This is a genomic window from Pseudomonas sp. NFACC51 (assembly GCF_900103575.1).
GTDB classification, from domain to species: Bacteria; Pseudomonadota; Gammaproteobacteria; order Pseudomonadales; family Pseudomonadaceae; genus Aquipseudomonas; species Aquipseudomonas fluorescens_Q.
Genome location: NZ_FMXH01000012.1, coordinates 74,337 through 130,746, shown reverse-complemented (window position 1 = coordinate 130,746; position 56,410 = coordinate 74,337). Strand labels below are relative to the sequence as shown.

Below are 56,410 nucleotides of genomic sequence, written 5' to 3'. Positions count from 1 at the left end.
GCATCACCGGCGAATTGATCACTTCGTTGGAGAAGTCCTGAAAGTGCCGCTCCAGTCCACCGACATAGCTGTTGTTGGCCTTGGACTGAATGTAGGCCCGGTGTTCGAGCTGCGTGAGCTCGCGGGTCGTAGGGTTGTATTCGAAGTCGCTGTAGCGGCGAAAACGCATGCCTGACTCGGCCTGGCCGTAGTAGCTGTCGGGCTCCATGTTTTCCCAGCTTTTGGTCAGCCGGACAAAATCGCCGAAATGACCGTAGAGGTTGAAGTCTCCACCGCGAACATTGACGTATTTGTCACGTCTTAGCGCTTCGCCCACTTCCCTGTTCAGAACGATCATTTTTCATAGGTCTCCGCTGCATTGAGCGGCCTAATCTAGTAGGTGCAGGATTTACGTCCATGAGAAAGTATTTGAGGCATTTCAAGCGGCGCTTGAAACGCTGGCAAAAATTGCATGAGTACGACTTTTGTTCGGGAAAACAGGCGGTTCCAGCGGTGTTTTTTGCGCTGAAAGCCAAAAAGACCCGAGTTTGAGGTCGCAACGCTATCCACTTCAGGCAGGTTTGAATCAATTGTGGCGAGGGAGCTTGCTCCCGCTTGAGTGCGCAGCGCTCACACCAGAAGGGCTGCTGCGCAGCCCAGCGGGAGCAAGCTCCCTCGCCACGGTTTTATAGACTTACAACCTGATCAGGCATCAGAAGACGTTGATCGGGTAATCCACGAACACCCGCAGCTCATTGCCGCTGACGTTGTACTCGCTGGACTTCTGCGACACCCGCAGCACGGAACTGCGCAACCTGACGCTCAAGTCCTTGGCCGGACCGCTCTGGACCACGTACTTGAACTGGTTGAAGATCTCGCGCTCGGTGCCGCCTTCGCTGGTCGAGGTGGTGATGTTATCGCCACGCACATAAGCAACGTTATAAGTCAGGCCCGGTACGCCGAAGGTGGTGAAATCCAGGCCATAGCCCAACTGCCAGCTGCGTTCGTCTTCAGCGTTGAAGTCGGACCAGTAGGAGTTGGCCAGGTAGATCGTATTGCCGCCATCACCCACCCGATTCTGCTCGCGCTGATAGCCCCCGTAGGCATAACCCAGGTTGCTGTCGCCGGTACTGCGCTGGTGGGCGAGCGTGAAGCTGTGCGGCCCCGTGGCGAAGGTGGCAGCCAGGCTCCAGATCTTGTTGTCATCGCCGGTGACGTTGTTTTCACGAACGTAGCTGTTGTCCAGCTTGGTGCGATAACCGTTGAAATCCAGAGTCAGGGACTGATCCTTGGCCAGCGGGAACACATAGTTGGCGTTCACGTATTGCTTCTTCAATACATCTTCGACATCCGAAGCGTAGAGCGAAGCCTTGAACTGCTCGGTGAACTGATAGCTGCCGCCCAAGACGTTGATCGACTTCAGGCCACCGCTGTCGCGGCCTTCAGCACTCTTGCGCGATTCGGCGGTGAAACGGCCGGCATTGAGTTCCAGGCCCTTGATCTCCTTGGAGGTGATCAACGTGCCGGTGTAGCTTTCCGGCAACAGGCGCGAGTTGTCATAGCTGAGCACCGGCAGGGCCGGCATCTGGTCGCCGTAGGCCAGCACGGTGTTGGAGACGCGGAACTTGACCGCTGCCCCGAACTTGGACAGGTCATCGGCCGCGTTGCCGCTGTCGCCTTGCTTGAAGAAGTCGATGCCACCCGCACCGCTGCGGCCTTTACCGCCGTCCAGACGCAGCGCGTACAGGCCGAACGCATCCACACCGACACCCACGGTGCCCTGGGTGAAACCGGACGAGAAGGTACCTATGGCTGCCTGGCCCCACTCGGCCTTATCTTGATTGCCATCTTTGTAGTCGCGATTGATATAAGCGTTGCGCAACAGCACTTTCAAGCTGCTGTCTTCAACGAACCCCTTGGACTCAGCCTGGTCATTGGCCATGGCATGTGTCGTGCTCAAGATCCCCAGTGCGATCAAACTAATGCGCTTGTTCAACATGTTTATTTTCCTTGTGCGGGTTGATACGCACTGTGGCGGGCAACCGAAATGGCGCTTTTTGCGCTCTTTTTCGGACTCTTGCTCCTGGAAATAATGAAAAGGCCCGCCCACGAATGATCGTGTCGGGCCTTTTTATTATTTAAGAGTCATGGCTGTTAGCCACAGGCGTAGGACGAATCCTAGTCGCGCCCTCAACGGTGTGTCAATTTCGTGAAACGTCTGTAATCAGGCAAAAAATGTCTAAGAACTGCTCATCGCGAACAACCGTCCAGACCGCAGGCCGCTGGTGGCGTGGAGGTCTGAACCGGCGAGGCTTGCGCCAGCCATTGGGCGAATGCCTCGGGCTTGCCGAGCCAGGGGCCGATGTCGATCAGCGTGAACTGGCCGTCCTGCTCCAGGGCCAAGGTCGGGAAACCCTGGCCGCCAACCTGAGCCAGCAAGGTACGACTGGCCTTGATATGCCCCTGCACGTCAACCGCGCGCAACGCCGCCAGGAACGCCTGGGCCGGCAGGCCCATGGATTGAGCGAACTCCAGCAGAACGGTTTCGTCAGCGATGCGCCGACCCTCGACGTAGTGCGCGGTTTGCAGGCGCCCGAGCAATTCCAGGCCGTGGCCGCCGAGCTGTTCGGCAGCGAGGATGGCGGCGGTCGGCGGCGCCGAATCGAACACGGCGCTGTGGTCACGCAGCAAACCTTCAAAGTAGGCCTCGCCAAACGGCTGCCCGGAATATTCGGCGATGCGCCGGTCGTGGGGCATCACGTAATCGCGCAATTGCGGCGAAACCTGCTGGCGATTGGCACCGGTCATCATGCCGCCGCCATGAGCAATCACCGGCAATACACTTCGGGCAGCCTGCACCAGCGGCTTGGCGCCGTAACACCAGCCGCACAGCGGGTCGTAGATATAATGAAGAGTGGCCATGAGGACTCCGCTAACCATGGGGATTGAATGGCAGCAGGGTAGTCTTGAGAGCGCTGCGGAAAAACGCTGAAACGGTTTTCAGTGTGTTTCGTGAATCGGTCGAATATCCCACTGAATTTGAACACCACCCCTGTATGGGAGCTGGCTAGCGCCCATAGGATTTGTGCGAATGTGAAAGCCTGCGGATACAAAAAAAGCGCTGCCATCCCGGCCAGCGCTTTTTATCAATCCGTCGAATTCTATCCTTGCATCACATCCCACAACGCTTCCAGCTCCGCCTCGCTGAACAGGCCAACGGGGTAACGCTCAACGATTACCTGGCGCGGATCAGGTTCTCTGATCTGACGCGTTCCGTTGGATTTCAACCACTGCGCCAAGGCTTGAAGCGACTCACCATTAACGGCCAAGGGATGGCATGTGCGCTCGCTTATCATATTCATTCCAGCGCCCTCTCCTGGTTGATGAGCGGCCAATTTATCCAAGGTTTATGACAAAACAACTCAGTTCTCTCCCCAGAACTGCCGAAGTACAGATACAAGAGCTATGCCAATGTATCCGCCACGCCAATAAACAGGCACAAAAAAACCCGCGCGCCAATCGGGCCGCGGGCTTGCCGGCATGGATCCAAAACCGCCGACCTAGAGCCGGCGCGGTCGATATCACCCAGCTGTTACATCGCCACTCATTTTGCGCGCGGTGCAGGTTGCTGTTGAGTAAGGCAATGAATATTGCCGCCCCCCAGTAACAGTTCGCGCCCTGGCACCATGACCACTTCGTGCTGCGGGAACAGGTTCTGCAGGATGTCCCTGGCCGGTGCGTCCAGCGGATCGTCAAAACTTGGGGCGACGATGCCGCCGTTGACGATCAGGAAGTTCACATAGGAACCGGCTAGCCGCACGGTTGGGTTGCGCTCTTGGGACCCTTGCACCGCGTCGACACCGGCACACTCCTCCTCGGTGGCGTACAACGGCCCCGGAATCGGCATTTTGTGCACTGTGAACGGGCGTCCCTTGGCGTCAGTGCTGTTTTGCAGCACGTTCATCGCCGCGTGACAGCGGGTGTAGTTCGGGTCTTGCGGGTCATCGGTCCAGGCAAGCAGGACTTCACCTGGCCGCACGTAGCAGCAGAAGTTATCCACATGGCCGTCGGTTTCGTCATTGAACAGACCGTCCGGCAGCCAGATGATCTTGTCCACAGCCAACTGCGCGCTGAGCACTGCCTCGATCTCTTCACGGCTCAAGTGTGGGTTGCGATTGCGGTTGAGCAGGCACTCTTCGGTGGTGATCAGGGTGCCTTCACCATCCACATGGATCGAGCCGCCCTCGAGCACAAAACCTTCGGTGCGATAACGCGGGCTGCGCTCGATCTCAAGAATCTTGCCGGCCACTTGCGCATCACGGTTCCACGGTGCGTACAGGCCGCCGTCGAAACCGCCCCAGGCGTTGAAATCCCAATCGACACCGCGCACTTCGCCGTTGTCATTGATGACGAATGTCGGCCCTGTGTCGCGAACCCAGGCGTCGTCGCTGGACATTTCCACCAGGCGGATATTCGGCACATCGAGACGCGCCCGGGCATTTTCGTATTGGACCGCAGACACCGCCACGGTCACCGGTTCAAAACGGGCGATGGCCTTGGCGACCGCTATGTGGGCGGCCTGGGCGGGCTTGCCGCCCAGGCGCCAGTTGTCCGGGCGCTCGGGCCAGATCATCCAGACCTGGGTCTGGGTCGCCCACTCGGCAGGCATGTGGAAACCATCCGCGCGGGGAGTGCTGTGCAACGTTGTCATGGGTCATCTCCTGGGCGATGGGCAGTGACAACCTTATAAACGATAAATATCGACTAATAAAGCCAAAAAAACTAACGCCCATCAAAAAATAGCGCCAAACATCGACAAAAATCGATTTTATAAATTAATGCAACCCCTGTGGAAGCGAGCGTGCTCGCGATAACGGTTGGTCAGCCAAATCAATATAGGCTTGGACACCGTCATCGCGAGCACGCTCGCTCCTACAGGGGAACAGCTTGGCGTTCCAGATTAGTTACAACCCCTCGTCCAAGACCTTCACCAACATATCTACGAAGAAATCCACGCTCTGGCGCGTAGTGACCATCGGCGGTTTGATCTTGAGGATGTTCAGGTAATCGCCGGTCGGTTGCATGAAAATCCCCAACGTTCGCAGGCGGTTGCACAGCGCCGTGGTTTCTTCAGTGGCCGGCTCCAACGTGTCGCGGTCGCGGATCAGTTCCACGCCCAGGTAGAAACCGGAGCCATGCACCGCACCGACCAATGGATAGCGATCGATCAAGGCCTCCAGCCGTGCCTTGAAGTGCCCACCCACCACCCGGGCGTTTTCCCAGAGATTTTCTTCTTCCATGACATCCAGTACCGCCATGCCGATCTGGCAACTGACCGGGCTGCCTCCGGCCGACGAAAAGAAATATCCCTCGGCTTCCAGCGCCTCGGCGATCTCCCGGCGGGTAATGACCGCACCCAGTGGCTGGCCGTTGCCCATGCCCTTGGCCATGGTGATGATATCCGGCACCACTCCTTGCTCTTCGAAGCCCCAGAAAAACTCGCCCATGCGCCCATAACCGACCTGGACTTCGTCGGCGATGCAGACCCCACCGCGCTCGCGCACCATCGCGTAGACCTGCTTCAGGTAACCGGGCGGCAGCGCGATCCCACCGGCGTTGCCGTATACCGGTTCGCAAATGAAACCGGCGAGCTGGCGGTTGTTTTCGGCGATTTTCGCCAGGTTGTGTTCAACGCTGCGCACGTAGTCCACCGCAGTGTCGGGGCCACGGAATTCGCCGCGATAGATGTTCGGTGCGGTCACCGGATGCACCCAGTCCGGGCGGCTGCTCAAGGCCTGGGGATTATCGGCAATAGACGTCGAGACCGCATCGGCGGCCACCGACCAGCCGTGATAGGCCTCCAATACGCTGAGCATGTCCCGCCCGCCGCTGTAGGCCCAGGCCAGGCGGATCGCCAAGTCGTTGGCCTCGGTGCCGCTGTTGACCAGGAACACCCGGTCCATGTTGGACGGCGCCAACGCCAGCAGGCGTTCGGAAAATTCGGCGATCGCCGCATAGTGGAAACGCGAGTTGGTATTGAGCAGCGACCACTGCCGGGCAGCCACTGCCGCCATGCGTGGATGACCATGGCCCAGCACCGCGACATTGTTGAGCATGTCCAGGTACGAGCGGCCCTGCATGTCGATCAGGTGATTGCGCCAGCCGCGCTCGATGCGCGGCGGATCTACGTAATAGTGCTTCTGCGAACGGGCAAAGCTCGCATCGCGACGGGCCAGCAGCGCCTGGGGATCGATCTCCGGTTCGGCATCGCAAGCCAGTCCCAGCAGCACCGCCGGCGAAGGACATAGCGCCTGCCAGGCCGCTGCCCTGGAGGGCGTGCAGAACAGCGGTGGATTCACCTGGGCGCCACGGCACAACTGGACCCGCAACGGCCCCGTCACTTCACCCAGCACCTGCCCCTTGACCAGTGCCGCGCCGGAATGCAGCGGCGACGTCACGCCCCACAGCCGCACGCTCAACTGCGCACTGTCCAGCTGCAACAGGCCGTCGGCAGCCTTGTGCACGACCCCAGCGAACGGGGATTCGAGCGGCGTCCCCCGAGGAACGCTCAACTCCACGTGCAGTGGATAAGTATCGGGTTCGACGGCGCTGTCCGGCCGAGTGCGGGATAACCGGTATTGCCCATAGCGGCTGGCGGCCAGGCCATGAACGCCCGCGGCCTCGCTCAGCAGGCGCTGGTCGATCCCCGGCTGCTCCCAATTGCCGGCCTCGAAATGCGGGCTCAGTACACCCAGGTCAATCAGCGCGAACTCACGCCCCACCAGGGTCGGCAATAGCGGCGCAAAGCCTTCGCTGGCGATGGGCGGCAGGCTGTGGCCGACGGCGGTGAGAATCGCCGCTTCCATCAATTCGAAGGGCACCGAGTGGGCGACCCGGAAAATCTCCCACTCATGGGCCAGGTTGTCGCGGCTGTATTGGTTGTCCGGGTCGATGGAAACCTGCTGTTCACCGCTGAGCACCAGCACCGCGGCGCGCGCCACGATCAATGGCCACAGCGCCAACAGTTCTTCGCGTTGCAAGGGGTTGACCGCCTGGTAGGCCTTGATCGCCGGCAAGATGAAGAATGGATCGCCGTCGGCGTGGTGCAGCAGGGCCGCACACGTTACCGACAGGTCCGTGATGCGCCAGGTGCGGATCAGGTCGCCGAAATCGATGACGCCCTGCAATTGCCATTGGCGCTGGGCATCGCGCTGCCAGACCACGTTGTCATCGGTGATGTCCATGTGGATCGCCTGCACCGGCAGGCTGGCCTTGAGCGACTGCAAGCGCCGCTCGGCCTGTTGCGCGACCTCGGCGATCAGTTGCCGCCGCTGATCGTCGTCGATGACAGGCAACAGATGATCGACCAGGGCCGGAGCGTGGCGCGCGTCCCATTGCAGGGTGCGTTCCAGGCCTGGGTGGTCGAATGTTGCCAAGGCCAGGTCCATTTCCGCGCACAGGCGGCCCAGGCCGGTCACCAACTCAGGCGGCAGGTGTTTGAGCTGCGTGAGGGCCTGGCCGTCGATGTACTCAAGCAGGCGCATATGGATCGCTTGGCCGTCGACGTCCAAAGTCAGCAGGTCCTGGCCGTTGCTGGCGGTAATCACCCGCGGCACCTTCACCGCGCTGTGCCCGGCCAACTGCTTGAGGGCAGCGTGTTGGGCCTGAAGCTCCTGGACAGCGTAGTCGCCGTGGCAAATTTTCAACACAAAGCGCCCACGTTCGCTGTCGACGCGGTAATTGAGGTCCTGGTTGCTGCCAAGGGGTCGCAGGTCGCCGCTGAGTCCGTAATTCGAGCGCAGCAGCACCAGCGCTTGCTCGGCGCTGATCTGTGGGCTTGGCAAACTGGCACGGTGAACCAACGTAGCGAGTGGCATACAACGACCCCTGAGGTGGTTTTGTTCGGATGCCTATCACGCCACTGAGCCGGAGGATAAGCAACCCCTCCTGTTCAAAAATATGCACAGCTCTCCTGAGAGGTTATAGGGGAAGGGCGTGTCCATGGGATATTCGCTTGCACCGCCCCTCGCCATGCCTACAAGCTATGCTCCTAAAGCTCTGTCGTCTCACGGAAAAAGGCTTACCCGGATGCGCATTCTCGTCACAGGCGGTGCCGGTTTCATCGGCTCAGCTCTCATACGGCACTTGATTCTTGATACCGGACACCAAGTCCTGAACCTCGATAAGCTGACCTATGCCGGCAATCTCGAATCACTGAGCAGCATCGATCACGACAGCCGCTACGAATTCGTCCAGGCCGATATCGTCGACCAACCAACCGTCAGTGCGGTGCTGGCGCGATTCAAACCTGACGCCATCATGCACCTGGCGGCCGAGTCCCATGTAGACCGCTCCATCGATGGCCCGGCGGACTTCATCCAGACCAACATCGTGGGCACCTACAGCCTGCTGGAGGCCACTCGAGCCTACTGGCAGGCCCTGCCCGAACCGCAGAAGCGTGCGTTTCGCTTCCACCACATTTCCACCGACGAAGTGTATGGCGACCTGCACGGTGTGGATGACCTGTTCACCGAGACCACCGCCTATGCCCCAAGCTCACCGTACTCGGCGAGCAAGGCAGCGTCCGACCACCTGGTCCGTGCCTGGCAACGCACCTACGGCTTGCCCGTGCTGTTGACCAACTGCTCCAATAACTACGGGCCGTTTCACTTCCCCGAGAAGCTCATTCCACTGGTGATTCTCAACGCGCTGGCCGGCAAGCCGTTGCCGGTCTATGGCGACGGCCAGCAAGTGCGCGACTGGCTGTTTGTCGAGGATCATGCCCGTGCACTGCTCAAGGTCGTCACCGAAGGCATGGTCGGCGAGACTTACAACATTGGCGGTCACAACGAGCAGAAAAACATCGACGTGGTGCGCAGCATCTGCGCCTTGCTCGAAGAACTGGCGCCACGCAAGCCCGAAGGGATCGAGCACTATGCCGACCTGATCAGCTTCGTCCAGGATCGCCCCGGCCACGACCTGCGCTACGCCATCGACGCCAGCAAGATCGAACTGGAACTGGGCTGGACACCACGGGAAACCTTCGAGACCGGGCTGCGCAAGACCGTGCAGTGGTACCTCGAAAACCTGCTGTGGTGCCAACGTGTCCAGGACGGCAGCTATCAAGGCGAGCGCCTGGGTTCGCTCGACAACAAGGATGCAATGGCATGATGAAAGGCATTGTCCTGGCCGGCGGTTCCGGCACACGCTTGCACCCGATTACCCTCGGGGTTTCCAAGCAACTTTTACCGATTTATGACAAGCCGATGATTTATTACCCGATCTCGGTGCTGATGCTCGCCGGCATCAAGGACATCCTGGTGATTTCCACGCCGCAGGATCTGCCGCAGTACCGCAACCTGTTGGGCGATGGCCATCAGTTTGGCGTACGGTTCAGCTATGCCGAGCAGCCGTCGCCCGATGGCCTGGCCCAAGCGTTCCTGATTGGCGAACAGTTCATTGGCAGCGACTCGGTGTGCCTGATCCTGGGCGACAACATTTTCCACGGCCAGCATTTTGGTGAACAATTGCAGACCGCCGTCAACCGGCAGAGTGGCGCGACCGTGTTCGGCTACTGGGTCAAGGACCCTGAGCGTTTTGGCGTGATCGACTTCGATACAGAAGGACGGGCGATGTCCATCGAAGAAAAACCCACCGCACCCAAATCCAGCTACGCGGTCACCGGCCTGTATTTCTACGATAACGACGTGATCAAGATCGCCAAGGCCATCAAGCCGTCCAAGCGCGGCGAACTGGAAATCACCGACGTCAACAATACCTACCTGCAACGCGGCGACCTGCACGTCGAGCGCTTCGGTCGTGGTTTCGCCTGGCTGGACACCGGCACCCACGACAGCCTGCTGGAAGCCTCGCAATACGTGCAGACCATCGAACATCGCCAAGGCCTGAAAGTGGCGTGCCTGGAAGAAATTGCCTACCAGCAAGGTTGGGTCAGCCGCGAGCACGTTCTGGAGCGCGCCCAGTATTTTGGCAAGACCGGCTACGGCCAGTACTTGTTCAAGATCGCCGGAGAAACACGATGAATGTCATCGCCACCCGTTTGCCAGAAGTCTTGATCATCGAACCGAAAGTCTTTGGCGACGACCGGGGTTTTTTCTACGAAAGCTTCAATGCCCGGGCGTTTGCCGAAGCGACTGGCTGCACCCTGCAGTTCGTCCAGGACAACCATTCACGCTCCACTAGGGGCGTGCTGCGGGGCCTGCACTATCAGATCGAACAAACCCAGGGCAAACTCGTGCGTGTCACGGCGGGGGAAGTGCTGGATGTCGCGGTAGACATCCGCCGCAGCTCGCCGACCTTGGGCCAATGGGCCAGCGTACGCCTGTCGGCGCAGAACCACCGGCAGATGTGGGTCCCGCCAGGTTTTGCCCACGGTTTCGTCGTACTGAGCGAATCAGCGGACTTCCTCTACAAGACTACTGATTACTATGCCCCCTCGGCCGAACGCTGCATTCGCTGGGACGATCCGCAGTTGGCCATCGATTGGGAGTTCGAAGGCACGCCGATCCTCTCGGCCAAGGACCTGAATGGCAAAGCCCTGCACGAGGCCGACCTGTTCCCATGAGTGCCCCCTTGCGTATCCTGATCATCGGCCAGAACGGCCAGGTTTCCCGGGCGCTCCAATCGCGCCTGAGCGGCCTGGGCGAGTTGACCGTACGCGGCAGCGACCAGCTCGACCTGGCACAACCGGATTGCCTGCGTGCCCCCATCGAAGCCCTCAAGCCCGGCCTGATCATCAATGCCGCCGCCCACACGGCCGTCGATCAGGCCGAAAGTGAACCGGAGCGGGCGTTCACCATCAATGCCACGGCACCGGGCATCCTGGCCCAGGCAGCGGTTGCGCTGGGCGTCCCGCTGATTCATTACTCCACCGACTACGTCTTCGATGGTCTCAAATCCGCCCCCTACACCGAGGACGACACGCCCAACCCGCTAAGTGTCTACGGACGCAGCAAGCTGGCCGGCGAGAATGCCATCCGCCAGGCTGGCGGCCAGCACCTGATTCTGCGCACCAGTTGGGTGTACTCCACCGAGGGCCGCAACTTCCTGTTGACCATGCAGCGCCTGTTGCAGGAAAAACCGCAGCTGCGGGTGGTCGCCGACCAGGTCGGCGCACCGACCTGGGCCGGCACCATTGCCGACAGCACCGCGCAATTGATCGAGCGCTGGCAGGCCGGCCAACCCGGCGCCTGGGGCACCTATCACCTGACAGCCCGGGGCGAGACGTCCTGGTTCGGTTTCGCCCAGGCCATCGGCGAAAACCTGCTTGAGCGACACAAGCCGTGTGCGCAGCTTGAGCCCATTGAATCCAGCGCCTATCCGACTCCAGCCCCGCGGCCACTCAACTCGCGCCTGGATTGCACGCGCCTGCTCAAGGAGTGGGCAGTGAGCCAACCGGACTGGCGAGACGCGTTGCAGCAGTGCCTAGCCGGACAAGCCTAGTACTGCCTTACAAATAGTATTTGCAAGGCAACTAGGCATAATACGCCTGTCACCACAGGCGTCCGAGGCTCATGAATTCCACCCTTCCCCGCAGACCCCGTTGGCGCAGCCTGGCCTTGCTCGCGCTGTGCCTGGCGCCGTTGCTGTGGCCGTTGGAGCACTTGGCCGAACGTTACTACCGCAGCGAACTGGCCGGGCAAAACCGCCAGACCCTGGACCTCTACGTCGCCAACCTGTTGGGCACACTGCACCGTTATGAGGTGCTGCCACAGATTCTCGGCGACCTGCCGGCCTTGCGCGCCGCCTTGTCGGCACCCGACGATGGCGTGACCCAAGGCAATGCCAACCGGCTGCTGAAAAACATCAGCGCCCAGACCGGCGCCGAAGTCATGTACCTGATGGACCCTTCCGGCAAGACCCTGGCCGCGTCGAACTGGGACAAACACGACAGTTTCGTCGGACGCAATTTCGCCTTCCGGCCGTACTTCATCGAAGCCATGGCCGGACGCCTGGGTCGCTTCTTCGGCTTGGGCACCACGTCGGCCAAGCGCGGTTACTTCTTCGCCGCCGCCGTGCACGACCGCGAAAAAGTCATTGGCGTGCTGGTGGTCAAGGTCGACCTCGACCACACCGAAAGCCTGTGGGGCAAAACTCCCGAACAATTACTGGTGACCGACCACAACGGCGTGGTCATCCTCACGTCGCGACAAGAGTGGCGATTTCGCGCGACCCGACCCTTGAATGACGCCGAGCGCGAGGCCATCAGTGCGGTACAACCGTATCCGACCCGCGAGCCCAAACCGCTGAACCTGAACGCCAACGCCTGGCTGACCCAGACCCAGTCCATCGAGGAAACCGGCTGGAGCGTAAGCATCCTCGCCCCGCGCACGCTGATTGATCGTCCGGTGCGCACCGTGGTCGCCATCGGTGGCGCGGCCTTGCTGGTCTTGATGCTGTTGCTCGGGTTGATGATGCAACGCAGGCGCCATTACCTGGATCGAATCGCCTTCGAAGCCAAGGCCCGTCAAGAATTGGAAGGCCGGGTGGCCGAGCGCACCAGCGACCTGGAAGGACTGAACCGACGGTTGAAGCAGGAAGTGCTGGAGCGCGAACAGGCTCAGCAAGAGTTGGTCCGTGCCCAGGATGATCTGGTGCAAGCCGGCAAGCTGTCTGCCCTGGGCACCATGTCGGCGAGCATCAGCCACGAACTCAACCAACCGCTGGCAGCGATTCGCAGCTACGCGGAAAACGCCGAGATTTTGCTCGATCACCAACGCACCGAAGATGCCCGGGGCAACCTCAAACTGATCAGCGAACTGACCGGGCGCATGGCCTCGATCATCGCCCACCTGCGCGCCTTCGCCCGCCGCGACCGACATGCGCCGGAAAGCGTCGCCCTGCAACCGGCGCTGGACGATGCCTTGGCGCTGCTCGCCAAACGTCGGCGCAGCATGGAAGTGGAACTGATCCGCGACTTGCCGGCCGCCACGCTGTGGGTCGAGGCCGGCGAAACCCGCTTGCGCCAGGTACTCGGCAACCTGCTGGCCAACGCCCTTGATGCGCTCACCGAGAAAGGCCCACCGCGCAAACTCTGGCTCAGTGCCCAGGCCACCGAAACCGGCGTCAACCTGTACATCCGCGATAACGGCCCGGGGTTTTGCATGGAAGCCCTGGGCCGCGCCGGTGAGCCCTTCTACACCACCAAGACCCGCACCCAAGGCCTTGGCCTGGGGCTGGCGATCTGCGACACCCTGATGCGCGCCTTCGGCGGTGAACTGTCGTTCGCCAACCACAAGGAAGGCGGCGCCCTGATTACCCTGAAACTGCGCGCCGGAGCCCCCGGGGTGAGCCTGCAACCGTCCGAGGACCGAAGTGTATGACCATCGACAACCGGATTGAGGTGGTGCTGATCGACGACGATCCCCATTTGCGTCAGGCCCTGAGCCAGACCCTCGACCTGGCCGGCCTGAAAATCCTGCCCCTGGCCGAAGCCAAAGGCGTGGCCGGGCAACTGCCCCGTGACTGGCCGGGGGTGGTGGTCAGTGATATTCGCATGCCGGGCATGGACGGCCTCGAACTGCTGGGCGAACTCCACGCCCAGGACTCAGAGCTGCCGGTGCTGCTGATCACCGGCCATGGCGACGTGCCACTGGCGGTGCAGGCAATGCGCGCCGGGGCCTACGACTTCCTGGAAAAACCTTTTGCCAGCGATCATCTGCTCGACAGCGTGCGCCGGGCCCTGGCCTTGCGCCGCCTGGTGCTGGACAACCGCAGCCTGCGCCTGGCCCTGAGCGATCGCCACGAACTCAGCGCCCGCCTGGTCGGCCAATCGACTCCGATGCTGCGCCTGCGCGAGCAGATCGGGGCACTGGCCGCCACCCGCGCCGACGTGCTGATCCTCGGTGAAACCGGTGCCGGCAAGGAAGTGGTCGCTCGGGCGCTGCACGACCTTTCGAGCCGGCGTAACGGGCCGTTCGTGGCCATCAACGCCGGCGCCCTGGCCGAGTCGGTGGTGGAAAGCGAGCTGTTCGGCCACGAACCCGGCGCTTTTACCGGCGCGCAGAAGCGCCGCATCGGCAAGTTCGAATTCGCCAACGGCGGTACGCTGTTCCTGGATGAAATCGAAAGCATGAGCCTGGATGTCCAGGTCAAGCTGCTGCGCCTGCTGCAGGAGCGCGTGGTGGAGCGGCTGGGGGGCAATCACCAGATCCCGCTGGATATCCGCGTAATCGCCGCCACCAAGGAAGACCTGCGCCAGGCCGCCGACCAAGGGCGTTTTCGCGCCGACCTGTATTACCGCCTGAACGTCGCGCCGCTGCGCATACCGCCCTTGCGTGAACGGGGTGAAGATACGCTGATGCTGTTCCAGCATTTCGCCGACGAAGCCAGCGCTCGCCACGGGCTGCCGCCCCATGAATTGCAACCGGCACAACGGGCGCTGCTGCTGCGCCACAGTTGGCCGGGCAATGTGCGGGAATTGCAGAACGCCGCCGAACGCTTTGCCCTGGGACTGGAACTGGCCCTGGATAACAGCGCGCCAGACGGCAACCCCGGCGCACCGGTGGAACTGGTCAGTGGAGGCTTGAGCGAGCAGGTGGAAAACTTCGAGAAAACCCTGATCGCCGCCGAACTGGCACGCCCCCACAGCTCGGTGCGCAGCCTGGCCGAAGCCTTGGGCATTCCACGCAAGACCTTGCACGACAAGTTACGCAAACATGGGCTGCACTTCGGCGACAGCAGCCATGGTTCGGCCGATGAGTCCGATTGAGTTATCGTCATTTCCCGTTCAAGCAAAAGGCCCCGCAATGAACCGCGACAGTCGTTACCTGGAATCGATCCTGCACCACGACATCCCCTTGACCCGGGACATGGGCCTCAAGGTGCTCGATTGGCAGGCCCGGCAACTACGCCTGTCCTTGCCGCTTGCAGCCAACGTCAACCACAAGAGCACCATGTTCGGTGGCAGCCTGTATTGCGGCGCGGTGCTCGGCGGCTGGGGCTGGCTGCACCTGGCCCTGCGCGAGGAAGGCATCGAAGACGGGCATATCGTGATTCAGGAAGGGCAGATCAGTTATCCGCTGCCGGTGACCCGCGATGCGACCGTCGTCTGCGCAGCGCCCGAGGAAAAGGTCTGGAAACGCTTCCTGGCCACCTATCGGCGCTATGGCCGGGCGCGACTGGCCTTGCAGACGCAAGTGTTGAATACCGGAAGTGAGGAAGTGGCAGTGCAGTTCGAGGGGCAGTACGTGTTGCACCGCTAAAGCAACGCAGCCCCCCTGTGGCGAGGGAGCTTGCTCCCGCTCGGTTGCGCAGCAACCGCAAAATCTTGGGGCCGCTTCGCAGCCCAGCGGGAGCAAGCTCCCTCGCCACAGGAAAGCAGGTACGGTTCAGGAACGGGCCAACTCCAATAGCTTGCCCCGCCATGCCGCTTTCGCCGGCAACGCCAGGAACGATGTATTCAACAGCGACTCCCGCGGTGGATAACAGAACGGTTCACCGCTCAAGTCCAACACCTCGCCCCCCGCACCTTCCAATACACCCTGGGCGGCAGCGGTGTCCCACTGGGAGGTCGGCGCCAGCCGTGGATAGCAATCCGCCGCGCCTTCGGCCACCAGGCAAAACTTCAACGAACTGCCAATACTGGTCAGTTGCAGCTCACCCAGGCTCCCGCTCAAACCATCCAGCAGGCGTTCCTGTTCCGGGCTGGTGTGCCGACGACTGGCGACCACGGTAAAAGCTTCACCCGGGGCCAGGACGTCACGAACCGCAATAGGCAAAGGCACGCCGCCCTTATCACCACGCCAGGCACCCAGCCCTGCACCGCCGACGTAAAAGCGTCCATTGGTGGGCATCGACACCACACCGAACACCACGCGGCCCTGCTCCACCAACGCGATGTTGACGGTGAACTCCTCGCTGCCGGAAATGAACTCCTTGGTGCCATCCAGCGGGTCTACCAGCCACCAGCGATGCCAGCCGGCGCGCACGTTTTGGGCAATATCGGCGTCTTCTTCGGAGAGGATCGGAATATCCGGGGCCAGCGCCATCAGCCCGGCCACGATCACATCATGAGCGGCCATGTCTGCAGCGGTCACCGGCGACTCGTCGGCCTTGTGGTTGACCTGCACGTTGGCGCGCCAGAACGGCAGGATCGCTTCACCGGCCTGGAGCGCCAGCTCGACTACAGGGGCCATCAACGGATGAGGGAAAGTCATGACAGGAACGCTCCACGCTGGGTCAGCAGGTCACGGGCCAGGTATAGCGCTGCCAAGGCCCGGCCCTCCGTGAACTGCGGGTTCTGTGCCAGGGCCGACAGCTCACGCAGGTTGACCTTGTCCACGCGCATCGGCTCGGGCTCGTCACCCTCCAGCCGTTCTTCATACAGATCGGTCGCCAGCACCACCTGGATCTTCTGGCTCATGTAGCCGGGGGACAGCGACAGTTCGGTCAGGTGTTCCAATTGACGCGCTCCGAAACCGGCCTCTTCCTTGAGTTCCCGTTCGGCCGCCGCCAGCACATCTTCACCTGGCTCGATCAAGCCCTTGGGCAGGGACAGTTCGTAGGCGTCGGTGCCCCCGCAATACTCTTCCACCAACACCGCGTGGTCGGCATCGAGCATCGCCACGATCATCACCGCGCCATAGCCCGCCCCCTTGCTCGCCAGACGTTCATAGGTGCGCTCCACACCGTTGGAAAACCGCAATTTCAGTTCTTCCACGCAAAACAGGCGGCTGGTAGCGACGATCTGGCGATCGAGTATGGTGGGTTTCTGGCGCATAAACGGCTCCCTGGGCGATAGCGGGCTACTATACCCGGCCTATTCTGATTGTTTGTGTCGGATATCCGATTACCGCTGGAGAAGTTTTATGGCTTTGCTGCCCTGGCATGAGATCGATACGGTTCTGCTGGACATGGACGGCACCCTGCTGGACCTGCATTACGACAACCATTTCTGGCTCGAACACCTGCCACAGCGCTACGCCGAACTGCATGGCGTGAGCCGGGCGATGGCCGAGATGGAGCTGCAACCGCTGTTCGAGCGCAACGCCGGCCAGTTGCAATGGTATTGCCTGGATTTCTGGAGCGCCGAGCTGAAACTGCCGGTACGCGAACTGAAGTTGGAAACCGCGCACCTGATCGCCTTGCGCCCGGACGCCGATACCTTCCTGGCAGCGATCCAGCGGGCCGGCAAGCGCGTGGTGATGATCACCAACGCCCACCGCGATTCATTGTCCCTGAAGCTGGAGCGCATCGAGCTGGCCCCTTACTTCGACCGCCTGATCAGCTCCCACGACTACGGCTTTCCCAAGGAAAACCCGCAATTCTGGGACGCACTGCAAGCCGACTTGGATTTCGACCCGGCCCGCAGCCTGTTCATCGACGACACCCTGCCGGTGTTGCGCAGCGCCCGGGACTTCGGCGTGGCGCACTTGCTGGCCGTGAGCGAGCCGGATAGCCGCAAAGGGCCAAAGGACACGGGGGAGTTCGAAGCGTTGATAGACTACCGGACGCTGATCGAAGGGCTCTGAAAAAAACCTTTGTGGCAAGGGAGCTTGCTCCCGCTGGGCCGCGAAGCGGCCCCTTTTTTCCAGACAAGTGCTGCGCACTTGAGCGGGAGCAAGCTCCCTCGCCACAGGAAACCGGCTACTCGGGAATACGTAGCACCTGCCCCGGATAGATCTTGTCCGGGTGCGACAGCATCGGCTTGTTGGCCTCGAAGATCTTGTTGTACTTGTTCGCGTCGCCGTACGCGGCCTTGGAGATGGCGCTGAGTGTGTCGCCCTTCTTCACGGTCACGAAACGCGCCGCCTGTGCTACCGGGCCAGTCACCGTAATCTGGTCGTCGACACTGCCGACACCTTCGATATTGCCCACCGCCAACAGGATCTTTTCCTTTTCTTCCTGGCTCGCTACTTCACCGGTGACGATGACTTTGTCGTCGTCGAGGGTCGCCTGAACATTCGGATTACCCAGGCCGACCTTTTCAATATGCGCTTTCAGTTGTTCGCTGGCATTGGCATTGCCGGGGGTCAGCAGGTCGATCAGCTTCTCTCCTGCTTCCTTCACAAAGCTAAAAATACTCATGGCACACGCTCCTTGATTTAAGTGTCCAGACGCAAAGACTAGACCAGGCGAGACGAACCCGGTTCCCAACCGACCAATGACCCCGCCACGCGCAAGCGCTAGAATCCGAACCTTCCTGCGCCCTGGAGCGAAGATGGACATCAAGCAGCTGAAATTTCTCATCGCGCTCGACGAAACCCGCCACTTCGGCCAAGCCGCCGCACGTTGCCACATCACCCAGCCGACCCTGTCGATGCGCCTGCGCAGTCTTGAAGAAGAACTTGACCTGCCGCTGGTCAATCGCGGCCAGCGCTTTGAAGGTTTCACCGCGCCGGGGGAACGGGTCCTGGCCTGGGCGCGTACGGTGCTGGCGGCCTATGACGGGCTGCAGGCCGAAGCGGCGGCCTGTCGTGGCAACCTGGTGGGTACGCTGCGCCTGGGCGTGGTGCCGTTGTCGGACTTCGACCCCCTGGCGATGATGCAGCGCTTGCACGCCGAGCACCCCAACCTGCGATTCGAATTGTCGTCCCTGAGCTCCGAACGCATCCTCGAACAGCTGGCGAACAACCGTATCGACCTGGGTATTTCCTACCTGGAACGCCTGGACAACGAGCGCTTCGAAGCCCTGCCTTTCAGCCACACCCGCATGGGCCTGCTCTACGACCAGCGCTATTTCTTTTTCGGCGAACAACCGCTGAGTTGGGAAGCACTGATCGAGCTGCCCCTGGGCATGCTCACCAGCGGCATGCATTTTCGCCAATCCATCGACCACAACTTCCACAGCCGGGGCCTCACACCTCAACCGCTGTTGCAAACCGACGCAGTGCATCAATTGTTACAAGCTGTGCACGGTGGACTGTGTTGCGCGGTGATGCCCTTGGACAGCGGCCTGAATGTGCTGACCGAAGATTTGCGCATCCAGCCCATCGAAAGCGCGCAGACCTTAGTCCCACTGGGCCTGATCATGCGGCGCGGCGCCCCACGTTCGGCCTTGGCAGAGGCCTGTTTTGCCCTTTACCAGAAATCATCGACAACATCTTGATCGACGTCATCTATTGAGAGATCAGTAATAGCGATTAGACGTGGCAGATTGCCGCATTTAGTCTTAACACTATTCCTACTTTCAGTGATGCCTATGAACGACAAGCCTCCGGTCAGTCCAGCGCCAGCGATGGAAACATCCGCGCCGGCCGCCAGCCAGAGCTATCGCTACTGCAATCTGGACCACTCCCAATCGGACAGCACCGCGCTGGCCGAGGAAGTGGCGCTGGCGATTGCCTATAACGGCATCAGCCAGGCGGTCATGCTGGTCACCCCCACCGACCTTGAAGACTTCATCGTCGGCTTCAGCCTCGGCAGCGGCATCATTGAAGACACATCGGACATCTATGACCTGCAACTGAGCGGCACGGGTGCTGCGCACCATGCCGAGGTGACCATCGCCAACCGCGCCTTCTGGAACCTCAAGCAGCAACGCCGGCAATTGACGGGCACCAGTGGCTGCGGCTTGTGCGGCGTGGAGGCAGTGGAACAGGCATTGCCAAACCTCAAGGTGCTGCCCGGCGCACCGCTGCCACCCGCCCAATGGCTCGATGGCCTGCGTGACCGCATCAGCCAGTTCCAGCCCCTGGGTCAATACTGCGGCGCAGTCCACGCCGCGTTGTTCATGAACGCCCAAGGCGAATTGCTGTTGGGTCGCGAAGACATCGGCCGGCACAACGCCCTCGACAAACTGATCGGCGCGCTGGTCCGGCAGCAGATCCCGGTAGCCGGCGGCGTAGCGATCGTCACCAGCCGTTGCAGCCTCGAACTGATCCAGAAAGTCCTGCGGGCCGGTATCCAGACCCTGGTCAGCCTGTCGTCACCCACGGGCCTTGCGGTGCAGTGGGCCCGCCAACACAACCTCAACCTCATCCACCTGCCACAAAAAAGTGCGCCACGGGTCTACAGCCCAGCGATGGAGAAACAAGCGTGAGCAATCATCAACAAGCCGACCAGAAACCCGTACCGCGCTACAAACCCTACAAGGGCCCGGCCGGTGGCTGGGGAGCACTGATCAGCGTCGCTCAGGCCTGGTTGACCAGCGACAACGCGCTGAAAAACATCCGCATGATGCTCAAGACCAACCAGAATGGCGGTTTTGACTGCCCAGGCTGTGCCTGGGGTGATTCGCCGGAAAGCGGCATGGTCAAGTTCTGCGAGAACGGCGCCAAGGCAGTGAACTGGGAAGCGACCAAGCGCCGCGTCGATGGTGCATTTTTCGCCAAGCATAGCGTGAGCTCGCTGCTGGAGCAGAGCGACTACTGGCTCGAGTACCAGGGTCGCCTGACCGAGCCAATGCGCTACGACGCCGAAACCGACCGCTACAAACCCGTCAGTTGGGAAGCGGCGTTCGACCTGATCGGCAAGCACCTGCAAGGGTTGTCCAGCCCGAACCAGGCCGAATTCTACACCTCGGGCCGAGCCAGCAACGAAGCGGCCTACTTGTATCAGCTATTCGTGCGCGCCTACGGCACCAACAACTTCCCCGACTGCTCGAACATGTGCCACGAGGCCAGCGGCGTAGCGCTGTCCCAGAGCGTGGGCGTGGGCAAGGGCACAGTGACCTTCGACGATTTCGAACACGCCGATGCGATTTTCGTCTGGGGCCAGAACCCCGGGACCAACCATCCGCGGATGCTCGAACCACTGCGCGAGGCGGTGAAACGCGGCGCCCAAGTGGTCTGCATCAACCCGCTCAAGGAGCGTGGCCTGGAGCGCTTCCAGCATCCGCAGAACCCGATCGAAATGCTCACCAACGGCAATAAGCCGACCAACACCGCCTATTTCCGCCCGGCCCTGGGTGGCGACATGGCGATCTTGCGCGGCATGGCGAAGTTCCTGCTGCAGTGGGAGCGCGAAGCGCAGAACACTGGCGCTGCGGCGGTGTTCGACCACGCGTTCCTCAATGAGCACAGCACCAACGTGCTGGATTACCTGGCGGCGGTCGACGACACGCCGTGGGAACAGATTGTCGAGCAATCGGGCATGACCCTGGTCGACATCGAGCAAGCGGCGCGCATGTACGCCAAGAGCCAGAACGTGATCATGTGCTGGGCGATGGGTATCACCCAGCACCGTCATTCGGTGGCGACCATCCAGGAAATCGCCAACGTGATGATGCTGCGCGGCAACATCGGCCGGCCAGGCGCAGGCCTGTGCCCGGTACGTGGCCACAGCAACGTCCAGGGTGACCGGACCATGGGCATCAACGAGCGTCCGCCAGCGGCGTTCCTCGATTCGCTGGAGCGGCGCTTCCAATTCAAGGTACCGCGTGAAAATGGCCACAACGTGGTCGAGGCGATTCACGCCATGGCCGACGGCCAGGCGAAGGTGTTCATTGCCCTGGGCGGCAACTTCGCCCAAGCCACGCCGGACAGCCATCGAACGTTCCGGGCCTTGGCCAATTGCGACCTGACGGTGCAGATCAGCACCAAGCTCAACCGCAGCCATCTGGCTCACGGCAAGGAAGCGCTGATCCTGCCGTGCCTGGGCCGCACCGACATCGATCTGCAAACCGAAGGTGCGCAAGCGGTGACCGTGGAAGACTCCTTCAGCATGGTGCATGCGTCCATGGGCCAGCTGCAGCCGCTGTCGAACCAGATGCGCTCCGAACCGTGGATCATCGCCGGCATCGCCGCCGCCACACTGGGTAGCCGTCCGGTGGACTGGAACTGGCTGGTGGCCGACTACAGTCGCATCCGCGACCTGATCGCCGACACCGTACCAGGCTTCAAGGACTTCAACGAAAAGCTGAAGAACCCTGGTGGGTTCTACCTCGGCAATAGCGCCGGTTCGCGGCGCTGGAATACCCCGTCGGGCCGCGCCAACTTCAAGCCCAACCGGTTGCCGACCGATCTTGTGCATGAACGCACCCGGGCCACCGGCCAGTTGCCCGACCTGATCATGCAGTCCATGCGTTCCCACGATCAGTACAACACCACCATCTATGGCCTCGATGACCGCTATCGCGGTGTGAAGGGCCAGCGTGACGTGTTGTTTGCCAACGAAGCGGACATCATTCGACTGGGCTTCAAGCCGGGGCAGAAAGCCGACATCGTCTCGCTCTGGGATGACGGGCGCGAACGGCGGGTCAAGGGCTTTACCCTGCTGGCATTCGACATTCCTGCCGGGCAGGCTGCTGCTTATTACCCAGAAGTGAACCCGCTGGTGCCACTGGAAAGCACGGGCGACGGCAGCCACACCCCAACGTCGAAATTCGTCGCGATCCGCCTGGAAGCGGCGAGCGAGAATGGACTGATCCTGGCCAAGTCGGCCTGACACAGTATTGTGGCGAGGGAGCTTGCTCCCGCTTGGTTGCGCAGCAACCAGAAAAGGGAGTCGCAGCCCAGCAATACCCCCTCGCTACAGAGTACTTTCCAGCGCCCACAAAAAAGGCCGTTTTCCCTAGAAAACGGCCTGTCCGAAGTAGCTAAAGACCGGCCAATTCGCGTTAAGTTCCGACCGTAAAACAATAACTTAGAGAATTGTGCACAAGTCGTGTTACTCGTCGGATTTCTATTGTAACCAAGCGAAGCCAGCCTCAGGATCGCGCCGTCATCCCTTTGAGGCTCCTCTATGAAGTTCTCCTCCATTCTCTTGTTGTCCCTTAGCCTGGCCAGTGGCATCGCTTCTGCCGGTGGTACTGCCGAAGCAGGTGTGGGCGGCGCATTGGGCGGGGTTTTGGGTTCGGTCGTCGGCCAGTCCCTGGGCGGCAACACCGGCTCCACTATCGGCGCGGCGCTGGGCGGCGCGGGCGGCAGTGCAGTCGGTGCAGACAAACACAGCCGCGGCGAAGCGGCGATCGGCGGCGCGCTGGGCGCAGCCGGCGGTAACGTGGTCGGTCGTAGCGTCGGCGGCACCACTGGCAGCCTGATCGGTGCGGCAGCGGGCGGCGGCGCTGGTGGTGCCCTGGGTAACTACATGGGCAAGGACGATGACGATGATCGTCACTATGACGGTCGCCGTGGTGATCGCCGCTACTACCGTGACGGCCACCCAGGTCGTGGCCATGCCTACGGGCATCGCAAAAAACATCATCGCTACTACCGCGACTAACGGCTGACTGATAACCCCCGTTGAAGATCGCAGCCTCCGGCAGCTCCCAGAGCTGACAGGAGGCTGCGATTTTTTGTTTCAGACCACCAACAGTTCCAAAGCCCCACGCAGCCGGTCCGGAATCGCCACCGGCCGATTCGACGCCCGGTCCACAAATACGTGAACAAAACGCCCCGCCGCACAGGCCTCCTCCTCGCCGACCTTGAACACCGCCAGCTCGTACTGCACCGAACTGCTGCCCAGCTTCCCGACCCGCAGGCCGATTTCAATCCGGTCTGGAAAGGCGATTGAGGCAAAGTAGTCACAGGCCGAACTCACCACGAACCCCACCACCTCTCCGTCATGGATATCCAGACCACCGACTTCGATCAGGTAGGTATTCACAGCGCTATCGAAAAAGCTGTAATAGGTGACGTTATTGACGTGACCGTACACATCGTTGTCGTGCCAGCGCGTGGTAATGGGTTGCAAGTGTCGGTATTCGTTGCGTTGGGGCATCAGGTGTCCTTTACGGTTGTTTCAATGATCTTGAAGTGGCCCCGGCCTCAGGCCTGCGCGAAACCCTTGCCCTGCGCTGCCAGATCGCCAATCAGACGCGCGGGCTTCCACTGGTCGCCCTGCTTCGTTTCGAGCGCCAGCAGGCGTGCGTGGATATCCTCCAGCCCCTGCCCGTCGGCCCACGCCATCGGCCCGCCCTTGTCCGCAGGGAAACCGTAGCCGTTGAGGTAGACCAGATCGATGTCGTGGGCCGACTCGGCAATGCCCTCCTCCAGGATTTTCGCGCCCTCGTTGACCAACGCCAGCAAGCACCGTTCGAGGATTTCCTCCGGGCCAATCTCGCGTCGCTGGAAACCTAGCGCTTCACTGACCCGTAGCACCAGCGCATCGACCTCGACATCATGCTCGGCCTGTCGACTGCCCGGCTCATAGTGATAATACCCATTGCCGCTTTTCTGGCCGAACCGTCCCAGTTCGCACAGCCGGTTGTCTACCTGGACCTCTGGCGCATCCTGGCCTGTTCCAGCCAATTCTCGTGCGCGCCACTCCAGGTCGATCCCGACGACGTCGTACATGCGAAACGGCCCCATGGCGAAACCGAAGCCTTGCAATGCCGTATCGACCTGATGGGGGAATGCCCCCTCGAGCAACATCTTGCGAGCCTCCAACACATAAGGATGAAGCATCCGGTTGCCGATGAACCCATGGCAATTGCCCGATACCACGCTGACCTTGCCCATGCGCTTGCCTAACACCAGGGCCGCGTCCAGCACCGCCTTGGAAGTCTGCGCACCACGAACGACTTCCAACAGTTTCATGATGTGCGCCGGGCTGAAGAAATGCAGGCCCAGCACCTGGGTTGGCCGGCGAGTGGCGGCGGCGATCGCATCGATATCCAGCGCCGAGGTGTTGCTCGCCAGGATCGCCTCAGGTTTGAGCAAACCGTCCAGTTCACGAAAAATCCTCTGCTTGAGCTCGAGATTCTCGTAGACCGCTTCGATCACCAGATCGACATTGCGGATCGTCGCGTAATCGTCTGCACGGGTCACCCGTGCGACCCGCGCGTCAGCCTCACCCTGATCGATACGGCCCTGACGCACGCCATGGGCATAGGTCTCGGCCACGGCGACCAGTGCCTGCTCGAGCATCTGCGGATTGTTGTCGACCCACTGCACCGCCACGCCCGCGTTGGCCAGGCACATCACGATGCCCCGGCCCATGGTGCCTGCACCGACCACCGCGGCACGCTGAATATCGAAAGGTGTCTGGCTCATGTTTGCTCTCTTGTTGGCGATACAAAGACAGCCTTCACCTTAGTCAGCCGCCGAATGTTTTTGAAATTTATTCGTGTGATGCAAGGCATTCAGCGGATGGATGCAGTTCACAGGTGCGCTTGAGCCCAATGGCGAACCTCTGCGTACGGATATTCCTCCAGTGCGGCATATCCACGGATCTTTCGCGCCTTCAACCGGGTGAACAACGGCACGCTGATCCCGCACAGAAACCGGGTCAAGCGCTCGGCGGAAGGTGGGTTGCCGGTGTGCTCCTCATGCCTGTGGATAAAGTCACCGCACAGCGTCTCGAAGTTTTTATCCACAAGTGCCGGCAACGACGGCGGTTCCGGCAATTGAGCGACCTGTCCGTGGCACACCGAGCAATGACCGCACTGCTGCGGCGCGTTGTCATCGCCGAAATACTGCGCCAATCGATAACCGAGGCAACGGTCGGTGGCGAACAACTCGAGCATGGCATGGATCCGCGCGATTTCACCGCGTTCATGCCGGGTGAAATAAGCATGGAGTTCGGCGCCCAAGACCTGCGTATCCATATTCGTCTCCAGCACGTTGTACACCTCGGTCATCTGCTTGCTTTCCAGCTCGATCCAGCCCTTCTCCTGGAAGTAATCCAGTGCCTTGACCACGCGACTGCGTTCAGCGTGATACTGCTGGTACATCCCGTCGAAATTCACCGTGGCCCAGGTCCGGGCGCGACTGGAGGTCTGGATGATGGCCGAGACGAAATCCCTTCGCTCGCCTTCGAAGCGCTCCAGCAATTCTTGTGGCTCAGTCAGGAACTTGAAGCGGTACTCCGCGAAATAGGCATAACGCGGCGCGATCAGCCGGCGCAGTTCCAGCTGGACCAGCAGCGTCTTGAGCGGCAATTGCCGGATGTTGCTCTGGTCCGCCAGGGGGCCTAGCAAAAACTCCCATTGCCCATCGGGCGCGGCGGCCTTCAGCTCATCGAGCACGCAACGAATGCCCTCCAACTCAGGAGTATCGCCATAGACAAAGTTCTCCAGCACGTTGAGGCTGTCGCGATTGGCCAGTACCAGGCAATCGGACGGTTGCCCGTCCCGCCCGGCCCGGCCAATCTCCTGACTGTAGTTTTCGATGGATTTGGGCAAGTCGAAATGCACCACGTTGCGGATATCGCTCTTGTCGATGCCCATGCCGAACGCAATGGTCGCGACAATGCAATTGGACTGCCCGCCCATGAACCGCCGCTGGATGGCTTCGCGTTGTTCGTGGGGCAAACCGGCGTGATAGGCCTCGGCCCCGATGCCGTGCTGGGTCAGGTGTTCGGCTATCTGCTCGGCGGTTCGCTGCAAGGTGACGTAGACGATGCTCGGTTGCCCGGGACGTTCGCCCAGCCATTGCACCAGCCGTGCTCGCTTGTGCGCACCGCGCACGGGTTCGACCAGCAGGTTGAGGTTGGGCCGATAGAAACCGGTCGTCACCACATCCTCGGCGGCGATGGCGAACTTCGCCTGCATGTCGGCGATGACCTTGGGTGTCGCGGTGGCCGTCAACAGCAACACTTGGGGAATATTGAACTGGCGCTGATAATCGGGAAGCTTGAGGTAGTCTGGACGAAAGTTATGCCCCCACTCTGAAATACAGTGGGCCTCGTCCACCACCAGCAACGAGATCGGCACCTGCTGCAGAAAGTTGCGAAAACGCTCGTTCTTCAGCCGCTCCACGGAAATCATCAGGATCTTCAACTCCCCCGAACGGGCCCGCGCCATGGCGTCGTTGGCTTCGTCACGGCTCTGGGCCGAATCGATACTGGCCGACGCGATGCCGTGACGTTGCAGGAACGCCAACTGATCCTGCATCAGCGCCAGCAATGGTGAAACCACCAGGGTCAGGTGCGGCAATAGCAGGGCTGGCAATTGATAACACAGGGACTTGCCGGAACCGGTGGGAAAAATGGCCGCTGCCGACCGACCGGCCAGGACTGCTCCGATGGCAGACTCCTGACCGGGGCGAAACTGTGGATAACCGAAAACCTGTTCCAGGGTGCTGTGCATAAGCGGTCGCTCCTTTGACTGCTGCGAGACCCAAAGACTAGCGGGACAGCGCAGCGCGTCGAGAAAAGGTCGGGGTAAAAAACGATACCGGATGATACAGCCTCAACGTCCGATTGCTTTGCCACGAGGTGATACAAATCCGGGCACTTTGATGCCTCGTTCCCCCTTCGCTTGCGGGTTAAGGTGCGCCGTCAACTCATGAGCAAGGCCAGGAAGCCTGACGCTCAAGACTCTCTTCAAGGATCGAACCATGCCACACCTGTTTCCCGTGCTACGCGCCCTGGCGATAGCATCCGCCTCACTGCTGGCCGGCTGCCTGACCATTGCTGAACCCTCCGGGGTGGAACCGGCCGTGTTCGAAACACCGGAGTATCACGCTCAGCAGGGCTTGGCCGTCGTCAAGGCCTCGGCGTTATATGCCCGTGGCGGCACCGGACAGGGTGTGCTGGTCGCACTGATCGATTCGGGGCTCGACACCCGCCTGAAGGAGTTCGAAGACCGACTGAGCGATCCCGGATTCGATTACGTCGAAAACCGTCCAGGCACGATTGACCGCATCGGCCACGGCACGCAAATGGCCGGCATACTCGCCGCCAACAAGGACGACCAGGGTATGCATGGCATCGCGTTCAACGCTCGGTTGATCCCCTTTCGTTTTGGCGACGACAACGAGCCGTTTTTCTTTGACAGCGAAATCGCACAATCCTGGCAAAGCGGCTTCGACAAGGGCGCCCGCCTGTTCAACAACTCGTGGGCCAACGCCATCCCCGCCACCGAAATCAATGAGGCACGTTACAACCAGGTCATGCCCGACTCTCTGGCCGTTGCTCGAAAACTGGTCGCGGACGGCGCCGTGTTCGTCTTCCCGACAGGTAACGAACTCAAGCGTGAGCCTTTGGCCGAATCGGGGCTGCCGGTGGCCTTGCCTGAACTGGAAAAAGGGTGGCTCGCGGTGGTTGCGCTGAAAAACGACGGCAGCGCGATCAATGGCAAATCCAACTATTGCGGCGTTGCAGCCGCCTGGTGCATCGCCGTACCTGGCGGCGACTCCGGGGCGCAGGCAGGCTTGCTCACGGTGGGCAAGGAGGGTCGTTACGTGCAAACCGCCGGCACGTCTCCAGCCGCAGCCTTGGTCAGTGGCGCACTGGCTGCGCTGCAAAGCCTTTACCCGCAACTCAACCCGCAACAGGTGCGCGAGCATCTGCTGGCGACAACCAACCGCACGGGCATCTATGCCAACAGTGAGGCCTATGGCCGGGGGTTGATGGATCTGGAGGCGGCCTCACGACGAGTCCCCGCCCCCATAGCGGATTAAAGTACTGCACCATCGACGTGGAGCTCGCTTCCACCGCTTGTTATTTCATCAGCTCCTGTAACGGCGAGATGACTAGCCTGTCGGAAATGGCCTGCCGCATCCTAAGCCTTCCCTACAGCGAGTTTGTAGGATCGGCCAGACGGTGAATGGGAAATGAAGACGGGTCAGCTAGCCCTGGAGCAAACATTTCATCCAAGCGTCAGACGCTGGTAAACGTCCTACACAAGCTGTCCTTTCAGGTCCTATTGCGGTGCCTGGAAGGAGCCCTCTATAGTTTCGGCGCGATTGAAAATCGTACTGAAGAGGGCTCAAATGCATACGGATACTCCGCCCATCGATCGATACCAGCGACTCAACAACACACCGATTCTGGCCATCGACACCGAGGCCAACCTCCACGACCTCTGCGACGCCGCCGCCCAACGAATCCGCGCGTCCAGCGACCTGCTCGAAACCCTTCACTGCCTATGCTTCAAACATGCCGATGTGAAAGACATTCCCAACATCGTTCATGCGCTTTATCTGTTGACTCAAGATGGCAGCGAGTTGCTGGAGGTTGTGCGGCAGCGGTTGCGTTAATTAGCCGTCCATAAAAAAACCGCCCTCGAAGGGTAATGCTGTTCACTTAAGAAAATGATGGACCTGTGGCGAGGGAGCTTGCTCCCGCTCGGCTGCGAAGCAGTCGTAAACCGGCGGGGGCGGTGTGTCTGATGCTGCGCATTTGCCAGGTTTAGGGGCCGCTTCGCAGCCCAGCGGGAGCAAGCTCCCTCGCCACGGGTTTGTCGATGGCCTTAAGTGAACAGCATTACCCCCATTGAAGGGCGCGGCAAACCATACCGAGCAACCAAAAGCCCCCTTACCAGACGGTTCCGAGACTGTTGTGAGACTTTTCTTCTTTTTCCAATGGGCAACGATTCGCCCTAGACTTTCACCCCGATAGACCCCCCCCTTCAGCCCGGACATTTCACCATGCGCCTTAGCCCAGACTTCCCCGACGACCCGGTCATGCGCCAACTCATGGAACTGCTCCACGAAGAAATCGGCTTGCCCGAGCACAAGACCATTCGCCTGGGCACGGCAATCAATTTCGATCTGGGCTGCGATGGCGCGGATGCCCGGCAGCTGATAGAAGCCTTGGAGGAGCGGTTCGCCATCGATCTCGTCGACTATGACGCTTACCGCTACTTCCAGCCGGAAGGCTTTGATGTGTTTCAAAAGCGCAGGGCCAAGGGCCGTGGCAATAAGATGCCGTTGACCATCGGCATGCTCTACAAGGCCATCAAGGCACAACGATGGGATACGCAGGAAGTGGAAAACGCCTAGCTGGTAAGACAAGCCGCCCACAAAAAAGCCGCCCTGAAGAGGGCGGCTTTTTCATCTGCTAACCGAGCCTTACAGCTGCGGACCAGCAGCCTTGATCGCGTCGCTCACGTCGAACTTCTTGAAGTTCTCGGTGAACAACCCGGCCAGCGCCTTGGCCGCTTCGTCGTAGGCAGCTTTGTCGGCCCAGGTGTTGCGTGGGTTCAACAGGCCAGTCTCGACGCCCGGAACAGCCAGCGGCACGTCCAGGTTGATGATGTCCAGGTGTTCGGTTTCAGCACCGATCAGCGCGCCGCTCTGGATCGCCGCGATCACCGCACGGGTGGTCGGGATGTTGAAGCGCTTGCCGACGCCATAGCCGCCGCCAGTCCAGCCAGTGTTGACCAGATAGACCTTGGAGCCGAAGCCGCGGATACGCTTGATCAGCAGCTCAGCGTACTCACCGGCCGGACGCGGGAAGAACGGGGCGCCGAAGCAGGTGGAGAAGGTCGATTTGATGCCACTGCCCGAACCCATTTCGGTCGAGCCCACCAGCGCGGTGTAGCCGGACAGGAAGTGGTAGGCGGCTTGTTCTTCGCTGAGGATCGACACTGGCGGCAGTACGCCGGTCAGGTCGCAGGTCAGGAAGATCACGGCGTTGGGCTCGCCACCGAGGTTTTTCGGTGCGCGTTTTTCGATCAGCTCACGCGGGTAGGCGGCGCGGCTGTTCTGGGTCAGGCTGTCGTCGGCGTAGTCGGCTTTCTTGGTGACTGGGTCCAGGACGACGTTTTCCAGCACGGCGCCGTGCTGGATGGCTTTCCAGATAACCGGCTCGTTCTTCTCGGACAGGTCGATGCACTTGGCGTAGCAACCGCCTTCGATGTTGAAGACCACGCCCACGCCCCAGCCGTGCTCGTCGTCGCCGATCAGGTAACGGCTTTCATCGGCAGACAGGGTGGTCTTGCCAGTGCCCGACAGACCGAAGAACAGGGTCACGTCGCCCTCTTCGCCCATGTTGGCAGCGCAGTGCATCGGCAGCACATCGACCGCTGGCAGCAGGAAGTTCTGCACGGAGAACAGGGCTTTTTTCATCTCACCGGCGTAACGCATGCCGGCGATCAGCACTTTCTTGGCCGCGAAATTGATGATCACGGTACCGTCGGAGTTGGTGCCGTCGCGCTCAGGCTCGCAGACGAAGTTCGGCGCGTTGAGGATCTGCCACTCATCCTTGCCGCCGGCGTTGTACTGCTCGGGGTTGATGAACAGGCAGCGACCGAACAGGTTGTGCCAGGCCGTCTCGGTGGTCATTTTGACCGGCAGGTAGTGCGCAGGATCGGAACCTACATGCACATGGGAGACAAAACGCTCGCGCTCGCCCAGGTAGGCTTCAACGCGGTTCCACAAGGCATCGAACTTGTCGGCCGGGAACTTGCGGTTGATCGGGCCCCAGGCGATGGCGTCCTGGGTGGTTGGCTCTTCCACGATGAAACGGTCGACTGGCGAGCGACCGGTACGATGACCGGTACGAACAACCAGCGCGCCAGTATCGGCAAGCTCGCCTTCACCGCGATTCAGGGCTTCTTTGACCAGATCATCGACACTCAGATCGGTGTACACGGCGTTATTGGCTTGCGTCATGAGATTCCCCGTCGGCCCATGGCCGAGTGCTCCAAACGTTTTGTAGTAGGAAGTCGCGCACTACTACCCGAAAAAAGTGGGCCGGATTATGCCAGAAAACCCCAAAAAGAGTAGGGCCCTCCCGTCAGTACGGCGTAAATCCGGCGTTTGCCAGGAGATTTACCTGCGCTGAACCGTTTTAGTGACGAGTATCTGACGGTGTGTCGACACCCGCACCGGCGAACAATTGCGCAATGTCCGCCGCGTCGAACAGGTAGCGCTCGTTGCAAAACTGGCAATCGATCTCGATGGCACCGCCATGCTCGATCACCAGTTGCTGCGCATCTTCCAGACCCAGACTGACCAGCGCATTGGCAGAACGTTCACGAGAGCAGCTGCATTGGAAGCGCAACGGCTGTCCGTCGAACAAGCGTACCTGCTCCTCGTGATAGAGGCGATGCAGCACGGTTTCGTTGTCCAGGCTCAACAGCTCATCGGCGCTCAGGGTGCTGGCCAGAGCGGTAACGTGCTGCCAACTGGCGTCGCGCTCTTCCGGGTCACGCAGGCGATCGGCAGGCAGTTGTTGCAACAGCAGACCGCGGGCACGCCGCCCGTCGGCGTAGAGCCAGAAGCGGGTATTGGTCTGCTGGGACATGACGAAGTAGTTGGTGAAGCATTCAGCCAGGGTCACGCCATCGAGATCGACGATGCCCTGGTAGCGCTTGCCATGGGTAGGGTCCACCGTCAGGGCCAGTACGCCGTTGGGCATCATGTCGGCCAGGGTCGCGTCGGGCGCGATCTGCTCGGCGTGATAACGGGCCAGGCCGCGGATCTCGCGCTCGCTGGAGCACTCGATCATCAGCAGCGGGACCGGACCTTCGGAACGCGCCTGGAGAATCAGCAAGCCATCGAACTTCAAGGTGCCCACCAGCAACGCCGCAGCCGCCATCAGCTCGCCGAGCAGTTGTGCGACCGGCTCCGGATAGGGGTGCTTGGCGAGGACTTCGGCGTAGCTACGCTCCAACGCCACCAGCTCGCCACGGGCGTCGCTGTCATCGAAGATGAAACGTTGGGTGTAGTCGGTATCCGGTAAATCAGTCATAGGGTCTGGTATCTGAGGTGATGACAAATGATGGCGGGCATTTTATGGGCATTGCCGGTGGGTTCCAAGCAAGGCTTGGGTTTGCCTGACGGGAAGAGACCGATGACTCAATCCGAATTGTCATTGTGGCGAGGGAGCTTGCTCCCGCTCGGTTGCGCAGCGACCGTCAGATTTCGGGGCCGCTACGCAGCCCAGCGGGAGCAAGCTCCCTCGCCACGGGCCTTGCGCCAGCCTTTATTCGTTATTGCTGCCATGAAATTTGAACAGGTCCCGGCGCTGCTTCTTGCTCGGCTTGCCATCGGTGCTGACCCCCAGGGCGCCGGCCTTGCGTTGCGCGGCGGCGGCTTCGCGCTTGGCGATGCTGGCTTCGGTCTCACGATACAGCGCCTGCGCTTCAGGTGCGCCGCGACGCACGATCGACAAAGCTTCGACCACCACGGTCTTTTCATCGAAGCCGGTGCGAATGACAAATTCATCGCCAACGCGTGGCTCCTTGCCCGGCTTGCAACGTTCTCCGCGGTGATGAACCTTGCCGCTCTCGATGGCGGTCTTGGCCAGGGCCCGCGTCTTGTAGAATCGCGCCGCCCACAACCATTTATCGAGACGGACCTTGTCGTCCTCTTCCTTTTTTTGTGCCACTGCCATTCCTCTTTTCTGCCAATTGCCGGAACTGTACTACCGTTTTTGTCGAGCGCACGAATCCGGGCCGACGGATAGAATGTCCGCCAAATCGCCTCCACATGCATGGCTTGGCTAGAAATCGGTTACAAGCACAAACAAGCGCGTAGATAACTGTCGCCATTTTGTGATTATTCTGCGTGAATACCGCGATTCGCGGAGTCCACGATCCGATGTACTGATCGCAGGTTTTTTTATTGAAGACTTTTGACCATTTGACCGTTGTCGGTCTGCGCGAGTGGGTGGCGCTCCCGGATCTGGGAGTCGTGGGCCTGCGGGCAAAAATCGACACCGGCGCCAGCACCTCCAGCCTGCATGCCACAGACATCGAGCCATTCGAGCGCGATGGCGAAAAGTGGGTGCGCTTCACTGCCCACCTCGGTACGGTCGTGCAATTGCGCCATCGCCGCTGCGAAGCCCCGCTGGTGGCCCGCAAGACAATAAAAAGCTCCAACGGCCACGCTCAGGTCCGCTACGTGATCAGCACCACGTTGGCACTGGGTGATCGGATCTGGCGGGTCGAGTTCACCCTCGCCTGCCGCAAGTCCATGCGATACCGCCTGTTACTGGGTTCCAAAGCCTTGATCGACGGCCAACTGGTGGTCAATCCGGGTATCAAATACGTTCAAGACAAGCCGGCATTCCCGGTGTCCACTACCTCTGCCACAGGTGTTGCATGAAGATCGCTGTGCTGTCGCGTAATCCGCGTCTGTATTCCACTCGTCGTCTGGTTGAAGCCGGGACCGAACGAGGCCATGAAATGGTGGTGATCGACACCCTGCGCGCCTACATGAACATCGCCAGCCACAAGCCTCAGATCCACTACCGTGGCAAGCCGCTGGAAGGGTTCGACGCGGTGATCCCGCGCATCGGCGCATCGGTGACGTTCTATGGCTGCGCCGTGTTGCGCCAGTTCGAAATGATGGGGGTGTTTCCCCTCAACGAGTCGGTGGCCATCGCCCGCTCCCGGGACAAGCTGCGCTCGCTGCAACTGCTGTCACGACGCGGGATCGGCCTGCCGGTCACCGGTTTTGCCCACTCCCCCGACGACATTCCCGACCTGATCGCGATGGTCAACGGCGCACCACTGGTGATCAAGGTGCTGGAAGGCACCCAAGGCATCGGCGTGGTCCTGTGTGAAACCGCGACCGCGGCGGAGTCGGTGATCGAGGCATTCATGGGCCTGAAGCAGAACATCATGGTCCAGGAATACATCAAGGAAGCCGGTGGCGCCGACATTCGCTGCTTCGTCGTCGGCGATAAAGTGATTGCCTCGATGAAACGCCAGGCCAAACCCGGAGAGTTCCGCTCCAACCTGCATCGCGGCGGCAGTGCCAGCCTGATCAAGATTACCCCGGAAGAACGCATGACCGCCCTGCGGGCCGCGAAAGTCATGGGCCTGGCCGTGGCCGGCGTGGACATCCTGCGCTCCAATCACGGGCCGCTGGTGATGGAGGTCAACTCCTCGCCAGGCCTGGAAGGAATCGAGACCACTACAAGCAAGAACGTGGCAGGGATCATCATCGAACACCTGGAAAAGAATGGCGGGCCGAACATGACCCGGACCAAAGGAAAGGGCTAGAAGAGCAGCTTCAAGCTTTAAGCCAAGCCGGTTCAACTTGCAGCTTGAAGCTCGCGACTTGCAGCTGCCCCTATACCGCATCCCTTGGCAGCATCAGCCCCAACGGCAACCGCACCCGAGCCTCCAGCCCACCACCGGCGCGATTGCGCAACTCGACGTTGCCGCCGTGCATCGAGGCGATGCGCTTGACGATGGCCAGGCCCAGCCCCGTGCCCTTCCCGCCCCGGGCGCGATCGCCGCGAGTGAACGGGTTGAAAATGGCTTCCAGCTCAGAGGGATCGATGCCGGCACCTCGGTCCATGACGCTCAGCACCACGTAAGGCGCGCTGGTGTCACCGGAGACATAGGCCGCGACCTCGACGCCGGTGCCAGCGTGGTTCAGCGCATTGCCAATCAGGTTGTTCAACAAGCGCTTCATCGACACCCGGCGCAGGGGGAAAGGCTGGATCGGCTCCAGGCGCAGGTGCACTTTTTCGTCATTCTGGTTATAGGGCGCAGCCACCTCCCGCACCAATTCACTGAGGTCCACTTCTTCCACAGACTCGTCACGACCGTCGCGAATGAACGCCAGGAACTGGTCGAGAATCGCGTCCATGTCCTCGATGTCGCGGACCATCTCGTCAGTCAAGTCGGTGTGCTCGCCCATCAACTCCAGTGACAAGCGCAACCGGGTCAGCGGCGTACGCAAGTCATGGGAGACACCCGCGAGCATCAACTCACGCTCGCGCCCGGCCTGTTCGACATCCTCGGCCATCTGGTTGAAGGCGCGGTAGACCTCGGTCATCTCGCTGGGCGTATCGCTGATGGGCAGCCGCACGCTACGCCCCTGGCCTAGTTGGCGGGCGGCGTAGACCAGGCGTTTCAACGGTTGATTGAGCTGGCTGACGAAGATCCACGCCGATGCCGTCGACAGCAGGCCGATGGCCAGGAACCAGCCGAGCACGTTCCAGATTTTCTGGCCACGCAGCGGATGCGGGTACAACGGCACTTTCAGCCAGCCATCCCCCAGGCTCGGGGCCCGCACCCACAGCGCTGGCGGCGAATGCATGCGCAATCGCACCTCGGTATCGGCGCCCAGTTCGGCCTGCATCTGGCGTTGATAGATCTCGCTGTAGGGCCAATGCTGCTCGCCCTCCGGCACGCCGGCACCGACGACGCGGATCAGTGTCGCCGCCTCGGCAATTTTCGCCCGGTTGGTTTCGTCCGCCGCCCAATAGGCCCGCAGGGTCAAGGCAACACCGTGGCTGTACTGCCGGTCCACGAGAACGTCTTCGTTCATCAGCAGGTACACCAGCGTCAGCGCCTTGGAGAAGAGCACGACGATCAGCACCAGCCAGAGGGTGCGGGAGAAGAAACTCTGGGGGAACCAAACGGGGGTTTTCATGAATAACCGCTACACACTTGCAGGAGCGAGCGATGCTCGCACAATGACAGACCGCGAGTCGCCTGGAAGAAGACATTTCAACCGGCCAGGCCACCCGCTCCTACAAATCGCCGATCACTTGCTGGCGGCGCCATCCGGTACGAACACGTAACCCACGCCCCAGACGGTCTGGATGTACCGCGGCTTGGAAGGATCGGGTTCGATCATCCGGCGCAGACGGGAAATCTGCACGTCAATGGAGCGCTCCAGCGCATCCCATTCACGACCACGGGCCAGGTTCATCAGTTTGTCGCGGGTCAGCGGCTGGCGGGCGTTCATCACCAGGGCCTTGAGCACGGCGAACTCGCCGGTGGTGAGCATGTGGACCTCATCGCCGCGCTTGAGCTCACGGGTGGCCAGGGACAGTTCGTAGTCGCCGAAAGTCACGCTTTCGTCTTCGCTGCCCGGCGCGCCAGGCACCGGCGCCGACTGGCGACGCAGCACCGCCTTGACGCGGGCCATCAGCTCGTCGGGGTTGAACGGCTTGGCCAGGTAATCGTCGGCGCCCAGTTCAAGGCCCTTGATACGGCTAAGCTCGTCGCCCTTGGCGGTGAGCATGATGATCGGGATCTGGTTGTTGGCGCCGCGCAAGCGGCGGCAGGCGGTCAGGCCGTCTTCACCGGGCAGCATCAGGTCGAGTACGACCAGGTTGAACACTTCACGGGCCAGCAACCGATCCATTTGCTCGGTATTCGGTACGGTGCGGGCGCGGTAGCCCTTGCTGACGAAAAAGCGTTCCAGCAAGCTGCTCAGCCCCGGATCGTCGTCAACAATAAGAATTTTTTCGCCTTCAGCAGTTTGTGCAGTGCTGCTCATAGGAAGCTCCTTTGATCTCGGCGCGCATTATGGCCTAGCTGCCGTTATACGCACCGTGTGCATTGTTAGCAGATTTTTCCTCTATCACCACAAATCCGGGTATCAAGCCTACAGACCATGTCCCCCCCTCAGGACAGAACGCTGGTTATAATGCGCGGCCTTTTGTGCCAGGGAATGTCGGATCGTGACCCGGCGTGCCATTTTTTCAGCCTTGGCAAGGCAACTTTTTGAATTTCGCGGGTCAACAGGCAGCCTTTTGACCCAGGCAGCGGCGCATGCCAGGCCGCTCAACCAGTCTCGCCGAGCCCTGCTTCTGCGGTGGCGAGCCTGATTTCACAATTTGTCAGGTGGTTTTATGGACAGCATCAACAGCCGCATCGCCGAGGAACTCGGTGTACGCCCACAACAGGTCGAAGCGGCCGTCGCGCTACTCGATGAAGGCTCCACGGTGCCTTTCATCGCCCGTTACCGGAAAGAAGTGACCGGCAGCCTCGATGACACTCAATTGCGGCATCTGGAAGAACGCCTGCGCTACCTGCGAGAACTCGACGAACGGCGCATCAGTATCCTGGCCAGCATCCAGGAGCAGGGCAAGCTGACCCCGCAACTCGAGCGCGACATCAAGCTGGCCGACACCAAGACTCGTCTCGAAGACTTGTACCTGCCCTACAAGCAAAAGCGCCGCACCAAGGGCCAGATCGCCCTGGAAGCCGGCCTCGGCGAGCTGGCCGACGGCCTGTTCAACGACCCGACCCTGGCCCCGGAAACCGAAGCCGCGCGCTTCGTCGATGCCGAAAAAGGCGTGGCGGACGTGAAAGCGGCGCTGGAAGGCGCCAAGTACATTCTCATGGAGCGTTTCGCCGAAGACGCCAACCTGTTGGAAAAACTGCGTAACTACCTCAAGCAGGAAGCCACCCTCAGCGCCCGGGTGATCGCCGGCAAGGAAGAGGAAGGCGCGAAGTTCCGCGACTACTTCGAACACGACGAACCGCTCAAGAGCATGCCGTCCCACCGCGCCCTGGCGATTTTCCGGGGTCGCAACGAAGGCATCCTCAGCTCCGCACTGAAGGTCGGCGATGAACTGCCAGGCACCATGCATCCGTGCGAAGGCATGATCGGCCAGCAATTCGGCATCCAGAACCAGAACCGCGCCGCCGACAAATGGCTGGCCGAAGTGGTGCGCTGGACTTGGAAGGTCAAGCTCTACACCCACCTGGAAACCGACCTGCTGGGCGAGTTGCGCGATAACGCCGAGACCGAGGCGATCAACGTGTTCGCCCACAACCTGCATGACCTGCTGCTGGCCGCACCGGCCGGCCCCCGCGCCACCCTGGGCCTGGACCCGGGCCTGCGCACCGGCTGCAAGGTCGCGGTGGTGGACTCCACCGGCAAGCTGCTGGACCACGCCACGGTCTATCCGCACGTGCCGCACAACAAATGGGACCAGACCCTCGCCGTGCTCGCCGCCCTGTGTGCCAAGCATTCGGTGGACCTGATCGCCATTGGCAACGGCACCGCCAGCCGCGAGACCGACAAGCTGGCCGCCGAGCTGATCAAGAAATACCCGGCCATGAAAATGACCAAGGTGATGGTTTCCGAAGCCGGCGCTTCGGTTTATTCGGCGTCGGAACTGGCCTCCAAGGAGTTCCCGGACCTGGACGTGTCGATCCGTGGCGCGGTGTCCATCGCCCGTCGCCTGCAAGACCCATTGGCGGAGTTGGTAAAGATCGACCCCAAATCCATCGGTGTCGGCCAGTACCAGCACGACGTTTCTCAACTGAAACTGGCGCGCGGCCTGGATGCGGTGGTGGAAGATTGCGTGAACGCCGTGGGCGTGGACGTGAACACCGCTTCGGTGGCGCTGCTGGCGCGGATCTCCGGCCTGAACGCCACGCTGGCGCAGAACATCGTCACCCACCGTGACGAACACGGCGCGTTCAAGACCCGCGCCGCGTTGAAGAAAGTGCCGCGCCTGGGTGAAAAGACCTTCGAACAGGCCGCCGGCTTCCTGCGGGTGATGAACGGCGATAACCCGCTGGACTCCTCCGCTGTCCACCCTGAAGCCTACCCGCTGGTACAACGCATCGCCGCCCAGACCGACCGCGACATCCGTTCGCTGATCGGCGACGCCGCGTTCCTCAAGCGCCTGGACCCGAAGAAATTCACCGACGAAACCTTCGGCCTGCCCACTGTCACCGACATCCTCCAGGAACTGGAAAAACCGGGCCGCGACCCGCGCCCCGAGTTCAAGACCGCCGAGTTCCAGGACGGCGTCGAAGACCTCAAGGATCTGCAACCGGGCATGATCCTCGAAGGCGTGGTAACCAACGTCACCAACTTTGGTGCCTTCGTCGACATCGGCGTGCACCAGGACGGCTTGGTACACATCTCGGCGCTGTCGGAGAAGTTCATCAAGGACCCGCGCGAAGCGGTGAAGGCCGGTGATGTGGTGAAAGTGAAGGTGATGGAAGTCGACATCCCGCGCAAACGCGTTGGCCTGTCGATGCGCATGAGCGACACGCCGGGCGAGAAAGTCGACGGTGCCCGTGGTGCGCGTCCTGGCTCGACACCACGCCAGACGCAAAACACCGCGCCGCGCAAGGAAACCACGGCTGCGGCCCCGGCGAATAACGCCATGGCCTCGTTGTTCGCCAACGCCAAGCAGTTGAAGAAACGCTGATGGACGTGCCAGCCGGCTTGGTGGAGAGCGCGTTTTTCAAGCTGCTCGGCTGCCGTCTGCACAGCCTTGGGGACGGGGTGGCGCAAGTCGCCCTGAGCCTTGAGCCGCCGCTGCGCAATCGCGGCGGCAAGCTGCACGGCGGCGCGCTGTTCAGCCTGGTGGACATCGCCATGGGGCTGGCCTGTTCCAGTGTCCATGGCTTTGACCAGCAGAGCGCGACCATCGAATGCAAGATCAACTACATCCGCGCCGTGTCCGACGGCGATGTGTTGTGCACCGCCCGGGTCATCCACCCCGGCCGGCGCACGCTGGTGGTCGAAGCCGAGGTGATGCAAGGCGACAAACTGGTCGCAAAAGCGCAAGGCACGTTCGCTGTCCTATAGCTCCCGGTCATCGATTTGAGTTAATTTCGACGCCACGAAATGCGGTGTCGGGCTTTCCTGTGGGAGCGAGCTTGCTCGCGATAGCGCAGGGTCAGTCAAGATCAACGTTGCTGATCCACCGCCATCGCGAGCAAGCTCGCTCCCACAGTGGGGTTGCGGTGGCTAGCTTTTGGCACGAAAACCAGGCGAAAACGCCAGTTTCAACTTCACCCTTGTAGACCGTCTTGCCCACCCCCATATTGGGGCGACTGACGCGTGAAGGAATTCAACTTGAGCGACCTTTTAAACCGCCGCCTGGCCCTGCTCGGCGAGCGCGCCAACCTCTCCCTGCTCGAACAGTGCCTGCACGGCATCGAGCGCGAATGCCTGCGCGTCACTGGCGATGGGCATTTGGCGCAGACCCCGCATCCCAAGGCCCTGGGCTCGGCGTTGACCAACGAACAGATCACTACCGACTATTCCGAGTCGCTGCTGGAGTTCATCACGCCAGCCCTGACCAAACCCGCCGATACCCTGCGCAGCCTCGACAAGATCCATCGGTTTGCCTACAGCAAGCTCGGCGACGAGTACCTGTGGAGCCCTTCGATGCCGTGCCCACTGCCGGCGGAAGAGAATATCCCGATCGCGTATTACGGCACCTCGAACATCGGTCGTCTCAAGTACGTCTATCGCAAGGGCCTGGCCCTGCGCTACGGCAAGACCATGCAATGCATTGCCGGGATCCACTACAACTTTTCTCTGCCTGAAAAGCTCTGGCCCCTGCTCCGGCAGGCCGAAGGCGTCGAGGCCAGCGACCGTGATTTCCAGTCGTCGGCCTACATCGCGCTGATCCGCAATTTCCGCCGCTACAGCTGGTTGCTGATGTACCTGTTCGGTGCCTCGCCGGCCCTGGACGCCGGTTTCCTGCGGGGTCGCCCGCACCAGTTGGAGCAACTGGACCCAGACACCCTGTACCTGCCCTACGCCACCAGCCTGCGCATGAGCGACCTGGGTTACCAGAGCAACGCCCAGGCCGGCCTCACGCCTTGCTACAACGACCTGCCCAGCTACACCGACAGCCTGCGCAAAGCGGTGGCGACGCCTTATGCGCCGTACGTCGAAGTCGGCACTCACCAGAACGGCGAGTGGGTGCAGCTCAATACCAACATCCTGCAGATCGAAAACGAGTACTACTCCAACATCCGCCCCAAACGCGTGACCTACACCGGCGAGCGGCCGATCCAGGCCTTGATGGCCCGGGGTATCCAGTACGTCGAAGTGCGTTGCCTGGACATCAACCCGTTCCTGCCGATGGGCATCGACCTCACCGAGTCGCGATTCCTCGATGCGTTCCTGCTGTATTGCGGCCTCAATGACAGCCCGCAGTTGGAAAACAACGAATGCGGCAACGCCACGAGCAACTTCCTGACCGTGGTCAAGGAAGGCCGCAAGCCTGGCCTGCAATTGCAGCGCCAGGGTCAAGCGGTGGACATGCAGGCCTGGGCCGTCGAATTGCTGGAAAAAATCGCACCGTTGGCCTCGCTGCTCGACCAGAGCCAAGGTGGCGATGCCCACCGCCAGGCGCTGGACGCACAACTGGCGAAAGTCCGCGACCCGTCCCTGACGCCCTCCGCCCAGGTGCTGGCCGCCATGGCCGAACATCAGGAAAGCTTTGCCCAGTTCTCCCTGCGCCAAAGCAAGGCCCACGCCGAGTTCTTCCGCGCCGAGCCGTTGCCCGCCCAGGAGCAGGCGGCCTTCGAAGACGCCGCGCGCGAGTCGCTGGTCCAGCAAGCTGAGCTGGAACAGAACGAGGTCGGCGATTTCGATGTGTTCGTGGGTTCGTATCAGGCGAGCATTTTGGCGATCAGTAACTGATCATCCTTCTTTGACGGGGATGCTCTTGTGGCGAGGGAGCTTGCTCCCGCTCGGCTGCGCAGCAGTCGTAAAAATGGGGCCTGCTGCGCAGCCCAGCGGGAGCAAGCTCCCTCGCCACGGGGGGCTTAGCCATCTTCAATAGATTTTTTCGAAAATAAGCTCATTCGAAAAAGTTATTTATTTTCCAATTCTTAGATCATTTAGTCTCCTTCAACGCCGAACATCCGGCGGCCTGTTGAGGAGCTTTCCCATGTCTTTGCGTTTCCCCCTTCGCCTTCTCGCGGCCGCCTCCCTGGCCGTCACCAGCTTTTTTGTCCAGGCAGCCGACCTGACCGTCGCCTACCAGACCACCGTCGACCCGGCCAAGGTCGCCCAGGCCGATGGCGCCTATGAAAAAGCCACCCAAGCCAAGATCGACTGGCGCAAGTTCGATAACGGCGCCGATGTCATCACCGCCATCGCCTCGGGCGACGTGCAGATCGGCTACCTCGGTTCCAGCCCGTTGACGGCGGCCATCACCCGCAAGGTCCCGGTGGAAACCTTCCTCATCGCCACCCAGATCGGTGCCGCCGAAGCCTTGGTGGTTCGTGACGGTTCGGGCATCAATTCCCCACAAGACCTGATCGGCAAGAAAATCGCCGTGCCATTCGTGTCCACCGGGCACTACAGCCTGCTCGCCGCGTTGAAGCACTGGAACATCGACCCGTCGAAAGTCACCGTACTCAACCTGGCGCCACCGGCCATCATCGCCGCCTGGAAGCGCGGTGACATCGACGCCACCTACGTCTGGGACCCGGCCCTGGGCGTAGCCAAGGAAAACGGCAAGGTCCTGATCACCTCGGCGGAGCTGGCCAAGTTCGGCGCCCCGACCTTCGACGCCTGGATTGTGCGCAAGGACTTCGCCCAGAAGCACCCTGAAATTGTCACAGCCTTCGCCAAAGTGACCCTGGATGCCTACGCCCAATACCGCAAGGACCCACAAGCCTGGCTGGCCGATGCATCCAATGTCGACAAACTGGTGAAGCTCTCCGGCGCCAAGGCCAGCGATATCCCGCTGTTGCTGCAAGGCAACGTCTTTCCCCTGGCGGCCGATCAGGTCGTGAGCCTCGGCGCACCGACCACCCAAGCCATCACCGACACCGCAGCGTTCCTCAAGGAGCAAGGCAAGGTCGACGCCGTGCTGCCGGACTACGCGCCTTACGTCAGTGCCAAATACATTGCTCGTTGAGCGAAAAAAAGGAGACACGCAATGGCCTTGCTCCAGCTGGAGCGCATCAGCGCACAGTACCCCGGCGCGGCGGAACCTGTGCTGGCGGATATTTCACTGACCCTGGGGCCCCAGCAATTGCTGGTTGCCCTCGGTCCGTCGGGCAGTGGCAAGACATCGCTGTTGAACCTGATTGCCGGGTTCGTCGAGCCCAGCGCCGGGCAGATCACTCTCGACGGCAGGCCGGTCAAGGGCCCGGGCGCCGAACGCGGCGTGGTGTTCCAGGACGATGCGCTGCTGCCGTGGCAGGACGTGCTGGCAAACGTTGGGTTCGGCCTGGAACTGGCCGGCATCCCCAAGGAAAAACGCGAGGCTCGCGCCCGGGAAATGCTTGCCCTGGTGGACCTGGCCGGTTTCGAGCACCGCCGTGTCTGGCAGCTCTCCGGCGGCCAGAAGCAACGCGTCGGCCTGGCCCGGGCATTGGCGGCCGACCCTCGCGTGCTGCTGATGGACGAACCGTTCGGCGCGCTGGACGCCTTCACCCGCGAGCAGATGCAGGAACTGTTGCTGCAAGTCTGGCAGCGCACCGCCAAACCGGTATTCCTGATTACCCATGACATTGAAGAAGCGGTCTTCCTCGCCACCGACTTGATTTTGCTGGCGCCCAATCCGGGGCAGATCGTCGAGCGTCTAAGCCTGGATTTCGGCCAGCGCTACGGCGCCGGGGAATCGGCGCGGTCGATCAAGTCCGACCCGCGCTTTATCGAAACCCGCGAGCATGTGCTTGCCAAGGTGTTCTCCCAACGCAGCGCCACTCGACCCCAGGAGCGCGCATGAGCAGCTACGAAATTCCAGCCACGGTCCGTGACACGACGACCCAGCCCAAGGCCAGCGGTTTGAGACCCCACCTGAGTACGCGCTGGATCAGCGGCTTGACCCTGATCGCACTGCTGGCGGTCTGGTGGGCCGTCACCGCCAGCGGCCTGATCGAACCGCTGTTCCTGCCCTCGCCGTCTGCCGTGCTGCAAAAAGGTTGGCTGCTGGCGACCAGCGGCTACATGGACTCGACCCTCTGGCAGCACCTGGCCGCCAGCCTTGAACGCATCGGCCTGGGCCTGTTGTTCGCGGTGCTGACGGCAGTGCCGGTGGGCATTGCCATTGGCGCCAACCGCATCGCTCGCGGCGTGCTCGACCCGTTGATCGAGTTCTACCGGCCAATTCCGCCGTTGGCGTACTTGCCGTTGATCGTGATCTGGTGCGGCATCGGCGAGTTGTCGAAGGTCCTGCTGATCTACCTGGCGATCTTCGCCCCGATTGCCATCGCCACCGCCACCGGTGTGCGCACTGTCGACCGGGCCAAGCTACGCGCTGCGCAATCGTTGGGCGCCACCCGGGCCCAGTTGATTCGCCACGTGATCGTGCCCAGTGCCTTGCCGGACATCCTCACCGGCATTCGCATTGGCCTGGGCGTGGGTTGGTCGACGCTGGTGGCCGCCGAACTGATCGCCGCCACCAGCGGCCTGGGGTTCATGGTGCAGTCAGCGGCGCAGTTCCTGGTTACCGACGTGGTGGTGCTGGGAATCCTGGTGATCGCACTGATCGCTTTCGCCATGGAAATGGGCCTGCGCGCCCTGCAACGCAAACTGGTGCCGTGGCACGGCCAGGCCCATTGATACCCAATGACCACGCCGACCCTTCGGCGCCCAGACCGAGAACATTGCGATGAACCGCCCAACCATTACGCCATTGAGCACTGCCCTCGGCGCTCAGATCAGTGGGATCGATATCAGCCAGCCGCTGAGCCAGGAACATCGCACGACCATTGAGCAGGCCCTGCTCACGCATCAGGTGTTGTTCTTTCGCGACCAGCCGATCGACCCAACGCAACAAGCGCGTTTCGCCGCGTATTTTGGCGACCTGCACATTCACCCGATCTACCCCAACGTACCGGAGCAGCCCGAAGTATTGGTGCTCGACACCGCCGTCACCGATGTGCGCGACAACGCCGTGTGGCACACCGACGTGACCTTTCTCCCGACGCCGGCCATGGGCGCGGTGCTCAGCGCCAAACTGCTGCCGGCATTTGGCGGCGATACGTTATGGGCCAGTGGCATCGCGGCTTATGAAGCCTTGTCGGCGCCGTTGAAGCGCTTGCTGGAAGGCCTGACAGCGACCCATGATTTCACCCGGTCCTTTCCCTTGGAACGGTTTGGCAACACCGCCGAAGACCTGGCGCGCTGGGAAGAGGCACGGCGAAAAAACCCACCGCTGTCCCATCCGGTGATCCGCACTCATCCGGAGAGCGGGCGACGGTCGCTGTTCGTCAATGAAGGCTTCACGACACGGATCAACGAGCTGTCGGAAACCGAAAGCGAGGTGATCCTGAAACTGCTCTTCGCCCACTCCACCCGCCCGGAGTTCACCCTGCGCTGGCGCTGGCAGGTCAACGACGTGGCGTTCTGGGACAACCGCGTCACCCAGCACTTTGCCGTGGATGACTACCGCCCCGCCCGCCGAGTGATGCACCGGGCGACGGTGTTGGGGGATGTGCCGTTTTTTCGCTGAACGCACCACTTACCTGTGGCGAGGGAGCTTGCTCCCGCTGGGCTGCGTAGCAGCCCCAATCCATTCAACACGGCGCATCAGGAAAAAACAGGGGGCGAGGTTTTTGCGACTGCTGCGCAGTCGAGCGGGAGCAAGCTCCCTCGCCACAGGGGTTTTGTGTTACTCCGCCGACGAAGGCTTTTCCCAAAGATTGATTCCGCCTTCCTGGGCAAACCGATCGATCTCGGCCAGCTCTTCAGCACTGAAGCTCAGGTTCTTCAACGCCCCGACGTTCTCGACGATCTGCTCCGGCCGGCTGGCGCCGATCAGGGCGGAAGTGACCCGGGGATCGCGCAGGGTCCAGGCCAGGGCCATTTGTGCCAGGCTCTGGCCGCGCCGCTGGGCGATCTCATTGAGGGCGCGTACATGGGCGATGTTTTCCTCCGACAGGTGCGAAGCCTGCAAAGAGCCGCCGCCCGGACGGTTCACCCGCGCATCGGCCGGAACGCCCTTGAGGTATTTGTCGGTCAACAGGCCCTGGGCCAGCGGCGTAAAAGCGATCACACCGGTACCCAGTTCGTCGGTGGCGTCCAGCAGGTCTTTCTCCACCCAGCGGTTGAGCAGGTTGTAGGCCGGCTGGTGGATCAGCAGCGGGACTTTCCACTCTTTGAGCAACGCTGCCATTTCCCGGGTCTTCACCCCGGAATACGAGGAAATGCCGATGTACAACGCCTTGCCCTGCTGTACCGCAGTGGCCAGTGCGCTGGCGGTTTCTTCCAGTGGGGTGTCGGGGTCGAAACGGTGGGAATAGAAGATATCCACATAGTCGAGCCCCAGGCGTTGCAGGCTCTGGTCGAGGCTGGCGAGCACGTATTTGCGCGAGCCACCGCCCTGGCCGTATGGGCCCGGCCACATGTCCCAACCGGCCTTGCTGGAGATGATCAACTCATCGCGGTACTGCTGGAAATCTTCGCGCAGCAACCGGCCGAAATTGATCTCGGCGCTGCCGTAGGGCGGGCCGTAGTTGTTGGCCAGGTCGAAGTGGTTGATGCCCAGGTCGAATGCCGTGCGCAACAAGGCACGCTGGGTGTCGATGGGCGTGCTGTCGCCAAAGTTGTGCCACAACCCCAGCGACAACGCCGGCAGCACCAGCCCGCTGCGACCGACGCGGCGGTAAGGAATGGACTCGTAGCGGTTTTGCGCAGCGGTGTAGGTCATCGAAAAGGCTCTCTGTTCGGACGGCGGGTGACAGACGCTAACATTTCACAGACGCCTCGGTCAGGCTGAAAGTTCGCGCAAGGCCGCCGCCGCCAGAAAACCCGAACGCGAGCTATAACGCTGGTCCCGTCGCACGGTTTGGTCGATGCGCTCAAGCAATTGCTCGGGCAGCGTGGCGTTGAACCGCACTGACTTTCCGAAATAGGGCGTGACATCAAACTCAACCACCCCCCATATCCCCCCGGCGTATTGCGGATCGTCGAGATGATCGTCGATTTCATGGATCTGCGGCAGCGGTTCGCCGTCGGCTATCAAGCCTTCATAGTGCAACGAGAGCGCCTCTTTCACATTTTCGAATGCCTGGCTCACAGTACTGCCTGCGGAGAAACAACCCGGTACATCCGGGACCGTCACTCCGTAGTCGGAATCGGCATCCTTGTGCAGAACGACCGGAAATTTCATGTGGACGAATCCTTCCTTCAGATCCAGCAACCGCAGCAACCGGTCTGATAACAATGCATCCCCATCGGGGATTTCGTAATCGGTCATGGGCTTCATTTCAGGCCCGCCTGTTTCAATATGCTATTGATCGTGCCTCTGGGCAGATCGGCGTCAGGGTGCTTGATCGTCACCCTTCCAGCCTTGATGGAATGCTTGTACGGATGATGGCTACCCTTGACTGCCACCAGATACCAACCGTCCTCTTCGATCTTCCTGATCATTTCCCGACTTCGCATCACCTTTGCCTTATTCACAACTCTGCCGGAAAACTCTAGCTGCGAAAAAGACCCCAGATACACACAATACACACTCAGAAAAATATTAGTTCAACTCTCCAACCCATGCACCGCCCTCACCACTCGGTCATCGCGCCTGCGCAAACACCTCCGCCACCCAATCCACGAACACGCGGACCCGTGGCGACATGTGTCGGTTGTGGGGATAGAGCACCGACACCGGCATGGAGGGCGGCGGGTTGGCGGTGAGGACTTCCTGGATCAGCCCCTGCCGGATCGGTTCTTCCATTCGGTAATGCGGACATTGGATCAAGCCCATGCCGGCGATGGCCGAGGCGGCGTAGATTTCGGCACCGGACACCGACAACGTCCCCCCGATCGCTACCTCCTTGAGTTCGCCATCGACCATGAACTCAAACGGATAGAGTTTGGCGGTGGTCCGCGAGACGTAATTCACCGCCCGGTGATGTTTCAGGTCATCGAGGCTCTTCGGCTCGCCGTACTGGCGCAGGTAACCGGGGCTGGCACAGGTGATCTGCCGGAGATTGGCGACACGTCGGCCGATCAATGACGAATCCGCCAGCGTACCGGAGCGCAGCACGCAATCGACGCCCTCGGCAATCAGGTCGACGAAACGATCCGCCTCGCTGATGAACAGCTCTATTTCAGGGTAGCGAGCCATGAACTGTGGTAACGCCGGAATCACGAAGTACCGGGCCTGGGTGCCATGCAAGTCCACCCTCAGCTTGCCTTTGGGCGCCACACCGCGAAACGCCAGTTCGGCCTCTTCAAGTTCAGCCAGCAATTGCACGCAGCGCGGGTAGTAGGCTTCGCCGTCGAGGGTCGGGCGCACCTTGCGGGTGCTGCGCTCCAACAAACGAACACCCAGCCAGGCTTCGAATTGATTGAGCGTATGGGTCAGCGTGGCCCGGGGCATATTCAAGTCTTCAGCGGCCAGGGTGAAGCTGCTGCGCTCGTATATGCGGACAAACACTCTCATCGCCTTGACCTGGTCCATCTGAATCCTGCCCGCCGATTGTTGGAAGATATTGAATAGTCAAGGCAACTCTCGTGTATTTATCGCCAAGAGTAAACATGTGAATCTGGCTCCAACGAATCACAACGCCTCAACAGCAAAGGAACCCTTCACATGACTGTTCAAAATTCGAAAGTTGCCATCGTGACCGGCGCCTCTCGCGGCATCGGAGCAGAGATTGCCAAGCAACTGGCCAGCGAAGGTTTCGCCGTCGCCATCAACTACGCCAACAGCGCCACCGAAGCCTCGAAACTGGTGGTGCAATTGCGTCAGGCTGGCCATCAGGCCATAGCGATCAAGGCGGACGTGTCGTCTGCCGCCGATGTCCGGCGGATGTTCGATGAAACCGAAGCGCAGCTGGGCAAGGTCGATGTGTTGATCAACAACGCCGGCATCCTCCAGGTCATGCCCCTGGCACAGCACAGCGACGAGCTGTTCGAGCAGACGTTCGCCATCAACACCCGTGGCACCTTCAACACCCTGCGCGAGGCCGCGACCCGTTTGAATGACGGTGGCCGGATCGTGAATTTTTCCAGCAGCACCGTGGGCCTGAACCTGCCCGGCTACTCGGTGTACATCGCCAGCAAGGCCGCAGTGGAATCCCTGACCCAGGTGTTCGCCAAGGAACTGCGCGGTCGGCAGATCACGGTCAATGCCGTGGCCCCCGGCCCCGTCGCCACCGAGCTGTTCATGCACGGCAAGAGCGAAGAACAGGTGCAGCACTACGCCAAGATGCCGCCCTTGGAGCGCCTCGGCCAGCCGCAGGACATCGCCCGCATCATCACCTTCCTGGTGGGTCCGGACGCCGGGTGGGTGAACGGGCAGATCCTGCGGGCCAACGGCGGGCTCGTCTGAGGCTCAGGCCGATCAGCGCACCAAATGCAGGAACTGCAGGTGCCGCTCGTACTGGTCGAGGATGTCGTTGATGACTTGCTCCTTGGTGTAGCCCACCAGGTCGTAATCCTGGCTGCCTTCGCTCAAGTGCACTTCGGCACGGTAGTAACGACGGTTGTTGAGCTCCTTCGACCCCATGCCGCCGCGGGCGAAGGACGGCGTGAAGTAGCCGCGCATCTGCACCTGGTAGATGAACGGATGCTGCTCGCCGTGGCCGATCTCCAGGCTGACGTTGTCATTGACCGGATCGGGCTGGGTCACCACCGTCAGGCCCTTTTCGACGAACACTGCGGTCACTTCTTCAATGGCCGGGCGCACCGTGGTGTCGAGGAAACGGTACACCTCATCACGGGACGGAAAATGCACCGCCTGGCTCAAGCGCTGGCGCCAGCCGCCCGTACCCCGGCGCGAGCCCGACACCGGCGCCAGGGAATGCAATTGCGCGATCTGCTTCTGGGACTCCAGGTAGAACGCCTTGTGCAGGCCCCACATCATCAGCAGCAGAATCAACGAGAACGGCAAGGACGTCAGCACCACCGCCGACTTCAAGGCGTCGATGCTGCCGGAGAACAACAACGCACTGGTCACCAAGGCCGTCATCGCGCCCCAGAACACCCGCAACCACTTCGGCCCGTCCTCGTCGGGGTTGCCGCCCTTGGCCGACAACGTCGACAGCACCACGGTGCCCGAGTCGGCGGACGTGACGAAGAACACGAAGCTGATGAACACCGTGACCGCGATGACGGTCTTGCTCCAGGGGTAGGTCTCCAGCAGCAAGTAAAGGCTCATCGATGGGTTTTCCAGGGCGGACATGCCCAGGGCACTCATGCCATGGTTCAGCACCTGGTCGATGGCGCTGTTGCCGAAGATCGACATCCACGCCAGGGTGAAACCCAGGGGAATCAGCAGCACGCCAAACACGAATTCGCGGATGGTGCGGCCACGGGAAATCCGTGCGATGAACAGCCCCACGAACGGCGACCACGCGATCCACCAGGCCCAGTAGAACACCGTCCAGCCGCCCAGCCAGTCGCTGGGTTTGTCGTAGGCGTACAGATCGAAACTCTTCATCGGCAAGGCGCCGAGGTAATCGCCGATGTTCTGGATCAACGTATTGAGCAAATGCTGGGTGGGCCCGGCGAACAGCACGAACAACAACAAGGCGCAGGCCAGCAGCATGTTGATGTCGGACATGACCCGCACGCCTTTGTCGACACCGGCCACGGCGACGATGATCGCTGCGCCCATCATCAGCACGATCAGGCCGACCTGGATCCATTGGGTATGGGCGATGCCGAACAGGTAATCGAGCCCCGAATTGAGGTGCAACACACCAAAACCCATGTCCGCGCCGAGGCCGAACACCGTGGCGATAATGCCGAAGCCGTCCACGGCGTAGCCGATGGGGCCGTTGATGCGCTTGCCAATCAGCGGGTACAACGCCGAGCGCAGGGCCAGCGGCAAATTGTGCCGGTAGGCAAAATACGCCAGGGCCATGCCGACGAACGCGAAGACGCCCCAGCCGTGCAGGCCCCAGTGCAAGAACAGGATCTGCATGGCCTGGCGCGCCGCCTCGGCGGTACCAGCCTCGCCCTGGGGCGGCTGCACCATGTGGGTCAGCGGCTCGGACACGCAGAAGAAAAACAGTGTGATGCTGATGCCGGCGGCGAACAGCATGCCGGCCCAGGACAGATAACTGAATTCGGGCTCGTCGTGGTCGGCACCGAGCTTGATCTTGCCGTAGCCGGACAAGGCGGTGACCACCACGAAGACCAGATACAGCGTCATCGCGAGCATGTAGTACCAGCCGACCGTATTGGCCGCCCAGTTCTGCGCGGCCAGCAGCCAGGCGCCGGCCTGTGCGGGCATGGCAATCACCACCAGGCCGAACAGCAGGATGAAGGTCGCGGCGAAGTAAAAGACCGGCGGGTTCATGCGGACCAGGCCGCTGGGTGGCAGGGACGAAGCACTCATGGGCGAGGGCCCCCGGGCAGAGAAACAGCGAGGGTCGAAAACGGACTCGGCAAAAGCAAGCCTCCTTATTGTGAGCGGGCAGCAAACCGACGGTTTAACTTGAATGAACGTTCAAGTTAAACATGAATAGGCAGCTAAGGACTAATCGCAGGGCTCAACGGCGCGTTTCCTACGCAGGCCAGTGGGAGGATAGACGCTGCTTGGTGTGTATTCGTTCAGTGTTCAACAGACACCACACAAACCCTGTGGGAGCGAGCAGGCTCGCTCCCACAGGGTTTGGGGTGTTCATAAATCATGTGTCACTCCCTGTCCGTCGCCGGTTTACTTCCAAACAAATGATTGCCGGTTGCCCCTGAATATCCGCGTGCCTATAGTCCAGACATCTCCTACAACCAGTACGGACCCATGATCAAAGAACAGCTGTCTCGCTTTAACCGTCTCGACCTGCTCGGCCATCCGACACCGCTGGAAAAACTCGACCGCCTCTCCACCTGGCTCGGCCGGGACATCTATATCAAGCGTGACGACCTGACGCCCCTGGCCATGGGCGGCAACAAACTGCGCAAGCTCGAATACCTGGCCGCCGATGCCATCGCCCAAGGCGCCGATACCCTCATCACCGCCGGGGCGATCCAGTCCAACCATGTACGCCAGACCGCCGCCCTCGCCGCGAAACTGGGCCTGGGCTGCGTGGCCTTGCTGGAAAACCCCATCGGCACCGAAGACAGCAATTACCTGGGCAACGGCAACCGGCTGCTGTTGGAATTGTTCGACGCCAAGGTCGAGCTGGTGGACAACCTGGACAACGCCGATGAGCAGCTACAGGCCCTCGCCGGGCGCCTGCGCAGCAACGGGAAAAAGCCCTATCTGGTGCCGATTGGCGGTTCGAACGCCTTGGGCGCGCTGGGGTATGTGCGCGCCGGCCTGGAACTGGCCGAGCAGATCAAGGACACCGGGATTGAATTCGCCGCCGTGGTACTGGCCTCGGGCAGTGCCGGGACCCACAGCGGCCTGGCACTGGCGTTGAGCGAAAGCCTGCCGGCACTACCGGTCATTGGCGTCACCGTTTCCCGCAGCGAGGAGGATCAGTTTCCGAAGGTCCAGGGCCTGGCCGAGCGTACGGCAGCGTTGCTCGAAGTCGACCTTCCGGAAGCGTTCAAAGTGATCCTGTGGGACGAATATTTCGCCCCCCGCTACGGCGAACCGAACGCCGGAACACTGGCGGCGGTCAAGCTGCTGGCCAGCCTGGAAGGCCTGTTGCTCGATCCGGTCTACACCGGCAAGGCCATGGCCGGCCTGCTCGATGGCATTGGCCGCGACCGTTTCGACCAAGGCCCGATCATCTTCCTCCACACCGGCGGCGCACCGGCGTTGTTTGCCTATAACGCAGTCTTCTGAAGATAGAAAAGCCTTAATGTGGGAGCGAGCTTGCTCGCGATGAGGGTGTGTCAGTTGATTGGAATTGGGCTGATCCACTGCTATCGCGAGCAAGCTCGCTCCCACAGGGAAAAATTCAAAATAGGCATATAGAGTTGATTTAATATTATTTTCCAATCTATAAAAGCCATCCTATAGTCTCGCCGCAGGCGCATTTGCCGCGAGACGCCCAAACCGCTTTAAGGCAGGATGTGGCAATCTTTTCGGATCGCGGCTACGCCTTATCTCAGCCAAATAACCTCTTCATAAGAAAACACAGGGGCTTGTCATGAATTTTTCCACATTACGTCGCAACCTGTTGGTGGGTTCGCTGGGCCTGGCATTGAGCGCCGGGCTGCTGGGGCAAGCGGTTGCCGGTGAGCAGCTGCAGAAAATCAAGGATGCCGGCGAAATCAAGATCGGCCTGGAAGGCACTTATCCACCGTTCAGTTTCGTTGATGACAGCGGCAAACTGACCGGCTTCGAAGTGGAGTTCTCCGAAGCCCTGGCCAAGGAACTGGGTGTGAAGGTCAAGCTGCAGACGACTCCATGGGCCGGCATTCTCGCGGCCCTGGAATCCAAGCGCCTGGACGCAGTGGTCAACCAGGTGACCATCTCCGAGGAACGTAAGAAAAAGTACGATTTCTCTGAGCCGTACACCGTTTCCGGGATTCAAGCGCTGGTACTGACCAAGAAAGCCGACGAGTTGAACATCAAGAAGGCCGCCGACCTGGACGGTAAAAAAGTCGGCGTGGGCCTGGGCACCAACTACGAACAGTGGGTCAAGGCAGAAGTACCGGGCGCCCAAGTCAAAACCTACGATGACGACCCCACCAAGTTCCAGGACCTGCGCGTCGGTCGTATCGACACCATCCTGATCGACCGCCTGGCCGCACTGGAATACGCCAAGAAAGCCAAGGACACCACCGTCACCAGCGAAGCCTTTTCTCGCCAGGAGTCCGGTATTGCCCTGCGCAAAGGCGAGCCTGAGCTGTTGGCAGCCGTGAACAAGGCCATCGAAAAACTTCGCGCCGACGGTACGTTGAAAAAACTTTCGGAAAAATACTTCAGCGCTGACGTTACCCAATAATGGAAGCAGCTCTTCAACTCGCACTGGACTCCGCGCCCTTCCTGCTCAAGGGCGCGTATTACACGGTCTTCCTCAGCCTGGGCGGTATGTTCTTCGGCTTGCTGCTGGGGTTCGGCCTGGCGCTGATGCGCCTGTCGCGCTTCAAGCTGGTGAACTGGATCGCCCGCATCTACGTGTCGTTCTTTCGCGGTACGCCGTTGCTGGTGCAGTTGTTCGTGATCTATTACGGGTTGCCGCAACTGGGCATCGAGCTGGATCCGCTGCCCGCGGCCCTGATCGGTTTCTCGCTGAACATGGCTGCCTATGCGTGTGAAATCCTGCGGGCCGCCATCGGTTCCATCGAGCGCGGCCAGTGGGAAGCGGCGGCGAGTATCGGCATGACCCGCGCCCAGACCCTGCGCCGGGCCATCCTGCCGCAAGCGGCACGCACGGCGCTGCCACCGTTGGGCAACAGCTTCATTTCCCTGGTCAAGGACACTGCGCTGGCGGCGACCATCCAGGTACCGGAGCTGTTCCGCCAGGCGCAGTTGATCACCGCGCGAACCTTCGAAATCTTCACCATGTACCTTGCCGCCGCGCTGATCTATTGGGTTCTTGCTACCGTGCTCTCGCACCTGCAGAACGTCCTGGAAGCACGGGTCAATCGGCATGACCAGGAGTCCTGACCCATGATTGTCGTGGAAAAACTGACAAAGCAGTTCAAGGGTCAGGTGGTGCTCAACGGCATCGACTTGAAGATCGAAGAAGGCGAAGTGGTTGCGATCATCGGCCCCAGTGGCTCGGGCAAGACCACCTTCCTGCGCTGCCTGAACTTCCTCGAAGAACCCAGCAGTGGCCGGATCAAGGTCGGCGACATCGAAATCGATGGCAGTCGCCCGCTAAACCAGCAACAGGGCCTGGTGCGCCGTTTGCGCCAGCAGGTGGGCTTCGTGTTCCAGAACTTCAACCTGTTTCCCCATCGCACCGCATTGGAAAATGTCACTGAAGGCCCGCAGGTGGTGAAGAAAATTCCTCGCACCGAAGCCGAAGCCCTGGGGCGCAAGCTGTTGGCCAAGGTCGGGCTGGCCGGCAAGGAGGACGCCTACCCACGGCGCCTTTCCGGCGGCCAGCAACAGCGCGTGGCGATTGCCCGGGCGTTGGCGATGGAGCCGGCGGTGATCCTGTTCGATGAGCCGACCTCGGCCCTGGATCCGGAACTGGTGGGCGAGGTGCTGGCAACCATTCGCGACTTGGCCGAAGAAAAACGCACCATGGTCATCGTGACCCACGAAATGGGCTTCGCCCGGGACGTGGCCAACCGCGTGGTGTTTTTCGACAAAGGCGTGATCGTCGAACAAGGCGAAGCCAAGGCCTTGTTTGCAGCCCCCAAGGAAGAACGCACGCGACAGTTCCTCAGCAAGTTCCTCTCCGCCGGTCACGGCGCTCAGTAAGTTATCGGCAGTGTCATCACTTCCAGGGATGGAAGTGAGGCAGTTGCAACACTCTTCAAGATACTAGCGCCATAACTTTGCCATAAAGAAACAACTTGCAACTTGCGCCCTACTCAACATCCTCGACCGTTTTATGCACGGCATGGATCTACCTCTCGTAACACTTACGCTCAGCCCAAGCACTCCTCCTTTTTAGTCTCAAGACGCTCTTTCGAGCATTTTCCAGAAACCTGCGAGCCTCGGAAAAGGGCTTGTGATGCCGCGCATTATTAACATGGGGGCGTAGGATATTTCTGAAGCCTTTCATAATGAATTATTAAGCAAGTGCCTCTATTGACACTGAAACTATGGAGCCTTTATCTAGTGACCAACAAGCGATGCACATTATTTATTTTCTGCACAGTGATTAGGCGCAGCCTGGCCTATATGGCTGCACACATAAAATATGTCGCGATTAGTCATCGCCGTTGATCTTCCCGAAACGGACTTAGTTTTCAAGCATCAAGGAGAACACCATGACATGTAAGTCGAAGAGTCCTGAACTGGCCGCCCCCACCCTGGCCAACGCCCACCCTACCGGCATCAATATCGCCAACGCCGCTCACCTGGAGGTTGCCATTGCGCCCTACCCTGGCATGGACGCAGGTGACCTGATCGAACTGTTCTGGGACAACTGCTACGTCGGCTCGCGCTTGCTGTCGCAGGCCGATGTGCAAGACAGCGTCACCCTGCGAGTCCCGGAGAGTTTCATCGTCGATGGCACCTCGCGCATTCACTATCGGGTGATGCAGGTCGGGCGTGGGCCGGCGCTATCCGCCAGGCAACGGGTACACGTGAAGCTCGATTGCCCCGGCGGGCAGCCGTCGGCCCTGAGCGGCGATGAAAACCAGGGCCTGGCGCCCGTGCGCATTCCCGGTACCATCCGACGCCAAGGGGTGAACCCCAACCAGATCAAGCGCGGCGTACCGCTGACCATCGAACCCTACCTGAACATGGCCGCCGGCGATGCCGTGACCCTGCGCTGGGGCGATGTGCGCATGGACCTGCCTGCCGTCACCGCCAGCGAGGTCGGCCAGCCAATCAATATCTGGGTTCCGCCGCAGATCATCCTGGAGGCAGGCGAAGACCTGCGCCTGGAAGTGACCTACTGCATCATCGATCGTGTAGGCAACAATTCCCTCTGGGCACCGCCGCGAACACTGAA

The 56,410-nt window shown here is 61.0% G+C and carries 53 protein-coding genes (2 of these 53 only partly in view); 31 read left to right on the top strand and 22 right to left on the bottom strand.

Features of this window, described 5'->3' with window-relative positions:
* A protein-coding gene (locus tag BLT00_RS22230) for a 2OG-Fe dioxygenase family protein (protein ID WP_003196764.1) crosses the window boundary here: on the bottom strand, nucleotides 1-337 show its 5' end (the start). The gene continues 410 nt to the left of window position 1, outside the view; 337 of the gene's 747 nt are visible here — the first part of the coding sequence; the start codon lies at nucleotides 335-337; its stop codon lies beyond the left edge, outside the window.
* 59 nt (nucleotides 338-396) lie between these two features.
* Between BLT00_RS22230 and BLT00_RS32225 the strand changes: the two genes are divergently transcribed.
* A complete protein-coding gene (locus tag BLT00_RS32225) occupies nucleotides 397-531 on the top strand; it encodes a hypothetical protein (protein WP_256572660.1) in 135 nt (44 codons plus the stop codon).
* A 160-nt stretch (nucleotides 532-691) separates the two neighbouring features.
* Here BLT00_RS32225 and BLT00_RS22225 read toward each other — a convergent pair whose 3' ends face one another.
* The 5 genes from BLT00_RS22225 to BLT00_RS22205 form a co-directional block, all read right to left on the bottom strand.
* A complete protein-coding gene (locus BLT00_RS22225; RefSeq protein ID WP_072342793.1) occupies nucleotides 692-1,978 on the bottom strand; it encodes an OprD family porin in 1,287 nt (428 codons plus the stop codon).
* 251 nt (nucleotides 1,979-2,229) lie between these two features.
* Nucleotides 2,230-2,901 (bottom strand): DsbA family protein, encoded by a 672-nt coding sequence (locus tag BLT00_RS22220; protein WP_092146521.1) that lies wholly within the window; start codon nucleotides 2,899-2,901, stop codon nucleotides 2,230-2,232.
* A 239-nt stretch (nucleotides 2,902-3,140) separates the two neighbouring features.
* Nucleotides 3,141-3,341, bottom strand: coding sequence for a hypothetical protein (locus BLT00_RS22215; protein WP_053177657.1), 201 nt, complete (start codon nucleotides 3,339-3,341; stop codon nucleotides 3,141-3,143).
* A gap of 242 nt (nucleotides 3,342-3,583) precedes the next feature.
* Nucleotides 3,584-4,690 carry an agmatine deiminase gene (aguA, locus tag BLT00_RS22210; RefSeq protein ID WP_092146522.1) on the bottom strand — a complete coding sequence of 369 codons (1,107 nt, stop codon included), beginning with the start codon at nucleotides 4,688-4,690 and terminating at the stop codon, nucleotides 3,584-3,586.
* Between the two features lie 253 nt (nucleotides 4,691-4,943).
* On the bottom strand, nucleotides 4,944-7,856 hold the full coding sequence (locus tag BLT00_RS22205) for an aminotransferase (RefSeq protein ID WP_092146524.1): 2,913 nt from the start codon (nucleotides 7,854-7,856) through the stop codon (nucleotides 4,944-4,946).
* A 211-nt stretch (nucleotides 7,857-8,067) separates the two neighbouring features.
* Here BLT00_RS22205 and rfbB point away from each other — a divergent pair, with 211 nt between their 5' ends.
* From rfbB to BLT00_RS22170, 7 genes are all read left to right on the top strand, one after another.
* A complete protein-coding gene (gene rfbB / locus BLT00_RS22200; RefSeq protein ID WP_092146526.1) occupies nucleotides 8,068-9,150 on the top strand; it encodes a dTDP-glucose 4,6-dehydratase in 1,083 nt (360 codons plus the stop codon).
* Nucleotides 9,147-10,022 carry a glucose-1-phosphate thymidylyltransferase RfbA gene (gene rfbA / locus BLT00_RS22195; protein WP_092146528.1) on the top strand — a complete coding sequence of 292 codons (876 nt, stop codon included), beginning with the start codon at nucleotides 9,147-9,149 and terminating at the stop codon, nucleotides 10,020-10,022. Before rfbB ends, rfbA begins: the two co-directional genes overlap by 4 nt.
* Nucleotides 10,019-10,564 carry a dTDP-4-dehydrorhamnose 3,5-epimerase gene (gene rfbC, locus BLT00_RS22190; RefSeq protein WP_092146529.1) on the top strand — a complete coding sequence of 182 codons (546 nt, stop codon included), beginning with the start codon at nucleotides 10,019-10,021 and terminating at the stop codon, nucleotides 10,562-10,564. The genes rfbA and rfbC overlap by 4 nt, the downstream gene beginning before the upstream one ends.
* Nucleotides 10,561-11,442 carry a dTDP-4-dehydrorhamnose reductase gene (rfbD, locus tag BLT00_RS22185; protein ID WP_092146531.1) on the top strand — a complete coding sequence of 294 codons (882 nt, stop codon included), beginning with the start codon at nucleotides 10,561-10,563 and terminating at the stop codon, nucleotides 11,440-11,442. Before rfbC ends, rfbD begins: the two co-directional genes overlap by 4 nt.
* 71 nt (nucleotides 11,443-11,513) lie before the next feature.
* A complete protein-coding gene (locus BLT00_RS22180) occupies nucleotides 11,514-13,322 on the top strand; it encodes a sensor histidine kinase (RefSeq protein WP_092152562.1) in 1,809 nt (602 codons plus the stop codon).
* Entirely contained in the window at nucleotides 13,319-14,710 is a 1,392-nt protein-coding gene (locus BLT00_RS22175; RefSeq protein WP_092146535.1) for a sigma-54-dependent transcriptional regulator, read from the top strand. Before BLT00_RS22180 ends, BLT00_RS22175 begins: the two co-directional genes overlap by 4 nt.
* A 37-nt stretch (nucleotides 14,711-14,747) precedes the next feature.
* Nucleotides 14,748-15,203, top strand: a complete 456-nt coding sequence (locus BLT00_RS22170) for a YiiD C-terminal domain-containing protein (RefSeq protein ID WP_092146537.1) — start codon at nucleotides 14,748-14,750, stop codon at nucleotides 15,201-15,203.
* 126 nt (nucleotides 15,204-15,329) lie between these two features.
* On the opposite strand, the gene cysQ is transcribed toward BLT00_RS22170, so the two are convergent.
* Entirely contained in the window at nucleotides 15,330-16,157 is an 828-nt protein-coding gene (gene cysQ / locus BLT00_RS22165) for a 3'(2'),5'-bisphosphate nucleotidase CysQ (RefSeq protein WP_092146539.1), read from the bottom strand.
* Nucleotides 16,154-16,720 (bottom strand): ADP compounds hydrolase NudE, encoded by a 567-nt coding sequence (gene nudE / locus BLT00_RS22160; RefSeq protein WP_003196729.1) that lies wholly within the window; start codon nucleotides 16,718-16,720, stop codon nucleotides 16,154-16,156. Before nudE ends, cysQ begins: the two co-directional genes overlap by 4 nt.
* An 88-nt stretch (nucleotides 16,721-16,808) precedes the next feature.
* On the opposite strand from nudE, the gene yrfG reads away from it, so the two are divergent.
* Nucleotides 16,809-17,471 (top strand): GMP/IMP nucleotidase, encoded by a 663-nt coding sequence (gene yrfG / locus BLT00_RS22155; protein ID WP_092146541.1) that lies wholly within the window; start codon nucleotides 16,809-16,811, stop codon nucleotides 17,469-17,471.
* Nucleotides 17,472-17,586: 115 nt separating this feature from the next.
* Here the strand turns inward: yrfG and lysM are convergent, their stop codons facing one another.
* Entirely contained in the window at nucleotides 17,587-18,027 is a 441-nt protein-coding gene (gene lysM, locus BLT00_RS22150; RefSeq protein ID WP_092146543.1) for a peptidoglycan-binding protein LysM, read from the bottom strand.
* Nucleotides 18,028-18,160: 133 nt separating this feature from the next.
* On the opposite strand from lysM, the gene BLT00_RS22145 reads away from it, so the two are divergent.
* The 4 genes from BLT00_RS22145 (at nucleotide 18,161) to BLT00_RS22130 (ending at nucleotide 23,103) form a co-directional block, all read left to right on the top strand.
* Nucleotides 18,161-19,048, top strand: coding sequence for a LysR family transcriptional regulator (locus BLT00_RS22145; RefSeq protein WP_063323406.1), 888 nt, complete (start codon nucleotides 18,161-18,163; stop codon nucleotides 19,046-19,048).
* 93 nt (nucleotides 19,049-19,141) lie between these two features.
* Nucleotides 19,142-19,981, top strand: a complete 840-nt coding sequence (fdhD, locus tag BLT00_RS22140; RefSeq protein ID WP_092146545.1) for a formate dehydrogenase accessory sulfurtransferase FdhD — start codon at nucleotides 19,142-19,144, stop codon at nucleotides 19,979-19,981.
* A complete protein-coding gene (locus tag BLT00_RS22135; RefSeq protein WP_092146546.1) occupies nucleotides 19,978-22,326 on the top strand; it encodes an FdhF/YdeP family oxidoreductase in 2,349 nt (782 codons plus the stop codon). The genes fdhD and BLT00_RS22135 overlap by 4 nt, the downstream gene beginning before the upstream one ends.
* Nucleotides 22,327-22,623: 297 nt before the next feature.
* Nucleotides 22,624-23,103 (top strand): glycine zipper domain-containing protein, encoded by a 480-nt coding sequence (locus tag BLT00_RS22130; protein ID WP_058544959.1) that lies wholly within the window; start codon nucleotides 22,624-22,626, stop codon nucleotides 23,101-23,103.
* Nucleotides 23,104-23,181: 78 nt separating this feature from the next.
* Here the strand turns inward: BLT00_RS22130 and BLT00_RS22125 are convergent, their stop codons facing one another.
* The 3 genes from BLT00_RS22125 to BLT00_RS22115 form a co-directional block, all read right to left on the bottom strand.
* The gene (locus BLT00_RS22125) at nucleotides 23,182-23,601 is read right to left on the bottom strand and encodes an acyl-CoA thioesterase (RefSeq protein WP_092146548.1); all 420 of its coding nucleotides are present in this window, start codon (nucleotides 23,599-23,601) and stop codon (nucleotides 23,182-23,184) included.
* A gap of 47 nt (nucleotides 23,602-23,648) precedes the next feature.
* Nucleotides 23,649-24,875: a 3-hydroxyacyl-CoA dehydrogenase gene (locus BLT00_RS22120; RefSeq protein ID WP_092146550.1), complete on the bottom strand. Its 1,227-nt coding sequence runs from the start codon at nucleotides 24,873-24,875 to the stop codon at nucleotides 23,649-23,651.
* Nucleotides 24,876-24,982: 107 nt separating this feature from the next.
* Nucleotides 24,983-26,911, bottom strand: a complete 1,929-nt coding sequence (locus BLT00_RS22115; protein WP_092146552.1) for a RecQ family ATP-dependent DNA helicase — start codon at nucleotides 26,909-26,911, stop codon at nucleotides 24,983-24,985.
* Nucleotides 26,912-27,161: 250 nt separating this feature from the next.
* Here BLT00_RS22115 and BLT00_RS22110 point away from each other — a divergent pair, with 250 nt between their 5' ends.
* From BLT00_RS22110 to BLT00_RS22100, 3 genes are all read left to right on the top strand, one after another.
* Nucleotides 27,162-28,226, top strand: coding sequence for a S8 family peptidase (locus tag BLT00_RS22110; RefSeq protein WP_092146554.1), 1,065 nt, complete (start codon nucleotides 27,162-27,164; stop codon nucleotides 28,224-28,226).
* A gap of 312 nt (nucleotides 28,227-28,538) precedes the next feature.
* Entirely contained in the window at nucleotides 28,539-28,805 is a 267-nt protein-coding gene (locus tag BLT00_RS22105; RefSeq protein WP_092146555.1) for a hypothetical protein, read from the top strand.
* Between the two features lie 390 nt (nucleotides 28,806-29,195).
* Nucleotides 29,196-29,549 carry a DUF1493 family protein gene (locus tag BLT00_RS22100; RefSeq protein WP_092146557.1) on the top strand — a complete coding sequence of 118 codons (354 nt, stop codon included), beginning with the start codon at nucleotides 29,196-29,198 and terminating at the stop codon, nucleotides 29,547-29,549.
* Between the two features lie 69 nt (nucleotides 29,550-29,618).
* On the opposite strand, the gene BLT00_RS22095 is transcribed toward BLT00_RS22100, so the two are convergent.
* From BLT00_RS22095 to BLT00_RS22080, 3 genes are all read right to left on the bottom strand, one after another.
* Nucleotides 29,619-31,163 (bottom strand): phosphoenolpyruvate carboxykinase, encoded by a 1,545-nt coding sequence (locus tag BLT00_RS22095; RefSeq protein ID WP_060739668.1) that lies wholly within the window; start codon nucleotides 31,161-31,163, stop codon nucleotides 29,619-29,621.
* A 178-nt stretch (nucleotides 31,164-31,341) separates the two neighbouring features.
* Nucleotides 31,342-32,244 (bottom strand): Hsp33 family molecular chaperone HslO, encoded by a 903-nt coding sequence (hslO, locus tag BLT00_RS22085; RefSeq protein WP_063323416.1) that lies wholly within the window; start codon nucleotides 32,242-32,244, stop codon nucleotides 31,342-31,344.
* 234 nt (nucleotides 32,245-32,478) lie between these two features.
* Nucleotides 32,479-32,883 carry an RNA-binding S4 domain-containing protein gene (locus BLT00_RS22080; RefSeq protein ID WP_072342873.1) on the bottom strand — a complete coding sequence of 135 codons (405 nt, stop codon included), beginning with the start codon at nucleotides 32,881-32,883 and terminating at the stop codon, nucleotides 32,479-32,481.
* Between the two features lie 254 nt (nucleotides 32,884-33,137).
* Between BLT00_RS22080 and BLT00_RS22075 the strand changes: the two genes are divergently transcribed.
* The gene (locus BLT00_RS22075; protein ID WP_170845936.1) at nucleotides 33,138-33,602 is read left to right on the top strand and encodes a retropepsin-like aspartic endopeptidase RimB; all 465 of its coding nucleotides are present in this window, start codon (nucleotides 33,138-33,140) and stop codon (nucleotides 33,600-33,602) included.
* Complete coding sequence (gene rimK / locus BLT00_RS22070; protein WP_003196697.1) at nucleotides 33,599-34,504, top strand: 30S ribosomal protein S6--L-glutamate ligase; 906 nt, start codon at nucleotides 33,599-33,601, stop codon at nucleotides 34,502-34,504. Before BLT00_RS22075 ends, rimK begins: the two co-directional genes overlap by 4 nt.
* Nucleotides 34,505-34,574: 70 nt before the next feature.
* Here rimK and BLT00_RS22065 read toward each other — a convergent pair whose 3' ends face one another.
* Together BLT00_RS22065 and ompR are read right to left on the bottom strand one after the other, a co-directional pair.
* Nucleotides 34,575-35,888 carry an ATP-binding protein gene (locus BLT00_RS22065; protein WP_063323417.1) on the bottom strand — a complete coding sequence of 438 codons (1,314 nt, stop codon included), beginning with the start codon at nucleotides 35,886-35,888 and terminating at the stop codon, nucleotides 34,575-34,577.
* 114 nt (nucleotides 35,889-36,002) lie between these two features.
* Entirely contained in the window at nucleotides 36,003-36,743 is a 741-nt protein-coding gene (gene ompR, locus BLT00_RS22060) for an osmolarity response regulator transcription factor OmpR (RefSeq protein WP_003196691.1), read from the bottom strand.
* Between the two features lie 355 nt (nucleotides 36,744-37,098).
* Between ompR and BLT00_RS22055 the strand changes: the two genes are divergently transcribed.
* From BLT00_RS22055 to tauD, 7 genes are all read left to right on the top strand, one after another.
* Nucleotides 37,099-39,423, top strand: a complete 2,325-nt coding sequence (locus BLT00_RS22055) for a Tex family protein (protein WP_092146559.1) — start codon at nucleotides 37,099-37,101, stop codon at nucleotides 39,421-39,423.
* Nucleotides 39,423-39,806, top strand: a complete 384-nt coding sequence (locus BLT00_RS22050) for a PaaI family thioesterase (protein ID WP_014336033.1) — start codon at nucleotides 39,423-39,425, stop codon at nucleotides 39,804-39,806. The genes BLT00_RS22055 and BLT00_RS22050 overlap by 1 nt, the downstream gene beginning before the upstream one ends.
* 270 nt (nucleotides 39,807-40,076) lie before the next feature.
* On the top strand, nucleotides 40,077-41,660 hold the full coding sequence (gene gshA / locus BLT00_RS22045) for a glutamate--cysteine ligase (protein WP_092146561.1): 1,584 nt from the start codon (nucleotides 40,077-40,079) through the stop codon (nucleotides 41,658-41,660).
* 250 nt (nucleotides 41,661-41,910) lie between these two features.
* A complete protein-coding gene (tauA, locus tag BLT00_RS22040) occupies nucleotides 41,911-42,888 on the top strand; it encodes a taurine ABC transporter substrate-binding protein (RefSeq protein WP_063323420.1) in 978 nt (325 codons plus the stop codon).
* Nucleotides 42,889-42,909: 21 nt separating this feature from the next.
* Complete coding sequence (gene tauB, locus BLT00_RS22035) at nucleotides 42,910-43,704, top strand: taurine ABC transporter ATP-binding subunit (RefSeq protein ID WP_072342693.1); 795 nt, start codon at nucleotides 42,910-42,912, stop codon at nucleotides 43,702-43,704.
* Nucleotides 43,701-44,540: a taurine ABC transporter permease TauC gene (gene tauC / locus BLT00_RS22030; RefSeq protein WP_072342690.1), complete on the top strand. Its 840-nt coding sequence runs from the start codon at nucleotides 43,701-43,703 to the stop codon at nucleotides 44,538-44,540. The genes tauB and tauC overlap by 4 nt, the downstream gene beginning before the upstream one ends.
* A gap of 49 nt (nucleotides 44,541-44,589) precedes the next feature.
* Nucleotides 44,590-45,432, top strand: coding sequence for a taurine dioxygenase (gene tauD, locus BLT00_RS22025; RefSeq protein WP_092146563.1), 843 nt, complete (start codon nucleotides 44,590-44,592; stop codon nucleotides 45,430-45,432).
* Between the two features lie 159 nt (nucleotides 45,433-45,591).
* On the opposite strand, the gene mgrA is transcribed toward tauD, so the two are convergent.
* The 4 genes from mgrA to BLT00_RS22005 form a co-directional block, all read right to left on the bottom strand.
* Nucleotides 45,592-46,629: an L-glyceraldehyde 3-phosphate reductase gene (gene mgrA, locus BLT00_RS22020; protein WP_092146565.1), complete on the bottom strand. Its 1,038-nt coding sequence runs from the start codon at nucleotides 46,627-46,629 to the stop codon at nucleotides 45,592-45,594.
* 60 nt (nucleotides 46,630-46,689) lie between these two features.
* Entirely contained in the window at nucleotides 46,690-47,091 is a 402-nt protein-coding gene (locus BLT00_RS22015; protein ID WP_063325186.1) for a type II toxin-antitoxin system HicB family antitoxin, read from the bottom strand.
* A 92-nt stretch (nucleotides 47,092-47,183) separates the two neighbouring features.
* Nucleotides 47,184-47,366, bottom strand: a complete 183-nt coding sequence (locus BLT00_RS22010) for a type II toxin-antitoxin system HicA family toxin (RefSeq protein WP_092146566.1) — start codon at nucleotides 47,364-47,366, stop codon at nucleotides 47,184-47,186.
* A 127-nt stretch (nucleotides 47,367-47,493) separates the two neighbouring features.
* Nucleotides 47,494-48,384 (bottom strand): LysR family transcriptional regulator, encoded by an 891-nt coding sequence (locus tag BLT00_RS22005; protein ID WP_063323426.1) that lies wholly within the window; start codon nucleotides 48,382-48,384, stop codon nucleotides 47,494-47,496.
* Between the two features lie 132 nt (nucleotides 48,385-48,516).
* On the opposite strand from BLT00_RS22005, the gene BLT00_RS22000 reads away from it, so the two are divergent.
* Entirely contained in the window at nucleotides 48,517-49,257 is a 741-nt protein-coding gene (locus BLT00_RS22000) for an SDR family oxidoreductase (RefSeq protein WP_092146568.1), read from the top strand.
* Between the two features lie 12 nt (nucleotides 49,258-49,269).
* On the opposite strand, the gene betT is transcribed toward BLT00_RS22000, so the two are convergent.
* Nucleotides 49,270-51,231 carry a choline transporter BetT gene (gene betT, locus BLT00_RS21995; protein ID WP_170862053.1) on the bottom strand — a complete coding sequence of 654 codons (1,962 nt, stop codon included), beginning with the start codon at nucleotides 51,229-51,231 and terminating at the stop codon, nucleotides 49,270-49,272.
* Nucleotides 51,232-51,675: 444 nt separating this feature from the next.
* On the opposite strand from betT, the gene BLT00_RS21990 reads away from it, so the two are divergent.
* From BLT00_RS21990 to BLT00_RS21970, 5 genes are all read left to right on the top strand, one after another.
* Nucleotides 51,676-52,668 (top strand): D-cysteine desulfhydrase, encoded by a 993-nt coding sequence (locus BLT00_RS21990; protein WP_092146572.1) that lies wholly within the window; start codon nucleotides 51,676-51,678, stop codon nucleotides 52,666-52,668.
* A 307-nt stretch (nucleotides 52,669-52,975) separates the two neighbouring features.
* Nucleotides 52,976-53,776 (top strand): cystine ABC transporter substrate-binding protein, encoded by an 801-nt coding sequence (gene tcyJ, locus BLT00_RS21985; RefSeq protein WP_092146574.1) that lies wholly within the window; start codon nucleotides 52,976-52,978, stop codon nucleotides 53,774-53,776.
* Nucleotides 53,776-54,441, top strand: coding sequence for a cystine ABC transporter permease (gene tcyL, locus BLT00_RS21980; RefSeq protein WP_170867287.1), 666 nt, complete (start codon nucleotides 53,776-53,778; stop codon nucleotides 54,439-54,441). Before tcyJ ends, tcyL begins: the two co-directional genes overlap by 1 nt.
* A 3-nt stretch (nucleotides 54,442-54,444) precedes the next feature.
* On the top strand, nucleotides 54,445-55,206 hold the full coding sequence (gene tcyN, locus BLT00_RS21975; RefSeq protein ID WP_063323431.1) for an L-cystine ABC transporter ATP-binding protein TcyN: 762 nt from the start codon (nucleotides 54,445-54,447) through the stop codon (nucleotides 55,204-55,206).
* A 515-nt stretch (nucleotides 55,207-55,721) separates the two neighbouring features.
* On the top strand, nucleotides 55,722-56,410 hold the 5' portion of the coding sequence (locus BLT00_RS21970; protein WP_092146578.1) for a hypothetical protein. It continues 82 nt past the right edge of the window; only the first 689 of its 771 coding nucleotides appear in the window; its start codon is at nucleotides 55,722-55,724; its stop codon lies off the right edge, out of view.

What these genes read in the sequence shown, in the direction of transcription:
- BLT00_RS32225 (WP_256572660.1), top strand. Translation starts at nt 397, where the DNA reads ATGAGAAAGTATTTGAGGCATTTCAAGCGGCGCTTGAAACGCTGGCAA.
- BLT00_RS22225 (WP_072342793.1), bottom strand. Translation starts at nt 1,978, where the DNA reads ATGTTGAACAAGCGCATTAGTTTGATCGCACTGGGGATCTTGAGCACG.
- BLT00_RS22220 (WP_092146521.1), bottom strand. Translation starts at nt 2,901, where the DNA reads ATGGCCACTCTTCATTATATCTACGACCCGCTGTGCGGCTGGTGTTAC.
- BLT00_RS22215 (WP_053177657.1), bottom strand. Translation starts at nt 3,341, where the DNA reads ATGAATATGATAAGCGAGCGCACATGCCATCCCTTGGCCGTTAATGGT.
- aguA (WP_092146522.1), bottom strand. Translation starts at nt 4,690, where the DNA reads ATGACAACGTTGCACAGCACTCCCCGCGCGGATGGTTTCCACATGCCT.
- BLT00_RS22205 (WP_092146524.1), bottom strand. Translation starts at nt 7,856, where the DNA reads ATGCCACTCGCTACGTTGGTTCACCGTGCCAGTTTGCCAAGCCCACAG.
- rfbB (WP_092146526.1), top strand. Translation starts at nt 8,068, where the DNA reads ATGCGCATTCTCGTCACAGGCGGTGCCGGTTTCATCGGCTCAGCTCTC.
- rfbA (WP_092146528.1), top strand. Translation starts at nt 9,147, where the DNA reads ATGATGAAAGGCATTGTCCTGGCCGGCGGTTCCGGCACACGCTTGCAC.
- rfbC (WP_092146529.1), top strand. Translation starts at nt 10,019, where the DNA reads ATGAATGTCATCGCCACCCGTTTGCCAGAAGTCTTGATCATCGAACCG.
- rfbD (WP_092146531.1), top strand. Translation starts at nt 10,561, where the DNA reads ATGAGTGCCCCCTTGCGTATCCTGATCATCGGCCAGAACGGCCAGGTT.
- BLT00_RS22180 (WP_092152562.1), top strand. Translation starts at nt 11,514, where the DNA reads ATGAATTCCACCCTTCCCCGCAGACCCCGTTGGCGCAGCCTGGCCTTG.
- BLT00_RS22175 (WP_092146535.1), top strand. Translation starts at nt 13,319, where the DNA reads ATGACCATCGACAACCGGATTGAGGTGGTGCTGATCGACGACGATCCC.
- BLT00_RS22170 (WP_092146537.1), top strand. Translation starts at nt 14,748, where the DNA reads ATGAACCGCGACAGTCGTTACCTGGAATCGATCCTGCACCACGACATC.
- cysQ (WP_092146539.1), bottom strand. Translation starts at nt 16,157, where the DNA reads ATGACTTTCCCTCATCCGTTGATGGCCCCTGTAGTCGAGCTGGCGCTC.
- nudE (WP_003196729.1), bottom strand. Translation starts at nt 16,720, where the DNA reads ATGCGCCAGAAACCCACCATACTCGATCGCCAGATCGTCGCTACCAGC.
- yrfG (WP_092146541.1), top strand. Translation starts at nt 16,809, where the DNA reads ATGGCTTTGCTGCCCTGGCATGAGATCGATACGGTTCTGCTGGACATG.
- lysM (WP_092146543.1), bottom strand. Translation starts at nt 18,027, where the DNA reads ATGAGTATTTTTAGCTTTGTGAAGGAAGCAGGAGAGAAGCTGATCGAC.
- BLT00_RS22145 (WP_063323406.1), top strand. Translation starts at nt 18,161, where the DNA reads ATGGACATCAAGCAGCTGAAATTTCTCATCGCGCTCGACGAAACCCGC.
- fdhD (WP_092146545.1), top strand. Translation starts at nt 19,142, where the DNA reads ATGAACGACAAGCCTCCGGTCAGTCCAGCGCCAGCGATGGAAACATCC.
- BLT00_RS22130 (WP_058544959.1), top strand. Translation starts at nt 22,624, where the DNA reads ATGAAGTTCTCCTCCATTCTCTTGTTGTCCCTTAGCCTGGCCAGTGGC.
- BLT00_RS22125 (WP_092146548.1), bottom strand. Translation starts at nt 23,601, where the DNA reads ATGCCCCAACGCAACGAATACCGACACTTGCAACCCATTACCACGCGC.
- BLT00_RS22120 (WP_092146550.1), bottom strand. Translation starts at nt 24,875, where the DNA reads ATGAGCCAGACACCTTTCGATATTCAGCGTGCCGCGGTGGTCGGTGCA.
- BLT00_RS22115 (WP_092146552.1), bottom strand. Translation starts at nt 26,911, where the DNA reads ATGCACAGCACCCTGGAACAGGTTTTCGGTTATCCACAGTTTCGCCCC.
- BLT00_RS22110 (WP_092146554.1), top strand. Translation starts at nt 27,162, where the DNA reads ATGCCACACCTGTTTCCCGTGCTACGCGCCCTGGCGATAGCATCCGCC.
- BLT00_RS22105 (WP_092146555.1), top strand. Translation starts at nt 28,539, where the DNA reads ATGCATACGGATACTCCGCCCATCGATCGATACCAGCGACTCAACAAC.
- BLT00_RS22100 (WP_092146557.1), top strand. Translation starts at nt 29,196, where the DNA reads ATGCGCCTTAGCCCAGACTTCCCCGACGACCCGGTCATGCGCCAACTC.
- BLT00_RS22095 (WP_060739668.1), bottom strand. Translation starts at nt 31,163, where the DNA reads ATGACGCAAGCCAATAACGCCGTGTACACCGATCTGAGTGTCGATGAT.
- hslO (WP_063323416.1), bottom strand. Translation starts at nt 32,244, where the DNA reads ATGACTGATTTACCGGATACCGACTACACCCAACGTTTCATCTTCGAT.
- rimK (WP_003196697.1), top strand. Translation starts at nt 33,599, where the DNA reads ATGAAGATCGCTGTGCTGTCGCGTAATCCGCGTCTGTATTCCACTCGT.
- BLT00_RS22065 (WP_063323417.1), bottom strand. Translation starts at nt 35,888, where the DNA reads ATGAAAACCCCCGTTTGGTTCCCCCAGAGTTTCTTCTCCCGCACCCTC.
- ompR (WP_003196691.1), bottom strand. Translation starts at nt 36,743, where the DNA reads ATGAGCAGCACTGCACAAACTGCTGAAGGCGAAAAAATTCTTATTGTT.
- BLT00_RS22055 (WP_092146559.1), top strand. Translation starts at nt 37,099, where the DNA reads ATGGACAGCATCAACAGCCGCATCGCCGAGGAACTCGGTGTACGCCCA.
- BLT00_RS22050 (WP_014336033.1), top strand. Translation starts at nt 39,423, where the DNA reads ATGGACGTGCCAGCCGGCTTGGTGGAGAGCGCGTTTTTCAAGCTGCTC.
- tauA (WP_063323420.1), top strand. Translation starts at nt 41,911, where the DNA reads ATGTCTTTGCGTTTCCCCCTTCGCCTTCTCGCGGCCGCCTCCCTGGCC.
- tauB (WP_072342693.1), top strand. Translation starts at nt 42,910, where the DNA reads ATGGCCTTGCTCCAGCTGGAGCGCATCAGCGCACAGTACCCCGGCGCG.
- tauC (WP_072342690.1), top strand. Translation starts at nt 43,701, where the DNA reads ATGAGCAGCTACGAAATTCCAGCCACGGTCCGTGACACGACGACCCAG.
- tauD (WP_092146563.1), top strand. Translation starts at nt 44,590, where the DNA reads ATGAACCGCCCAACCATTACGCCATTGAGCACTGCCCTCGGCGCTCAG.
- mgrA (WP_092146565.1), bottom strand. Translation starts at nt 46,629, where the DNA reads ATGACCTACACCGCTGCGCAAAACCGCTACGAGTCCATTCCTTACCGC.
- BLT00_RS22015 (WP_063325186.1), bottom strand. Translation starts at nt 47,091, where the DNA reads ATGAAATTTCCGGTCGTTCTGCACAAGGATGCCGATTCCGACTACGGA.
- BLT00_RS22010 (WP_092146566.1), bottom strand. Translation starts at nt 47,366, where the DNA reads ATGCGAAGTCGGGAAATGATCAGGAAGATCGAAGAGGACGGTTGGTAT.
- BLT00_RS22005 (WP_063323426.1), bottom strand. Translation starts at nt 48,384, where the DNA reads ATGGACCAGGTCAAGGCGATGAGAGTGTTTGTCCGCATATACGAGCGC.
- BLT00_RS22000 (WP_092146568.1), top strand. Translation starts at nt 48,517, where the DNA reads ATGACTGTTCAAAATTCGAAAGTTGCCATCGTGACCGGCGCCTCTCGC.
- betT (WP_170862053.1), bottom strand. Translation starts at nt 51,231, where the DNA reads ATGAACCCGCCGGTCTTTTACTTCGCCGCGACCTTCATCCTGCTGTTC.
- BLT00_RS21990 (WP_092146572.1), top strand. Translation starts at nt 51,676, where the DNA reads ATGATCAAAGAACAGCTGTCTCGCTTTAACCGTCTCGACCTGCTCGGC.
- tcyJ (WP_092146574.1), top strand. Translation starts at nt 52,976, where the DNA reads ATGAATTTTTCCACATTACGTCGCAACCTGTTGGTGGGTTCGCTGGGC.
- tcyL (WP_170867287.1), top strand. Translation starts at nt 53,776, where the DNA reads ATGGAAGCAGCTCTTCAACTCGCACTGGACTCCGCGCCCTTCCTGCTC.
- tcyN (WP_063323431.1), top strand. Translation starts at nt 54,445, where the DNA reads ATGATTGTCGTGGAAAAACTGACAAAGCAGTTCAAGGGTCAGGTGGTG.